This window comes from Streptomyces sp. NPDC057616, from assembly GCF_042800575.1.
Lineage (GTDB): Bacteria > Actinomycetota > Actinomycetes > Streptomycetales > Streptomycetaceae > Streptomyces.
The window spans coordinates 113,385-171,055 of the sequence record NZ_JBHVGU010000015.1; the positions used below are offsets into that span (position 1 = coordinate 113,385).

The window sequence follows — 57,671 nt, forward strand, 5'->3', positions numbered from 1 at the left end:
ATCCACGCACCACGATCCGGCGGGCCCGCAGTGGATTCCACCACTGGTTTTCCGTGAAGTCGTACAGGGCCGTACGAGCCCCGCCGAAGTCCAGGAGGGCCAGGGTGGTGACGGCGTCCTTGGGCGTCAGATCGCCCGACCAGCCGTCCGGAGAGAGCGGATCGGCGAGAGGGGCGGTGAAGACGCGAGCCGTCACCGTCGCAGGCTCGCAACCGACGCCCAGGGTGTGCCGGATCAGCGACATCGCGTGGTACATGTGGGTCGAGGACACCTGCACGGACGTGACGTCGCCGATCACTCCATCTCTCACCAGAGCAAGACGAGCCGCGTGGCCGGGCATCAGGGTGTACTGCTCCGCCACTTGCACCAGCGCGCCGCCCCCGGCACGTCTCGCAGCCCCCACGGCATCCCACAAGTCCCGCAGCCCAGTCGTATCAGGTGCCGGCGGCGTCTCGGCGAGGACTGGCACCTCATGCGCGACGAGTTCGCGTACGACCAGCGGCGTGGTGTCCCACGGAACCGACGGAATCACGAACTCCGGCCGTGTGGTGTGTAGTTCGTCGACCGTGCGGAAGGCCGGCACACCCCATTCCGCCGCTATTCGGGCCATGCGCTCGGCGGAGCGAGTCACCACCCCGGCCACCGCCAGGCGTTCGGGCAGTGCCCTGGCCAGCCGAACGAAGAACTCCGCCCGCCAGCCACTGCCCACGATGCCGAATCGTATGGGTTCTGTGCTCACTGTCCCTCTCCTTCCTGATGGCCTGGCAAAGGTCCCGTTGACGTCGACCGCTTACGTGTTCTCGCACGTGGCACCGCAGGGTCTCAGCCGTCACAGTTCATACGGCGTCGCTCGGCAGTCCGGGCGACCGGGCGATCTCTTGTTCGGCGGCCTCGATGATGGCCAGTACGGCGGCCGCCGCGCCTGCCGGATCACGGGCCTCGACGGCCTGCACAACGGCTCGGTGCCCCGGCAGCGAGGCCTCCACCGCACCGGGCGTCTGGGTGCTGACGAGGAAACTGTGCTCCAGCGCGATGTCGATGGCGCGGCCCAGTGAGCCGAGGAGACGGTTGCCGCTGGCGTCGAGCAGGGCACGGTGGAAGGCGATGTCGGCCTCGACGTAACCGCTGCGGCCGGGGTTCCCCGCCGAGACCTCCATGGCCGCCAGCGCGTCGTACAGAACTCGTACGGTGTCGGGTCCGGCCCGTTCGGCGGCGAGCCGGGCCGCCTCGGGCTCGACGATCCGGCGCAGTTCGCCCGTGTCGCTCAGCAGAGCGGTGGCGTCCTCGGCCTGTTTCCAGCGCAGCACGTCACGGTCCAGGTGGTTCCAGTGCTCCGGGGGCAGCACGCGTGTGCCGGTGCGCGGGCGTACGTGCAGCATCCCTTTGGACACCAGCGCCTTGACCGCTTCCCGCAACGCGCCGCGGCTGACACCGATCTCGGCGGCGAGCGCCTCCTCGACCGGCAACGGGTCCCCCGGCTGCCACACGCCCCCCACGATGTGCCGCCCGAGCTCGTCGACCACGCGCTGGTGCATGGTCCGAAAGTGCACCACGGTCGCTGCTCACCCCCTGGACGCCATTCATCCAATCATTTAATGATTGAGTCCCAGGGTACGGCCTACGGGCCCTCACCGACATCACCCCATTGCACAGGCGGACGACGCGAGAGCCACGGGAGTGTCACATGACCGACGGTCAGAACAAGAGCCGCCGCAGCCAGGCGTGGTTCGGCGCACGAGGCCGCAGCGGGATGGTGTACCGCTCCTGGATGCGCAACCAGGGGTTCGGGCACGAGGTGTTCGACGGGCGCCCGGTCATCGGCATCGCGACCAGCGCCTCCGAACTCGCCCCGTGCAACGCCCATCTGACGCGCGTCGCCGAAGCCGTCAAGCGCGGTGTGTGGCAGGCGGGCGGCCTGCCGCTCCAGTTCCCCACCATGGCCACCGGCGAGACCCTGATGCGCCCCACCGCCATGCTGTACCGCAACCTCATGGCCATGGAGGTCGAGGAGCTGATCCGGGCCAATCCGCTCGACGGTGTCGTGCTGCTGTCCGGCTGCGACAAGACGACCCCCGCCATGCTCATGGGCGCCGCGAGCGTCGACCTGCCCGCCGTCATGGTCACCGGCGGGCCGATGCTCAACGGCAAGTACCGGGGCCAGGACGTGGGTTCCGGCACCCATGTGTGGAAGTTCGAGGAGGACCTGAAGACCGGCCGGATGACCGAGGAGGAGTGCTTCTTCGCGGAAGGATGCATGGCCCGTTCCAACGGGCACTGCATGACGATGGGGACCGCCTCGACCATGGCCTGCATGGCCGAGGCGCTCGGCATGCAGCTGCCGGGCTCGGCCGCCTGGCCCGCGGTCGACTCCCGGCGGATGGAGATCGCGCAGGCGGCGGGGCAGCGCATCGTGCGGATGGTGGAGGAGGAGCTGCGCCCCTCTCAGATCCTCACCAGGGAGGCGTTCGAGAACGCCATCCGGGTCAACGCCGCAATCGGCGGCTCCACGAACGCCATCATCCATCTCACCGCCATCGCCGGACGCGTCGGCGTCGACCTGAGCCTGCAGGACTTCGACGACCTGGTCCGCGCGGTGCCGACCCTGGTCAACCTGATGCCCAGCGGCAAGTACCTCATGGAGGACTTCTGCTACGCGGGCGGCCTGCCCGCCGTCATGGCCGAACTGCTCCGCGGCAAGCTGCTTCACCGCGAGCCGATCACGGTCACCGGACGCAGCATCGCCGAGAACACCGAGCAGGCCGAGTGCGTCAACTCCGACGTCATCACCGGCCTCGACGCCCCCTTCCAGCCGGCCGGCACGGGTACGGCCGTCCTGCGCGGCAACCTCTGCCCCGACGGTGCGGTGATCAAGCAGTCCGCGGCCTCACCCCACCTGCTCACCCACCGCGGTCCCGCCCGCGTCTTCGACTCCCCCGAGGCCTACCACGAGGTGGCCGACGACCCGGAACTCGACGTCGACGAGAACACGGTCATCGTCATCCGCAACGCCGGTCCCAGGGGCTACCCCGGCATGCCCGAGGTCTCCAACGTCCCGCTGCCTGCCAAGCTGCTGAAGGCCGGCGTCACGGACATGGTGCGCGTCTGCGACGGCCGGATGAGCGGCACCGGGTACGGGACGGTGGTCCTGCACGTGGCGCCCGAGGCTGCCGTCGGCGGACCGCTCGCCCTGGTGCGGGACGGTGACCCCGTCGTCCTCGACGTCCCGAACCGCACCCTGCGCCTGGACGTGGACGACACCGAACTCGCCCGGCGCCGGCAAGCGTGGAGGGCACCCGCCGAACGGCACACCAGCGGCTACGCCTGGCTCTACACCCAGAACGTGCAACAGGCCGACCAGGGAGCCGACTTCGGCTTCCTGCGCGGAAGCCGCGGCCACACCGTCCCCCGCGACTCCCACTGAGTCCCCCCGGTGCCCGAACCCCTCGAATCCAGGAGAGCATCGACCGTGGAATCGGCAGCAGCGCGCCCTCGTCCGGCCCTCACACCTCGCTCCGTCCTGCCGGAGGACGCCGCCCGTGCCACCCTCGTCGCGCGCGTCCACGACCCGGAATGGGACGGACCGTGTGTGGCCGCCGTCCGCGGCGAGCGGGTCGTCGACCTGACGGCCGTCGCACCCACCGTCTCCGACCTGCTGGAACGTGACGACGCGGCGACCGTCGTCCGCGAGGCCGAGGGCCGACGGTCCTGGCGCCTGGACGAACTGCTGGAAGCACCGACCGGCCGCCGTGACGTTCCGCATCTGCTCGCCCCCATCGACCTGCAGGTGATCAAGGCCGCGGGTGTCACCTTCGCGCGGAGCCTTCTGGAGCGTGTCATCGAAGAGCGCACGGGCGGCGATCCGGCGCAGGCCGCCCGGGTGCGGGAGCGCGTCGGGCACGTGGTGGGCGGCGCGCTCGACGGCATCCGTCCCGGATCGCCGCAAGCGGAAAGGGCCAAGGAACTGCTGGTCGCAGAAGGGCTGTGGTCGCAGTATCTGGAGGTCGGGATCGGGCCGGACCCGGAGGTGTTCACCAAGGCCCCGGTGCTGTCCGCAGTCGGCACCGGCGCCGACATCGGAGTGCTCGGCGCCTCGGTGTGGAACAACCCCGAGCCCGAGCTCGTCCTCGTCGTGGACTCGTTCGGCCGGGTACGCGGCGCGACGCTCGGCAACGACGTCAACCTCCGCGACATCGAGGGACGCAGCGCCCTGCTGCTGTCCCGTGCGAAGGACAACAACGCCTCCTGCGCGATCGGCCCGTTCATCCGTCTGCTCGACGACGGCTTCGGCCTCGACGCCGTACGCGGGCTCGACATCGACCTGCGGGTCGACGGCACCGACGGCTACGTCCTTCACGGCATCAGTTCCATGCGCGAGATCAGCCGCGACGTACTGGACCTGGTGGCCGCCACGCACGGTCCGCACCATCAATACCCGGACGGCTTCGTGCTGTTCACCGGAACGCTGTTCGCCCCCACCGAGGACCGACAGGCACTCGGCGCGGGCTTCACCCACGAATACGGGGACATCGTGCGGATCTCCAGCCCGCTGCTCGGCACTCTGGTCAACACCGTCGTTCCCAGCGAGCAGGCCACGCCGTGGACGTTCGGCGTAGGAGCGCTGATGCGCAACCTCGCCCAGCGCGGCGTGCTGTGAGCTGACCGGGCGCCTGGTTGCGCGGTCCCGTGTGCGCAGCGCTGCCGCTGCCGCGACGTGCGCTGTGCACACCCGACTCATGCCCGGGCGACCGGCTCCTGCCGGAACGTGGTGTGCAAGCGCCGCGTGTGATCCACGTGGCGCTCCGCTCCGGTCAGTGTGACCGTGGCCGTCAGGCGCGTGTCCGCGCTGGAGGCCGCCAACCGCACCTCCAACTCGCCCGGTTCGACGACGCGCCGACAGTCGCGTCCGGTGAAGGAGGCGAGGTCGGCCGGGAGGGTGACATGGACGCGGCGGGCCTCGCCCGGCTCCAACTCGACCCGGGTGTAGCCGACGAGGCGCTGCACCGGCTGGACGACGGAGGCCACCGGGTCGTGCAGATAGAGCTGGACGACCTCGGTTCCGGACCGCCCGCCCGAATTGCGGACGGTGAGGGAGAGGGCGAACTCGCCGTCCGTCGAAGCCTCCTGGACCTCCACCGTCAGGTCCGTCCAGTCGAACCGCGTATAGGACAGGCCGTGGCCGAAGGCGAACGCCGGGGTCGGGTCGATGTTGGACACCTCGCTGGCGTGCGCGAGCCGCGCCCCGAGGTACGTGACCGGCTGGGAGCCCGGCCCGCGCGGCACGCTGACCGGGAGATGTCCGCAGGGATTGATCCGGCCGCTGAGCACTCCGGCGATCGCGTGCGTGCCCTCCTCACCCGGGAAGAAGGACTGCACGATCGCGGCGGACTCCTCCACGGCGCGGCCGAGGGCGTACGGCCGCCCCGCGAGCAGCACGGTGACCACGGGTGTCCCCAAGTCGAGCAGGGCGTCGAGCAGTTGCTGCTGCGCGCCGGGCAGAGCCAGCGCGTCGACGTCGCATCCCTCGCCGCTGGTGCCCTGCCCGAAGAGGCCGGCTCGGTCACCGAGCACCACCACGGCGACGTCGGCCTCGTGTGCCACCTGGGTGGCCTCGCGGATGCCGGAGAGATCTCCGTCGTGGATTCCGGTGCCGCGGACGAGGGTGATCTCGGCGTCGGGAAATTCCGCGGCGAGCGTGTCGTGCAGCGTGGGCAGTTCGATGCCGACCGGGGTGCCGGGGTGGCGGACACCGATGTGCTGCGGGAAGGAGTAGCAGCCCAGCACCGCGGTGGGCTCGTCGGCGTTGGGACCGAGCAGGGCGATGCGGCGCGGCCGCTCGAGCGGCAGGATGCCGTCGTTGCTGAGCAGGACGACCGCCTTCTCGGCGATCTCGCGGGCCAGTTGGCGGTTTTCGGGCCGGTCCAGGTCGACCTTGCCGCGCAGGGCGGCCGCGTCGTCCAGGTCGGCCCCGTCGAGCGCGGCCGGCACGGGGTTCCAGTCCTTGTCGAGCAGGCCGAGCGTCGCCTTTTGGGTGAGTACCCGGCGCAGGGCCCGATCGACCCACGCTTCCGGTATGCGGCCGTCGGCGACGGCCTCGGTCAGCGGCGCGCCGTATGTCTTGACGTTGGGCAGTTCGACGTCGATGCCCGCGTGCAGCGCCGTGCCGGCGGCGCCGGCCCAGTCGGCTGCGACGCCGTGCAGGGTCTTCAGGAAGGCGATGGCGAAGTAGTCGGCGACGACGGTGCCGTCGAAGCCCCACGTGTCGCGCAGCAGCCCGGTGAGCAGGTCCCCGTCGGCCGCGGAGGGCATGCCGTCGGTGTCGGTGTAGGCGTTCATCACCGACCGGGCGCCGCCTTCGCGGATCGCCATCTCGAAGGGAGGCAGCAGAACGTCGGCGCGCTCGCGCGGGCCCATGGAGGAGGGGGCGAGGTTACGGCCGGCGCGGGAGGCCGAGTAGCCGGCGAAGTGCTTGAGGGTGGCGACGATCCCGGCGGACTCGAGGCCCTGCACGTACGCCGTCCCGACGGTGCCGACGAGGTAAGGGTCCTCGCCGATGGTCTCCTCGACGCGGCCCCAGCGGGCGTCGCGCACGACGTCAAGGACGGGCGCGAGCCCCTGGTGGACGCCGACGGCCCGCATGTCGCGGCCGATGGCGGCGGCCATGCGCCGCACGGTGTCCGGGTCGAAGGTGGCACCCCAGGACAGCGGCACGGGGTAGGCCGTCGCCCCCCAGGCCGCGAAGCCGGCCAGACACTCGTCATGCGCGAGAGCGGGGATGCCGAAGCGGTTCGTGGCGGCGATACGGGACTGGGTGCGGGCCAGGGAGAGCGCCCCCAGGGCGGGGTCGACGGGGGCCGTGCCGAAGGGCCGGGTCAGCTGCCCCAGTCCGGTGGGCAGGAGCGCGTCGAGATCGACGGCCTCCTCCATGTCGTGCTGATGGGGAGCCACCTCACCGCCCTGGTCGGAGGCGCCCACCCATACTCCGTACAGCTGGGCGGTCTTCTCCTGAAGGGTCATCGCGTCGATCAGGGCGTCGACTCTCGCGGCGACGGGAAGGGCGGGGTCCTTCCAGAGGGGGATTGCGGGGATGTTCTCAGCGGCCACGGTGGCTTTCACTTTCCTCCCACGCCCGTCGGGCCCTGGACCAGGGCGCGTTGGGCGAACAGGCAGACGGGCAGGACTCGAGGCGGGACAGATCGCGTCCAGGCGGTCTGCGTCGATCAACGGCTGAATCCTGCGGTCAGGCCGCTCAGCATCTGGCGGCGGCCGAACGCGTACAGCACCAGGACGGGCAGTGTGGTGAGGGCGACGGCGGCGAGAACGGCAGGGACGTTGACGCCGTACTGGCCCTGGAAGGTCCACAGTGCGAGCGGCAGGGTCCGGCGTTCAGGGCTCTGGGTGAGGATCAGGGGCAGCAGGAACCCGTTCCAGATGGTCAGTCCGTTGAAGATGGTCACGGTGAGGATGGCCGGTCGGGTGAGCGGTGCCGCCAGCCGCCACAGGGCCGTCCATTCGGTGGCGCCGTCCACCCGCATCGAGTCGAACAGTTCCTTGGGTATGTCGCGGAGGAAGTTCGCGAGCACCAGCACGGACAGCGGGATGGCGAAGGCGATCGAAGGGAGGATCAGCGCCGGCAGACTGTCGTACAGATGCAGTTTGATGATGATCAGGTAGACCGGGATCACCGTTGCCTGCAGCGGGATGGCCAGGCCCATGAGGAACAGCCCGTTCACCGCGCGCAGGACCCGCATACGCACGCCTCGTACGATCGCGTATGCGGCCATGAAGGAGAACGCGACCGCCGGCACCACGGCGCCGACGGTGACCACGACGCTGTTCACGAAGTAGCGGATGAAGTCGGACTCGATGACCAGCCGGTAGTTGTCCAGTGTGGGATCGCTCGAAGGCACCAGCGGATTGCTCGTGTAGTAGCGGCTCTGGACCTTGAGGCTGGTGATGAGAATCCAGTACAGGGGTACGGCCACGACGACGAGCCAGAGCCACCCGGCCAGGCCGGCGACCCAGTTGCGCCGGCGGGCCGCCGGACGGGAGTGGCGTTGCCGCTCGCGTCGGGCAACCCCCTTCGATTGCTGTGCCTCGGTGAGCGTGGTGGTCACGTCAGACCCCCTCGAGTTGGCTCGCACCGGCGTCCCGGCCTCCGAGCCGGCGCAGCAGCAGGGCGAGGGCGAGGCCCACCAGGACCAGGATGACCGCGATGGCGCTTGCCGGTCCCATCTGGCTGGCCCGCCAGCCCCGTTTGTACATGTCCAGCGCGAGGACCCGGGTGGCGTCTCCGGGACCGCCCTCGGTCAGGACCCAGATGAGGTCGAAGAAGGTCAGGGATCCAACCACCATCAGCGTGGACGAGGTGATGATGGTGTACTTCAGCTGGGGCAGCGTGATGCTGAGGAACTGGCGGATCCGTCCGGCGCCGTCCAACTGCGCGGCCTCGTAGAGGGACTTCGGAATCTGCTGGACACCACCCTGGTAGATCAGTGAGTGGAACGGGATGAACTGCCAGGAGACGACGAAGACGACGACGCCGAAGGCGAGCCCGGGCCGCCCCAGCCAGTCCTGGCTCAGCGCCCTGATCTTCAGCCCGGCACCCAGGCCGAAGTTCGGGTCCAGCAGGGCCTTGTACGTCACCGCGATCGCCGCGGAGCTGAGCAGCAGCGGGATGAAGTACACGACGCCCAGGACCGCACGGTAGCGCTGGCGGCCGGCCATGTAGGTGCCGAGCAGAATACTCAGAGGAGTCTGTACGGCCCAGGACACGATCATCACAAGGAACGTCACCCAAAGGGCGTGCGGCAGACCGGGGTTGCTGAGGACCGTACGCCAACTGGTCAGTCCGGACGCGTGGATGGCGCCGATCCCGTCCCAGGTGGTGAAGCTCAGCGCGAAGACGCCGACGAGCGGAATCACGGCGAAGCAGACGAAGACCACCAGCGCCGGCGCCGCCAGCCACGGCAGGATGCTGCGCGGTTCGCGGCGCGGCGGATGGCTGGTGAGCGCGCTCATTTGCCGATGACCGCGTTGAGGTTGCGGGCGAACTGCTGCGGTGAGATGGACAGTTGGAACAACTTGGAGATGTTGTCCAGCAGCGTCTCGGCGGCCGTCGGGCTCAGCGCCTGGTCCCAGGACTGACCGAACGTCTTGGCCTTGCTGGCGATGTCGTAGGTGAGCTTGAGGAATTCGGCGCTCTTGGAGGCGGCCAGCACCTTCTCCGTGCCCAGCCGGATGGGAACCGACCCGTTGTCGACCCACCGCTTCACCTCGGCGTCCTGCAGGACGCCGGTGGCGAAGAATTCCTTGGCGACCTTCTTCTCCTCGGCGCCGGCCTTCGAGGAGATGGACAGGTACTGGGCGGGGTTGCCGACGGTGTTGCTCGGATCGCCCTTACCGCCTTCAACGGGCGGGAAGTTCATGTACCCCAGCCCGCCGCTGGAGACGAAGTCCCCTCCGTCGGCCTGCTGGATGCCGTACGACCAGGCGCCGTGCAGCATCATTGCGGCCCTGCCGGTGTACAGCAGCGCCTGGTCGGCGTTGGAGTCCGCGGTGATCGAGGAGAAGCCCTTGATGAACCCGTGGGCCTTGACCAGCTCCTGCACCTTGGTCAGCGCGCTGATGGCGTCCGGGTTGGACCAGGCGTTCTTCTCGCCCTCGATGACGGCCCGGAACACCTCGGGACCGCCGATGCGGTCGAACAGGAACTCCAGCCACATCATGTTCGTCCACTGGGACTGACCGCCGAGGGAGAACGGTGCGATGCCCTTCGCGTTGAACTTGGGGACCAGCGCCATGATGTCGTCCCAGGACTCCGGCGGCTTCACGCCGACCCGGTCGAAGACCTTCTTGTTGTAGTACAGGATGATCGGCTGCACGGTCTCGCACGGCATCGCATAGATCTTGCCGTCGACGGTTGCCGCTGCGAACGAGGACGGGAACAGCCTCTTCTTGACCTCGGAGTGTTCGTCGAACCATGAGGTGAGGTCCTCGACCTGACCCGCCTCCACGTAGGTGCGCAGCGTCCCGCCGCCCCAGCCCCAGATGATGGTCGGAGCCTGCCCGGCACCGATGGCCGTCTTGATCTTCGTCTTGTACGCGTCGTTCTGGAAGGTGGTGTCCTTGATCTGCGTCTTCGGGTGGGCTTTGTTGAACGCGTCCACCGCGCCCGCCCTGACGCCTTCCTGCGGCTGGCCGTTCAGGTACCAGTACGTGGCTCCACCGCCGCTCTTGCCGGGACCGGACGAGCCGCAGGCCGCCAGCGCCGCGGAGACCGGCACACCGGCGGCCAGGCCGAGGAGGGTACGTCGGGAGAGGGGTATCGCCATGATCTTCTCCGCACTCGAGAGCCACCGGCTTCTCGTGAGTCGTGGTGAAACCTTTTCGAAACTGCCTTCCCAGATTTCTGTCGTGCAAATTAGGTTTCGAGCTGACGCGCTGTCAAGACATGTGCAGGCACGGCATCGGACAGCATCCAGCTGCGTAGTATCAGGCAAAAACGGCTGCCGAGATACCTGACCGGAGGCCGAAACTGTTTCGAAGTTTTGCGAGATGAGGTCAGAGGGGAAGATCGAATGGCTGCGCCTGATGCGCTGTCACCACGGGTCGTGCCAGGTGGACGGGATCCGGTTCCGCCCGTGCCGGTCCGGGCCGGTACGCGGACCGGAGGGCACGGCGGCGATCGTCCCGGCCGGGTACGGCCTGCGGACGAGTTCCCTGCCGAGGTGCCATAGGGTTGACCGGTTCCACCCGCGTTGCCGGCCCACCCGGCGGCTCACCACACCGGTGGACGTACAACTGGGAGGACCGATGCGACCGAACACCAGGCGCACCACTTTGGCGGATATCGCCCAAGCGGCCGGGGTCTCCGTCGCGACCGTGTCCAAAGTGGTCAACGGTCGCGGTGACGTGGCGCCGCAGACCCGTGCACGCGTGCAGGAGCTGCTGAGTCAGCACGACTACCTGGCCCCCGTGTTCCGTCACACCGAGACCTTGGAAAGCCCGACCATCGAGGTGCAGTTCAAGGGTGCCCTGAAGTCGTACGTGGCCGAAGCCCTGGAAGGGATCATCGACTCCGCCGCCGAACTGGGAGCCTCAGTGGTGATCAGTAAGGCGTCCCGCGCCCCACACTGGGCCCGGGACCTGGTCTCAGCCGGGCGCCGCGCCGTCATCGCGGTCACCAGCGTGTACACCGCCGCGCACCTGAAGGAACTGGCCCGGGCCGGGCTGCCGCTGGTGGTGCTGGACCCGCTGCACCTGCCGGACAGCCGGGTCCACAGCGTCGGGGCGACCAACTTCGCCGGCGGCCTGGCCGCGACCCGGCACCTGCTCTCGCTGGGCCACCGCCGCATCGCCTATCTCGGCGGACCGGCCATGGCCGTGTGCAACCAGGCACGCATGCACGGCTACCGCGCCGCCATGGAGGCGGAAGGAGCGGCGGTACCCGAGGCGTATGTCCGGCCCGGAGAGTTCACGTACGAGACCGGCCTGCTCGGCGCCGCGGCGCTACTCGGCCTGCAGGAGCCGCCCACAGCGATCTTCGCAGGCAACGACGAGATAGCCCTCGGTGTCATCGAGACCGCCCGCGGCCGAGGCCTGCGCATTCCCGAAGACCTGAGCGTGGTCGGCTTCGACGACACGAACCTCGCCCAGATGGCATCGCCGCCCCTGACCACCGTGCGCCAGCCACTACGGGAGATGGGCGGTGCCGCCCTGCGCACCGCCCTGCGACTGGCCAACGGCGAGAAGGTCGAGTCCCATCACATCGAACTCGCCACCGAACTCGTGGTACGCGCCTCGACAGCGCCGCCCCGGCAGGAGACTTCGACGCGTAAGTGACCGCAGGTGACGTGCCTGCACCACCCTGCACCTCGCTGCACAGCCGGAGCGTGGTGCAGGGTGTGCGCGGAGTCATGTGCCTACGCTGCCCCACCTACTAATACATCCGATCTCAAGGGTGATTGTTGCAGCGCTATGTAACCCATACCTCTTTATGTATGCGCAAAAGAACCGCAGACTCCAAGATCCTGCTCGCTAAAGATCGGAGGAAAAGGCGTTCCGTCCGTTGACATGACCGAAACAGGTCACCTACGTTTCGGACTCGCGCGCTCCCGTCATCCCGGAAGGAACCCCCGTGCCCGCTTCCTCTCGTCGCGATTTCCTTCGTATCGGCGGAGCCGCCGGTGGCGGTCTCGCCCTCGCCGGCGGCCTTCCCGCGTTCACGGCGCACGCCGCGCCGGACCGGCCGAGCGACGTGCACCTCGTGCCGGAGGGCGAGGCCACCACGATGTGGTACCGCACGCCCGCCGACGAAGCGCGCATCATCCAGGAAGCCCTGCCGGTGGGCAACGGCCGGCTGGGCGCGCTGGTCGGAAGCGACCCGGCCGACGACTTCCTCTACCTCACCGACGGCGCGTTCTGGAGTGGCGGACGCAATGACACGCTGACCGACGACGGCCAACTCCCCTACGGAAAGGACGACTTCGGCAGCTTCGGGCTGCTGGCCAAACTCCGGATCGCCCTGCCCGGCCACTCAGGAGCCGCGTTGAGCGGATACCGGCGCCAACTCGACCTGAGCAACGGCGTGGTGTCCGCGAGCTACCGCCTCAACGGAGTCCGCTACCGCCGCGAGGTGTACGCCAGCCATCCGGACGACGTCGTCGTGGTCCGGCTCACCGGCGGACCGCACACCGGCACGATCTCGCTGGAAGGCACGCACGGCGAAACGACGACGGGCGGTGACGGACGGCTGTCCTTCGCGGACAAGCTCGCCAACGGTCTGCGCTACGCCGCCGCCGTGACGGCGGTCAGCAGCACCGGACGGATCAGCGTGGACCACGACACCCTGTCCTTCACCGACTGCCGTGAATTGATGATCGTGCTGTGCGGCGGCACGAACTACTCGCCCGATGCCGCGAGCGACTTCCGCGACGCCAAGAGCGACCCGCTCACCATCGCCGAGGGCAAAGTGACCGCCGCAGCCCGAGTGTCCGGCACCAAGCTGCTCACCACGCATGTGGCCGACTACCAGCGGCTGTACAACCGGTTCACGATCGATCTGGGCAGGTCCACGCCCGTGCAGCGGTCCCTCGACTCGTGGTCGCGGATCGCGGTGCGCTACACCGACCGGAGCACCCCGGATCCGGAACTGGAGGCCGCCTACGTCCAGTACGGCCGCTACCTGACCATCACCGGATCCCGCGACTGGCTCCCGATGAACCTGCAGGGCATCTGGGTGCACAACAACACCCCCGACTGGTACGCGGATTACCACACCGACATCAACGTCCAGATGAACTACTGGCTGGCCGACCCCGCCGGCCTGGGTGAGAACGCGTACGCCCTCGCCCGATACTGCGTGTCGCAACTGCCCGTCTGGACCGACGTCACCAAGCGTCTCTTCAACAACGAGCACAACCGGTTCCGCAACAGCAGCGGAAAGGTGGCCGGTTGGGCGGTGGCGTTCTCCACGAACATTTACGGCGGCAGTGGCTGGGTCTGGCATCCGTCCGGAAACGCGTGGCTGTGCAACTCGCTGTGGCGGCACTACGAGTACAGCCAGGACCGTGAGTACCTGGAGCTCATCCACCCCGTCCTCAAGGGCGCCGCCGAGTTCTGGCAGGCCCGCCTGATCACCACCAAGGTGACCGATGCGGACGGCACTTCGCGCGAAGTGCTCATCGATGACACCGCGTGGTCCCCGGAGCACGGGCCGGACAGCAAGGGCATCACCTATGCGCAGGAGCTCGCCTGGGAGCTGTTCGAGGAGTTCACGACCGCCTCCCGCGTACTGGGCCGGGACACGGAGCTGGCCGCGGACCTGACCGCCATGCAGGACAAGCTCTACCTTCCGCGCGTCAGCCCCAAGACCGGCTGGCTGGAGGAGTGGATGAGCCCCGACAACCTCGGCGAGACGACCCACCGGCACCTGTCCCCACTGATCGGCTTCTTCCCCGGCGACCGGGTATCCGCCGACCGGAGCCCCGCGGACCTGCTCGACGGCGTACGCGCCCTGCTCACGGCCCGGGGCATGGACACCTTCGGGTGGGGGTGCGCGTGGCGGTCCCTGTGCTGGTCGCGTCTGAAGAACGCGGACAAGGCGTATCAGCTCTATCTGAACGTACTGCGGCCGTCGGTCGCCAACAGCAACGGCACCTCGGCCAACTGGTTCGACATGTACAGCCAGGGCAGCTACACGATCTTCCAGATCGACGCGAACCTCGGCGGCGCGACCGCCGCGCTGGAGATGCTCCTGTACTCGCGTCCCGGCGTGATCGAGCTGCTGCCCGCACTCCCTGACGCCTGGGCGGACAAGGGCTCGATCACCGGCGCCGGCGCTCGGGGCGGCTTCGTCGTCGATCTGTCCTGGCGCGACGGCAAGGCGACCTCGGCAACCATCCGCAGTGTCGGAGGCACCAGGACGGAACTGCGCGCGGGCGCCTTCCGCAAGCAGATCAGCCTCCAGACCGGCAAGTCCGTGACGATCAAGATTCCCTGAGAGGTGCCCCGAGGTGCCCTGACGGGCACCTCCGCAGCCACCGTCAGTGCGTACACACGAAGCTCGACGCGCTGTCCGGATCACCCGAGCGATACCTGGGCCAGTCGGGATACGCGCACAGTGGACGTGTGCGGTGGTGGGTCACGTCGGTCACGGTCGGCTGCGTGGGCGCCTGTCCTTTCTCCACCCACCGTTCGAGCGCGGTGAGGGAGTCCCAGCCGGCGGGGAACGCCGGCGTGCCGAAGTTCGCGTGGTTCGCCCCGGGTACGAGGTAGTACCGCATGAAGGTGCGGGTCGCGTCCGGGCCCAACTGGTCGCGTACCCGCCGGTAGTAGTCACTCGTGGAGCGAGCAGAGACCAGCTCGTCCGCGGCGCCGTGAAGCAAAATCAGCTTGCCGCCTGCGCGGGCGAACGGGCGGAGATCCGCGTTGTTGCGGTCCTCGATCGTGGACAGGTGACTGATGCGGTCGAGCCACTTCCCGGGATGCCGGGGATCGACGTCGAGGGAGTTGTGGTGCGGGTCCCGGGTCAGGAAGTACTTGACCCATTGGTCCCAGTACTGCATCCCGTAGCCGCTCGTCACGGGCATGGGATCGGCTGGTGCCGTGACGCCGAATCCGAGGAACGGAGTCCTCATGTCCGCCCCCGACAGGAATGGGAAGCCGGGGTATTCGGTCTCACCGCTGGCGATCCGATACGGCCACCTGAACGGGGAGGACATGGTGATCACGGACCTGATCTGAGGGTCCGACAGACAGGTCGGACCGGCGTCGGCACCGCCTGGGCAGCGAAGCGCATGCGGATCGAAGTGACAGCCGCCCGGGTTGGAGATGACGCCGTCCTTGACGCCGTCCACGCCGTCGCATGCGTTCATGACGCTGTCGTAGAGGAGTGTCTGCTTCTCGGGTCCCGGGAAGGCGTCGGGGCGGGACAGGACATGTGCGAGATACCCCAGGTCCAGGACCTCGCCGAGGTTGTTCCAGGCGGGATAGGCGGAGATCACGCCGTCGAACGCCTGCGGCCACCGTTGGGCGACGACGAGAGCTTCGCGGCCGCCTGTCGAGCCTCCCGCGAAGTAGACCTCGGCAGGATGCATGCCGTAGGCGAGCCGGATCAGGAACAGGCTCGCGTCACGCGTCTTCTTGAGTGCGTCGCCGGCGGCGAAGTTGCTGAGGGCCTCGTCGTTGACGCCGAACGACCCGTCCAGGGTGGGAACGGCTGCCGGGCTCTGTTGGTGACCGGAGTCGCCGGCGAACGTCGCGTATCGGCGGGCCAAGGGCGTCGGCTGATCCGTGGGGCCGAACGGCACGTTCTGCGTCAGGTCGGGGATGGTGCCGTTGTAGCCGCCGCCACCGAACATCATCGCCTTACGATTCCAGTCGTAAGGCAGGTCGATGCGCATCTTGATGTCGGGCGCCGACGGGTCGGCTGGGAAGATGTCGACGTCGACCTGGCAGTACTCGATCGTCTCGCCACTGACCAGACTGGTCATGACCGCCGTCGACTCGACGCGACCGCCGGTCGTCGGCAGGCTCATGGCCGATGCCGGGATCGTCACCTGTTCGAGCGCGGCGCATCGCGGCACCGCCGTCAAGTGGTCGGCCTCGGCCGAGGTCGTCGCGGTGGCGGGTCCGGCCCCGAGGACCCGAATCGCGCCCGCCAGCACAACCATGGCCGCAAGCGCCGCGATCCGACGCGTGCGTGCGCCTCTTGCCGTTGGTCTCCTCACGCTGGCCCCTTCCCTGAACTCACGCCGGCCTCTTCTCTGAACCTCGTAGGCACGGAGGGCAGTTGTCTCCGTGGCGTTCTCGCCGTCGTTGCGGCACAGGTCTTTCTCGCGCGGCTCTGGTCGCCCACCTGCGGCCCCGGAACCCCTCAGCCGTAGAGGTGTGCGCCCGGGGTGGCGTTCGGGTCGTCGCGGACCTCGGCGGAGTTCGTCTCGGGCAGGAACCATGCGCTGGCGAAGGTGATCAGACCCATGAGCATGATGTAGACGGCGACCGGCAGGGTGCTCCCGGTCTTCGCGATGAGTGCCGTCATCAGGAAGGGCGTGCCGCCGCTGACGATGATGGCGGAGAGCTGGTAGGCCAGCGACGCGCCCGAGTAGCGCACGCTCGGCGCGAAGAGCTCACCGAGGAAGCTCGCGATCGGGCCGTAGGTGAGGCACTGGAACACGAAGCCGACCATCACGGCGAGGAAGATCAGCGGCAGCGACGCCGTGTCGACGAGCCAGAAGTACGGGAAGGCCCATACGGCAACGCCGAGTCCACCGACCAGGATCAGCGGCCGTCGGCCTATCTTGTCCGAGATGTGCCCGGACCACGGGAGGGTCGCGAGCATCGCCAAGGAACTGATCAGCACGACCGCGAGCAAGGGGTTGCGCTCGAGTCCGAGTGAGTCGGTGCCATAGCTCAGCAGTCCCGAAATGCTCACGTAGAAAAGGCTGTTGGTGGCTGAGAGGAGACCGCAGCCGAGAAGAATGGTCCGCCACTTGCTGCGCACGACCTGGGCCAGCGGAGCCCGCACCACCCCGCTCTCCGGCCGCGACACCTCCCGCTGCAGTTCGCGGAACTCCGGCGTGTCCTCCACCTTGGCCTGGATGTAGAGAACCACCACGAACATCACGACGCTGACCAGGAAGGGGATGCGCCAACCCCAGCTGAGGAAGGCGTCGTCCGGCATCAGGGCACTGGCGGCCACGAAGACGAGGTTGGAGATGATCACGGCGACAGGGACGCTGGTCTGGCCGAAAGTCCCCGCGAAACCGCGCCGTTTGGGGCTGGCGGACTCGGTGAGGAGGAGCACGATGCCGCCCCACTGGCCGCCGGCCGCGAGCCCCTGTACGAAGCGCAGTATGACCAGCAGTGTCGGAGCGAGCACACCGACGGCCGCCGCGCTGGGCAGGCATCCGATCAGGAAGGTCGCGGCCCCCATCAGCGCCAGACAGGTGACGACGACCGGCTTACGTCCGTATCGGTCACCGAGGTGTCCGGCGAGCACCCCGCCGATCGGACGCGCCACGAAGCCCGCCCAGAACGTGCTGAAGGCGAGAAGGGTCCCCATCAGAGCCGAGGAATGCGGAAAGAACACTCGCGGGAACACCAGGGCCGCCGCGGTGCCGTAGAGGAAGAAGTCGTACCACTCGATCGAGCTGGCGAGGAGCCCTGCGGCCAGCAGCTTGCGCGAGGCGCGGCGCGGAGGGGCGGACACGCCGACGCCGAGCCGACCGGACTGTCCTTCGGGTTGAACGAGCGGGGTTGCCATACATGCCGCCTTCATCGAGAGCACAGCAGGTGATGGCGGTGACACTAGGGCGCCGTTACCCTTTGGTTGAGGTGTACATCACACACACCTCACACCGACTCGGTGGAACCATCTCCCACCCGATGCTGAAGGGACCGGCCCTGTGGTCAACGACTCCGGTGGCGCGGCGGAGCCGTACTCGCTCGTGCGCCGACAGCGCGAACTGGCGTCGTTGTACGCGACCGCCAAGTCACTCACCGCGCTGGGCGAACTCGACGAGGTACTGCAGTCGATCGTCCACCACGCCCACGATCTGATCAGCACGGACTTCACCTACCTCTCGCTGGTGGGCGACGACGGCAGACTGTCGGCCAGGGCGTCGGAGGGGACGATCTCCGCCTCGTTCCTCGCGGCCTGCATACCGGCCGACGTGGGGCTCGGTGGCAAGGTGCTGGCCTCCCGGAGTCCGCACTGGGTGCGCGACTACGCCTCCACGACCCTGATCCACCACGATCCGAACTTCGACCGCCTGGTCGACGCCGAGGGACTCGTCGCGCTGCTCGGAGTGCCCCTGGTCATCCGAGGTGAAGCGGTGGGCGCGCTGTTCGCCGCGGACCGCTCCGAACGGTCCTTCCAGGCCGACGAGATCGCGCTGCTGAGCGCGTTCGCCGACCATGCCGCGGTCGCCCTCGACAATGCCCGTCTCTACGAGGCGAGCCGGACCTCCCTGCAGGAACTGCAGGTCGCGTATCGGAAGATCGAGGACCATGTGGCTGTCATGGAGCGCGCGCAGGCAATCCACGAAGCCCTGACCGGTGTTGTGCTGGAGGGCGGGACACCGGGCGACGTCGCGCAGCTTCTCGCCGATCAACTGGGCGGAAGTGTCACGCTCCTGGACAGGACCGGCGGCGAACTCGCCCGCAGGGACTCGGCATCGCATCCGTGCCGCACTCCGTCGGAGATCGACCTGGCCGACGCCGTCGAGGAGGCACGCCGCTCGGGCCGCTGCGCCAACTCGGTCGACGCCGCCGGAATCGCGCACAGCGTGGCTGCGGTCCGAGCGGGCGACAGTCACCTGGGCGCACTCGCGTGGAGCCGGGAGGAAGTCGCCGACCACGGCGCCCCGGACGACACGGATCTGCGCACCCTCGAGCGAGCCACCCACATCCTGGGGCTGCTCATCCTCAAGGAGCGGGCCGTCGCCGAGGCCAGTGAGCGACTGAGCGGAGAGCTCCTGACCGAGCTCATGGTCGGCAGCCCCGGGATCAGCCCTGCCCAGCGCGCCCGCACCCAGGCCCGCAACATCGACGCCGACGGCCTCGACCTGGTCCTCGTCGCGGACGCGCCCGCGGTGTCGTCGACCGACCTCTCGCGCCACCTGCACGGCATCGCCCGAGACCGCTCCGGACTGGCCGGCGAGCACCTGGGCAGGGCCACGATGATCCTGCACAGCGCCGACGACGACCGGACCGTCGAGGAGGTCCATCAGCAACTGCGCCGCGCGCTCGGTGGCCCCGTCGTCGTCATCGGAGAACGGGTGGTCCATCACGACTGGGCACGCGCCTTCTCCCTGGCCAGTCGCTGCGGCGCCGTGGTGCGAGGCATCGGACACACCGACCTGGGTGCCACCACGGGCCGATACGCCCTCTACGCCATGGTCTTCGACACCGAACGGGTCCACGAGCTCGACCGTTTCATCTCCGACTCCATCGGCCCGCTCCTGGACTACGACGAGCGACGTGGCACCGATCTCGTCGACACCCTCAGCGCCTACTACGACCACCACACCAACGTCGCCGCGACCGCCCGGGCGTTGTACGTGCACGTCAATACGCTGCTCAAGCGACTGGACCGTGCCAGCAGCGTCCTCGACCTCGACTGGCGCCGCGAGCAGGACCTGGAACTGCGACTAGGACTACGGCTGCACCAGCTCAGAGCGATCGCAGCCGCCCCGTCGCAGCCGTGAGACGCGCCTCACCACCGGACGGAGGCGCGTCCCAACTCGTCGGCGGGTCAACTTCCTCTCAGCTGAGGCAAATCGACTCCCGCAGGCTGGTCTTCGACAATTTGCCGGTGCCCGTCTTGGGCAACGTGGTCATGAAGACGATGTCGTCGGGCAGCCACCACTTGGCGACCATCGGCGTGATGTGCCGCAGGAGTTCCTCGGCCGTGTGGTCGCTGCCGTCGCGCAGCACCACGTAGGCGACGGGACGCTCCGTCCATCGCGGGTCCGGGCGGGCGATCACGGCGACCTCGGCGACATCCGGGTGCGAGGCGATGGCGGCTTCGAGCTCCACCGAGGAGATCCACTCACCTCCGGACTTGATCAGGTCCTTGATCCGGTCCACGAGGCGCAGGTAGCCGTCGCCGTCGATGGTGGCCAGATCGCCGGTACGCAGCCAGCCGTCGTCGGTGAAGCTGCCGTCCCCGCCCACCCGGAAGTAGCCGCTCGCCACCCAGGGGCCCGACACGTGCAGTTCGCCGACGGCGTGGCCGTCGCGCGGCAACTCCCGTCCCGTCTCTACGTCCACGATCCGCACATTCACCAGGGGCAGCGGCTGGCCCTGGGCCGCCCGCACCGCCACCCGCTCTTCCGCGGTCGCCTCCCGGTGCTGGCTACGCGTACCGCCGATGGCCCCGACGGGGCTGACCTCCGTCATCCCCCAGGAGTGGGTGATGGGTACGCCGAGCGCGGTGCGATAGGCCTCGGACAGCGCCGGAGGAACGGCGGAACCACCGCCGAGCAGGAACCGCGTGGAGCTCAGATCGTGGTCCCTCAACCGGGGAACCAGACTCGTCCACACCGTGGGAACGGCACCGGCGACCGTGACCCGCTCGGCTTCCATCAACCGCAGCAGGTGAGCTGGATCCGCGGAGTGGCCGGGAAGGACCAAGGAGGCGCCCGCCATCATCGCGCCGTAGGGCAGCCCCCAGGCGTTGGCATGGAAGAACGGCACGATCGGCATCACGACATCGCTCTCGCTGAGGCCGATGAGACCGGCCGCCAGCGTGCCGAGGCAGTGCAGGACCGTCGAACGGTGGCTGTAGAGCACGCCTTTGGGCCGTCCGGTCGTGCCCGACGTGTAGCACAGCCCGGAGGCCAGGTTCTCCTCCGCGAGTGAGAACGCGTCCTCGAACGAACCGGTGAACGGGTCGGCACCGGAGAGCAGTTCGTCGTAGTCCAGGATGCGGGGGTCCGACGGGATCGCCGTCCGGCTGCCGTCGGGCAGCACCACCCAGTGCCGTACCCGCGGCATCCGGTCGGCACTGGGCCAGATCCGTGGGAGCAGTCGGCGATCGACGAACACCACGTCGTCCTCGGCATGGTTGACGATGTATTCGAGGTGTTCCGAGGAGAGCCGGATGTTCACGGTGTGCAGCACCCGCTTGGTGGCCGGCACCGCGAGATAGAGCTCGAGATGGCGTCGGTCGTTGGCGGCGAACGTGGCGACGCGGGCGCCGGCCGGGACTTCGAGGGAGTCGAGCACGGTGGCGAGACGCCGTGCGTGCAGGGCCACTTCGGCATACGTGTGCCGCTGCGCGCCGGCGGTTGCGACGTGCTTGTGCGCGTAGAGTCGCTCGGCTCGCTCCAGGATGTGCGCGATGGTGAGCGGACGCGGCTGCATCAGGCCGTCCATGACGTCGACTGCCCCGGCCGTCCTCAGCACTGGGGGCCACGCACGAGGTGGAGGGTCGGGTCGAGGGTGAGGGAGGCTTCCTCGTTGATGGGGAAGGAGACTGCGGCGACGATCGCGACGCGGGACTGATCAGGCATGGGTCTGCTCCTCTCGGTCGGCGGGTCCGCCACACGGAACTGCGTGCCCTGTTGATGCAGCTTCCGCTGCGTGCCGCACGTCACCCTAGGTGCGGTTCCGGATCGACGAGAGGTGAGAACCTCCTACTCGTCGGCCTGCTTCGGCGGCGGTTCCTCACACCGCACGCCGGCTCCTACGAAGTCCCCTTCGTCTGCGGCGCCTTGGCGTCCTGCGCGCTCGACCCCCACTCCCCCGCTTCCCGAAAGGCTCCGAGCCGCCGACAACGCCGCCCGGGTCCCAAAAGACCCGGGCGGCGAAGTACGGCCGATGTACGGCAGAGCGTCAGGGCGTCAGGGCGTCAGCTGCCAGCGCGCGATGTACCCGACGTCGATGGACGCCCGGTCCTGCACGCGCAACTTCCATGTGCCGCTGAGCGGTTGGGCGGAGGCGTCGACCGTGAAGGTCTGGTCGACGTTGTCGGCGGAGCCGCCGCTGCGGTTGAGCAGCGAGTAGACGGTGCCGTTCGGGCCGACCAGGTCGACGGTCAGGTCACCGCGGTAGGTGTGGACGATGTTGACGTAGACCGAGGTGGTCGCGGAGGCGTTGCCGTCGCGGCCGGTGATGGTCACCGGCGACTCCACGGCGGCCCCGTTGTCGGGGATGTCCACGCGGGTGGCGTTGGCGTAGACGTACGCGATCTTCCAGCTGAAGGTGTCCGAGACGGACGCTCCGGTGCTGTCGGTCACCTTGACCGTGACGTCGCTGGTGCCGAGCGTGGTCGGCGTGCCGCTGATCAGACCGCTCGGGCTGATGCTCAGGCCGTCGGGAAGCCCGGTGGCCTCGTAGGTCAGCGAGGCACCGGTGTTGGTGGTGTAGGCGTCCAGTTGGAGGCTGACCGCCTGGTCGACGCCGCTGATCTGGTCGGCTGTCGGGGCGAGATTGACACCCAGGGCGATGCGGTTGCCGACGTTGATCGCGGCCCAGGCGTCGGCGACCGCGAGGTAGGTCGGGCTGTAGGCGCCGAACAGGTCGGCGGCGGCCGACAGGGTGGCGGTGCGGGCACCGGCGTAGTTGGTCGTCGAGGTCATGTAGGTCGTCAGCGCGCGATACCAGATCGCGGCGGCGTTCTGGATGCCGATGCCGGCGACGGGCCGGCCGTCGTACGTCGGGCTGTCGTAGTCGACGCCGTTGACGGTCTTGGCTCCGCTGCCCTCCGAGAGCAGGTAGAAGAAGTGGTTCGCGGGACCCGAGGAGTAGTGGACGTCGATACCGCCCAGCGTGGAGCTCCAACTGTCGCGGGAGGCACCGTCCTTGGAGGGCTTGTCCATGTAACGCAGCGGAGTGCCGTCACCGTTGATGTCGATCTTCTCACCGACGAAGTAGTCGCCGGGGTCGGCCGGGAGGTTCTCGTAGAACTCGACGGCTGCGGCGAAGATGTCGGAGGTCGCCTCGTTGAGGCCTCCGGACTCGCCCGAGTAGACCAGTCCCGCCGTCGCCGCGGTGACGCCATGGCTCATCTCATGGGCCGCCACGTCGAGTGCGGTCAGCGGGTGGGTGTTGCCCGAGCCGTCGCCGTACGTCATGCAGAAGCAGGAGTCCTGCCAGAAGGCGTTGACGTAGTTGTTGCCGTAGTGGGCACGGCTGTAGGCGGCGACCCCGTCGTTGCGGATGCCGTTGCGGCCGAAGGTGTCCTTGTAGTAGTCCCAGGTGGCCGCGGCGCCGAAGGCCACGTCGACGCCGGCGGTCTGACGGTTGGACGGCTGGCCGTCACCCCAGACATCGTTGTCGTCGGTGAACAGCGTGCCGGTGCCCGAGGTGCCCTGGTTGAGGTCGTACGTCTTGTGCCCGGCACGGTCGGGGTCCACGAGCTGATACGTCGATCCGGACAGCGTGGTGCCGAGCGGGACCGTGCCGACGAACTGGCCCGTGCCCGAACCTGTGTGCACCTTCTCGGCCGCGAGAAGTTGCTTGCCGGAGGCGGCGTCGATGACGACCTGCAGCTCGCTGGGAGTACCGTCCTTCTGAACGCCCTCGACGACGCTCTCCCAGGCCAGCACAGGTTTCCCGGCGTCGGCCCAGACCACCAGCCGGGGCTTCTTCTGCGTCTCGGCGTCCTTGGCGTCGGCGCGCCTGGAGGCGGCTTCGGCCTTGTCGGCGGCTCCCGCTGCGGTGATCTTCGGGCTGAGCGAGGACACCGAGAGGTTCCCCGCGTGCGCCTTGGTGACGGTGGTGCGGCCCCCCTTGTCGTGGACGACGAGGTCGCCACCGAGGACGGGCAGGCCGGCATAGGTGCGCTCGTAACGGGTGTGCGTGGTGCCGTCGGCGTCCTTGATGACGTCCTTGACGACGAGCTTCTCCTTGGCGCCGAGACCGATCTGCTGCGCTGTTGCGGCCGCCGACGACTGGGCGCTCTTGATCAGGGCGGTGCGGTGGGCGGGTGTCAGTGAGGTCGGGGCGGCGCCCGCCCGCGGAGTGGCGGTGATCTTCGCGGGACCCGGGGTCGCGGGAGCTGCGGTTGCGAGGCCGGGAGTGGCCAGAGCGAGCATGGACCCTACGGCCACGAGGGCGAGGGCGGTGGCGCGTCTGCGCCGCTCAAGGGTGCGGTGTCGCAGGGGCAACGGGTTCTCCTTCAGTACGACGGGCCCGTGGTGGGGACCGTGGACGAGGCGGAGCGGCAGGGTGTGCCGGTCCGGAGCGCTGCACGGCATGCGGGTGGAAGGAGGTGGGGGATGATGATGCGGCTGCGCCGCGTGGCGAATCCGTCAAGGAACGGTGAACTTCCGCAGAAGAGTGACATCACTCGACCTCGTATGTCATGCGCTGGTCAAATGAACGGCTTGAATTGACCATGCAGGGCAGGCAAATCGGACCGTATGACTCCCTTTTCGGCCGCGCCCGGACGTCGCACAGGGGGTAGGGCCACATACCGGCAGGCGTCCCCGACGTGACGGACGGGAGAATCGGCCGTCGGCTCGTGGTCGACGAGGCGTCAATCACTCATGTTTCGCGGGGAGTTGGGCCCTGCTTCGCGCAACTCACTCTTGCTTGAGTGTCATGTCCCCCTCATGATGGTTATCGGCGGTCTACCCGCATAGATGCACCAGGCTCCACCCGCTCCACCTGACAGCGCGCACACCCCCACCGCTCCCAGGAGGACCCAAGTGAGACCCTCTCAACCCTTCAGACTCTGCGCCGTCGGCGCCGCCGCGGCCTCCCTGCTCGCCTTGTCGGCGGGCCAGACGTCCGCTGCCCCACCGACGGCCCCAGCGCCCTCCACACCGAGGCCCTTCGCACCAGCGCCCGCCTCGGCCGTCACCACCGCACAGGACCAGGCCGCACGCGCGGTGGCCCGCTCGCTCGCCGACGGCACCTGGCGTGCCCGTCTCCGGCACGCCGCCCTGGCCTCCAAGGAGGTCACCCTGACCGCGCTGGCGCGGCACGACGGCCCGTCCGGCCTGACGAACACGCTGACCGCGGCTGATCAGCGGATCGCCGCGGCCAAGGGCCTGGACGCCGCCGGCGTCGGCTCGCTGCTGCGCCTTCGGCTCGGGGACAAGTCGATGCGCCGCGCGCTGAGCGCAGGGGTGGCGCCCTGGGTTGTCCCCGCCACCGCTGCCGACGACGCCACCACGGCCGTCGCCTACGACAGCCGGGGCACGGCTCACCCTGTCGACGCCCGCCGTGCGCCCTCCCGGCCGGTGTACGTCATCGACATCGACAGCTCGAAGGCGCTGGCCGCCGGCCTGGGCGTGCTCAACGACCAACTCCACCGCTACGGCCTGGCCTCGGCCACACCGACCGCCGAGCACGCCGCCGGCACGCGGGCGATGTCGGCCACAGGAGGCTTCTGGACCACCCGCATCTCAGCGGTGGAGCTGTCCGACGACGAGGAGCCCTGGATCAAGGGCGATGCCGAGATCTACACGCTGGTCACCGGCTTCGGACAGGACGGCAAAGTGCGGGTCGACCCCGTCGACATGCCGTATCTCGACAATGACGGAACGGTCTACCGGCCCAACCAGATCCTGGTCAACTGGTCCAACTACAAGTACAACTTGGCCGACGCGGTGATGATGGAGGAGGACGGCAGCACCAACTACCGCGATCTCGCCAAGGCCCTCGCCACCGCACTGCTCACCATCACCGATCAGGGTACGTACATCCCTCTGGTCAACGCCCTCTTGGACGCCATGCCCGACGACTGGTGGACGGACGACCCCGACTACGTCGACTCCTGGTACACCCTGGCCCAGAGTGACAACGGCACTCGCTACGGAGCCCGCGGCAACGGCTGGATGACCGTGGAACCGTACTTCGTGCAGCAGTTCTGAGCCGCCCTCGGCCCGTTACGGCACACGGCGTCGGACCGACGTGTCCTGGTCGGCGGCAGCGCCGCGTGGACACAGCCGGGGTCCGGGGACATCGCTTGATGTCCCCGGACCCCTTCCTCACCGGAGCGGAGGACTGCACCGATTCAGTTCCGCCGAAGCATGCCTGGCCCACCCGGCGGCCGCGTGGCCGGCACCTGGAACTCCGCCGCCGGGCCATCGCCTCAGGACGGTGCGCCGACCGGAGGCGGAACGCTGTCGCGCCCGGCCGGACTGACCGCACACAGCTGCAGGTCAGCCGCGCCCGCGTTGTCGATCGGATACCCCGGAGTCTTCGTGCCGGCAATCGGGATCACATACCTGCCCTGGATTGGCGGCCAGGCATTGTCCCCGCCACCATCGACCGTGGCGCTCGGCCGGCCGGCGAGCCTCTCCCGCTGCCGGTCGGGAGCTGGCACGGCAGGCACCGCCGCACGCAACGGGCTGCGCGCACCGGTCATGCCTCCGCGATGTCGAACTCAGTGCCTTCCTCGGAGCTGACGAGCTCGGCGATCGCGCCGAAGAAGGCAGCGATTCCGGGAAGGTTGGCACCCTTGGACCGTGAGGCGGCGAAGTCCTCCGAACTCCGCCAGACCACCATGTCGAGCCACTCGTCGTCAGGCAGTTGGATCAAGTGCGCGTCGAGGAAGCCGGCACGGTCCGCCCGGAAGTCGGCGAGCATCGCGGGACGGGCTGCCAGCAACTCGGATGCGCGGTCGGGCTCCACGCGGAATCGGGTGAGTTCGATGGTGGGCACAACAGCCTCCTCGACGGTCGGCAAACAATCTTGACTGTACGGGAAATGGTGTGCGGCTAAGGGCAAGCCCTACTCGCAGAGGCACCATGCGCACGCTGGTTGCCAGCCGTCAGCCCGAACCTTGCGGTGCATGTTGCCGCGGAGCGACGGCGATGTGTCCGCGATGCCGGCGGCAGCCTCGTACACGGGCGCCTTGCCCCGACACGGAACGACGTGCACCGCGGCACACTCCGCCGACCTGTACGCGTGGAAGCGGCTACCGAGCTTGGAATACGCCGTCGTCGGGAGACGTGGCGAAGGTCTGCAGGTGGTCGATGGCCGCCTGCAACGCGTCTTTCAGTGGAGCGATGTCCCGCGCGACCTGGGCGAGGAGCATGCCGCCCTGGAAGGCGGCGAGGAACAGATGGGCCAGTTGCGTGGGGTTTGCCTCAGCGCTGATCCGGCCGAGTCGCTGCATGCGCTCGATGCCATCGCGGAAGATCCCCCTCCACTGGTCGAACGCACCCGCGAGCTCGTCATGAACGTCGAGGTCGGTCTTGATGATCTCGCTCGCCAGGGAACCGAGGGTGCAGCCTTCCTGGTAGGCACGCTCGTAGCCGACGTAGAAATCCGCCCACTCCCGGAGCGCGTCGAGGCTGTCGAAGCCGGTGAACCGCTCGTCGCGGTGGAACGTGAGGACGCGCTCGGCCTGCCAGGCGATCACGGCCAGGACGAGACTCTCCTTGGTCGGGAAGTAGTGGTTGAGCTGCGATCCGCTGACGCCGGCGGCGCGGCGGAGCTGCTCGTTGTTCGTCGCGTGGACTCCCTTTGCGTAGATGAGTTCCGCAGCGTGCTCCACGATGCGGGCACGCGTTGCCCGCCCCTTCGATGTGAGCTCGTGAGGCGCCGGAGCTGCAGTAGTCGTGACCATGCTTCGACGATACACCAGATTGGGCTTGACAGCCCAGAAACGAGTGGTGTTCACTCCAGGAAGTGGGCCTGGCAGCCCAAAAAATGTCGCAGAGTTCGCCGTCACAACGGCGACCGGATCTCTGCAGCGGTAAGAACCGCCCTGGACCCGACGCTGACCTTTCACAACTCACCGGAGGTTGATTCGCCATGTCACGCCTGAACGTTCCCTCTCTCGACGACGTCCCGGACGGCGCGAAGGGCATCCTCGACAACATCGGCGCACAGTTCGGCTTCATCCCGAACATGTTCGCGACCCTCGCGTCGAACCCGACCGTCCTCGACGTCGTCATGACCCTGCAGAGCACCTTGAGCCGGGTTCTGGACGCGAAGACGCGGCACACCATCGCACTGGCCGTGTCACAGGCCAACGGCTGCGATTACTGCCTGGCGATGCACACCTACGTATCGTCTGAACTCGGCGGCATGTCGAGCGATGACATCGACTTGGCCCGGGCCGGCGGTTCGATCGACCCTCAGCGTGCCGCGGTCGCTCGTTTCGCCCAGCAGGTGGTGGAAAGCCGCGGTCAGGTCAGCGACGCCGACCTCGCAGCCGTGCGAGACGCCGGGTACACCGACGCGCAGATCCTGGCGATCGTGACGGTGGCGGTGCAGGTCCTGCTGACCAACTTCATCAACAACGTCAACCAGACCGACATCGACATCCCCGCCGTCAACCCGGCCGCTACGCGCGTCTGATCGCCGGGCCCCGCCGCGTCCGCGCGTACAGCCGGTAACCCCTTCACCGCCCCACAACGATCACTCGGAAAGGTTCGACATGCCGGGCTCCGAGCTCTATGAGCGCTTCATGGCGCTACACACCCGCGACGGTGGCCTCGTCATGCCGAACGCATGGGACGGCCTCTCGGCGCTGATGCTGGCCGACGCCGGCTTCGAGGCGATCGCGACATCATCGGCGGCACTCGCCACCACGCTCGGCCGGTCCGACGGGCGACACGAAGTCACGCGTGGTGAACACCTCGAGCATGCGCGGCTGCTTGGCCGGCTCACCGGTCTGCCCGTCAACGGGGACTTCGAGGACGGCTACGGCGACACGCTTGAAGACGTCGCCGCGACCGTGGAAGCCGCCATCGAGTCCGGCCTGGCCGGTATCGGGATCGAGGACACCTCAGGCGATCCGGAACAACCGATCCGCGACTTCGACGAGGCAGTAAGCCGCGTACGCAGCGCCGTTGACGCCGCCAAGGGGCGCATCGTCGTCACCGGCCGCACCGACAACTTCCTCCAGGGGCGGCCCGATCTCGACGACACCATCCGGCGTCTGACGGCCTTCGCCGAGGCCGGCGCGGACGTGCTCTACGCCCCCTTCCCGCCCGACCTCGACGCACTCGTCGCGATCGTCACCGCCGTCGCACCGACACCGGTGAATGTCCTCATCTCGCCGGCGGACAAGGTGCTGACCATCGCCGAACTGCAGAAGGCCGGGGTCAAGCGCATCAGCGTGGGTCCAGCGCTCTACACCCACGCGATGGAGGCACTCGACCAGGCCATCAAGGCTCTGATCGCGGGTGACCTCGCCTCGGCGACGACAGGAATCAGCTTCGAGCGCATCGGCGAACTACTCGCCCGCGGCACGAACTAGCCCAGACCCTGCGGAGCACCGCCCCTTACCCGCTCATCGCACGAAGAAGGCAGACATGAATCTCGACAAGCTCATGAACAAGCACCTCACCAGGTATTTCGACCCCAGCAGGACCATTCCGGAGGAAACCCTTCAGCAGCTGTTGAGGTTCCTGCGCTCCACGCCGTCATCGGTGAACGTACAGCCCAACCACTTCTACGTCCTCGCCACGCCCGAAGGCAAAGAGCGGCTCGCCGACAACCTGGGCGAACGGTTCCAGGACAACGCCGAGAAGATCCTGAACGCGTCGCACACCATCATCCTCACCACCCGGGCAGATCTGCCCGACACCCACCTCGAGGCGGTGTTCACGAAGGAGAAGGCCGACGGCCGGTTCCCCGACCCGTCCAAGCAGGAGCTGTGGGAATCCATGACCCGGGACTTCCTCAACCTGCGCAACTACGGCTACAAGGACCTGAACCACTGGATGGAGAAGCAGACCTACATGGCGGTGGGCCTGACCATGATGGCGGCCGCCGAACTCGGCGTCGAGGCCACGCCGCTGGAGGGGTTCGACCCGACCACGGTCGACAAGGCCTTCAAGATCCGCGAGAGCGGACACACCACCACGGTGCTGCTGGCCCTCGGCTACCCCGACCCGGAGAAGGTGTACACCACTCCGATCTCGCGCTTCGACGCCGACGAGCTGTTCACCTTCATGTAGGAACCCGCCCGGAAACCGGCACCCACCCCACATCCGAGGAAGAGGCATTTCGATGAAAGCCATTGTGGTCACCGACCAGGCCGCGGGAACGGCCGGAATGACGCTGACGGAGCGGCCTGAGCCGATCCCGGCGATCAACGACGTCGTCGTTCGGATCCATGCGTCGGGCTTCGTCCCGACCGAAATGGACTGGCCCTCGACCTGGGCCGATCGCGCCGGCCACGACAAGACACCGTCGATCCCCGGCCACGAGCTGGCCGGAGTGGTCACCGCCCTCGGCTACGGCACGACGGGCCTCTCGATCGGGCAGCGGGTGTTCGGCCTCGCCGACTGGCATCGCGACGGCACCCTCGCCGAGTACGTGGCGATCGAAGCACGCAATCTCGCACCGCTGCCGGGCGACGTCGACTTCACGGTGGGCGCGTCCCTGCCCATCTCAGGTCTGACCGCGTGGCAAGGACTGTTCCAACACGGCCGCCTCCAGGCCGGCCAGACCGTCCTCGCCCATGGCGCGGCCGGGGCGGTCGGGACGATGGTGACCCAGCTCGCACGTGAAGCCGGCGCCTACGTCATCGGCACCGGCCGCGCCGCCGACCGCGACAAGGCACTCGACTTCGGCGCCCACGAGTTCGTCGACCTCGAGAACGACGCGCTCAAAGACGTCGGCGACGTCGACCTGGTCCTCGATGTCATCGGCGGCGACGTTCAACAGCAGTCCGCCGCCCTGATCAAGGCCGGTGGAACCCTGGTGTCCATCGTCGGCCCGGTGGAAGCACGGCCCGCTGACGGCCTGGCCGTGGACTTCGTCGTCGAAGCCGATCGCGCCGAACTCGGTGAGATCGTGCAGCGGGTGCGGGACGGACGGCTGCGGACCAACATCGGTGACATCGCGAGCCTCGACGATGCCGTCGGCGCCCTCAACCCCACCTCGCGACGCCTCGGGAAGACCGTCATCCGGGTCCTCCCGTAGGTAGCGGACGGCGAGGGTCCTACCGGCGGGTCGTGGTCCTGATCCACGCCACGGCCGGCGACCGGCGGTAGGACCCGAGCCGGCACACGCCAGGCACTCGAACCGACAGAGGAGTTGATCACCTTGGACGGACAGGAACTGCAGAAGATCGCGCGTGACCACACGGCGGACCTGCCCGGCGCCGACCAGGAGCAACGTTTCGACCCCGACTGGGAGCTCCACAAGGTGGGCGGCAAGGTCTTCATGCTGATGACCGACATGCCGGGACGCCCCGTCGTGATCCTCAAGGCCGATCCGGACGACGCCACCGCCCTGCGTGAGCAGTACGCGGACATCACCCCTGGCTACCACATGAACAAGAGGCACTGGATCACGGTGGAGGGCGGCGACACCATCGACGGCAACCTGGTGAAGGACCTCGTCACCGACTCCTACCGTCTCGTGGTCGGCGGGCTTCCCAAGTCCAAGCAACCCGTGGATCCACGCACTTACGACCGCCACGCCTGATTCTCGCCCCGCCCATCCTGCGACGCGGCGTCGCAGCAGTCCTCCGGAGCCCCCCATGCGCGTGTTCGTCACCGGCGCCAGCGGCAGCATCGGTTCGGTTGTCGTTCCCGACCTCATCGCCGCCGGGCACGAGGTCCTCGGCCTCGTCCGCTCCGATACGGCGGCCGCGGCCCTCGCGGCCGCCGGCGGGACGCCGCTGCGCGGAGACCTCACCGACCTTGACGGCCTTCGCGCCGGCGCCGCGCAAGCCGATGGTGTCATCAACCTCGCCTTCAGCAACGACTGGGGCAACTTGGAGCAGGGCATCTACGAGGAAGCGCGCGCCGTGCAGACCCTCGCGGCCGAACTCGTAGGCAGCGGAAAGCCGTTCGTCCATGCCGGCCTCACGCCGATCGTGCCGGGCCACATCTCCGCCGAAGAGGATCCCAACACCACCGAGGGGCCGATCGGTGGTCGCGGCCGCACCTCCGACGTCGTGCTGAACCTGGCCGCGCAGGGCGTCCGGTCCTCCGTCGTGCGGCTGCCCCGCTCCGTGCACCAGCGCGGGTCGGCATACGGGTTCTGCACGGCACTCATCGCCGCGGCACAGAAAACGGGCGTGTCAACGTACGTCGGCGACGGCACACAGCGGTGGCCGGCGGTCAACCGGCTTGACGTCGCCCCGCTGTTCCGCATCGCACTCGAGGACGCTGCGCCGGGAACGGTCCTGCACGCGGTGGCCGACGAGGGCGACACCATGAGGTCGCTGGCCGAAGCCATCGGCGAAGTCCTCGCGATGCCGGTCGAGTCGGCCCCGCCCGAGCGCTTCGGCCTCGTCGGTCGACTGTTCGCCCTTGACATGCCGTCGTCGAGTGCACAGACCCGGGAACGGTTCGGTTGGAAGCCCACCCACCCGAGCCTCCTCGCCGACCTCGCCGCCGGCGACTACCCCACCTTGGGCTGACATCCTCAGGATGCCGCGGCAACAGGTGGTTCGTCCGGTCAGGTCCTCCCACCGGCCTCCGTGGTCGATCGGCCGGCGCACCACTGTCCGTTGCGCCAGATACCAAGGCACCCTCGATCCGCAGGCCCGCAACTCGATCCGCGTCCGCTCCCTGCCGCCTCGCGAGAGCGGTACATGGGCAACGAACTCCCCATCGTCGTCTGGCTCGTTGGCGCAGGAGAGCCTTGCATCCCGACACCCACCGTCCTCACGGACCTGGAACCGATCGGCAACGGTCCCGACGTAGACGGCGTGTCCCGGGTCGCGGCCGGCGCCACGCCGACCGCGACGGCACCGACGACGGCCACCCCTGCGGCCGGCTCTCCCAACTCCACGATCAGGCCACCTGCAGCCGCTTCGCGCGGTGTCCCAGGTACAGGACGATCAGTCCGCACAGCGCGGTGGGGATCACGAGAATCATGAAGAGCTGCTCGTGGCTTATGCCGTCGGCCAGCAGACCGCCGACGATCATCGGGCCGACGATTCCACCGACGCGGCCGATGCCCAGCGCCCAGCCGATGCCGGTGGAGCGTACTTCTTCGGGGTAGAAGGCCGCAGCGAGCGCGATGACGCTCTTCTGCCCGCCGCTGATGGTGCAGCCGATCAAGAAGATCGCTGCCAGGACCATCCAGACCGGCGAGCCCAGCACCAGGCCCATGAGGACCAGGAAACCGCAGCCGGTGAAGTAGAGCGCGCTCAGAGAGCCGTAGGCGCCGAGTCGATCCATCGCGGGGCCGACCGCGAAGGCGATCGCGATGCCGCCGATGGTGGTCATGGACGCGGCGGTCGCCAACGTGCCGGCGGAGTAACCGCGTTCGGTGAGGATGGTCGGCAGCCAGCTCTGGAGGCCGTAGAACATCGCCAGGTTGAGTGCGAAGACGAGCCACAGCAGGACGGTGCCGAGCAGTTGACGGCCGGAGAGCAGCTCGGTGACCCTGACCCGCTTTCCGGGGTCGCTGCTCTCCGTCTCGATCCGCACCGTGTCCGTCTCCGGAAGCGTCGGGTCGATCCGCCGGACCAGGGCATAGGCCCTCGCGTTCTCCCTGCGACGCAGCAAGTAGGAGGCCGACTCGGGCAGTTGCCAGGCCAGTACGGGGAGCAGGGCCAGGGGCAGCACGGCACCGGCGACGAAGACCGAGCGCCAGCCGTAGGCGGGGATGAGCCAGCCGGCGACGTAGTTGGCGGCCACGAACCCGAGTGAGAACCCGCAGTAGATCGCCAGGACCAGGCTGGCCCGCAGTCGCTTGGGGCTGTACTCGGCGATGAGGGCAATGGTGCTCGGGGTGGCCGCGCCGAGGCCTATTCCGGTGATGAACCGCAGGATCATGAGCTGGTCGGGGCTCTGTGCCCACACCGAGACCAGCGTGGAGAGCGAGAAGAGCGCAACTCCCGCCATGACCGGCCGCTTGTGGCCGAACCGGTCGGAGAGCGGGGCCAGCAGCAGATAGCCGATCATCAGGCCGACCAGAGCGGCCGAGAAGATCGTGGCCATGGTCGCTTTGGACACACCCCAGTCCTGGGTGATGGCCGGGGCCATGTAGTTGATCGCCTGGGTGTCGAACCCGTCGAGCAACATGACCAGTCCGCACAGCAGGACGGTACGCATCTGGAAACCGCCCAGTCGGCGCTGGTCGATGAAGCCGGGAAGCCGCAGCGGCTTCGAGCCGAACACCGTAGGGGACGGAAATGAAGTGGTTTCGGACATAGTGCGCTCCAGACGGAGAACGATTACTCGACGCGGACAGGGGCGCCGACGGCCGAGACGAACGCATCGGAGTGGAACCGATCGGGAGCCATGCCGCGTTCGCGTGCCAGCTCTTCGCCGGCCGTTCGGGTCATTGCCTCGCTGCCACAGGCGTAGATGTGATGACTACTCAGGTCGGGGTGGTCCGCGATCGCGGCTGCCTGTACCCAACCGGTGGTGCCTTCCCAACCGGGGTGGGGCCGGGACAGCACGGGGGTGAACCGGAACCAGGGGTAGCGCCGGGTCCACGCGTGGAGGGTGGTGCGGGCGTAGAGATCCTCGAGAGTGCGGCCGCCCCAGTACAGATGGAGCGGGCGGTTCAGGCGCCGGGCGATGTGGTCGAGGATGACCGACTGCATGGGTGCGAATCCGGTGCCGGTGGCGAGCAGAAGGACAGGTCCCCCGCGGTCCTCGACGAAGAACTCGCCGAAGGGTGCCTCGATCTCCACGGTGTCGTGGAACTCCAGCTCCTGCAGGATCCGGGCGGAGAAGACGCCGTCGGGTTCGTGCCGGACGTGCAGTTGGGCGAGGTTGTTGTGCTGGGGTGCGTTGGCCAGCGAGTAGGACCGGGTGTCGCCGCCTTCGAGGATGACGTTGAGGAACTGGCCGGCCAGGAAGGGTGTCCGCCGGCCGATGGGGTGGCGCAGGTCGAGAACCGTGACACCGGAGGCGACTTGGCGGCGCCGGTGCACCGTCGTCGTCAGCTTCTTGCGCACGGGTGGAGTCCGCGCCTCGATCCAGCGGGGTGCGATCTCGACATCGCCGGTCGGCTGTGCGCGGCACAGGCGGACCTCGGCCGGGCCGAGGACGGAACCGCTGCCCGGTATGTCCAGCGGGCCGGCGGTCACCGAGCCGAGGCAGGTGTCGCACACGCCTTTGCGGCAGGAGTACGGAATCGCCCAGCCGGCCGTCTCGGCGGCATCCAGGACGCTCTGCCCCCGCTCGCAGCCGAAGGCGATGTCGGAGCCGCGGACGCTGATGGTGAAGGTCACCTCACCCCTCCTGAACGATCGGAAGCAAGCAGTTGGAGAGCTGTGAGTACGGCACTCGGGTCGGCACTGCCCTGCCCGGCGATGTCGAAGGCGGGCCCGTGGCCGACGCTGGAGAACGGTGCACCGGCGCCGATGGTGACGGCAGCCGCGGTCCGTCCGGCGAGGGCCTTGACCGGGATGTGCCCCTGGTCGTGGTACATCGCCAGATACGCGTCGTGGTCGCGGGGGCCGCCGAGCAGGATGTCGGCGCCGGTCGGGCCGTCGGCGTTGACGCCGCGCTCGCACAGGGCGGCCACCGCGGGTTCGGTGATCAGCTTGTCGTCGTCGCCGAACAGGCCGCCCTCGCCGGCGTGCGGGTTGATCCCGAAGACGCCGATCCGTGGATCGGCGATGCCGATGTCGCACAGCGCCCGGTGCAGCGCCAGCCCGGCGTCGGTGACCAGTTCGGGAGTGAGTCCCGCCAGCGAGCGGGCAAGCCGCTCGTGCAGTGTGACGTGTGCGATCCGCAGACCACCGCCGACCAGCATCAGGAAGACCTGCGTGAGCGGGGTTCCGGTGAGCTCCGCGATCAGCGGCGGGTAGCCGGTGAAGGCGATCCTGGCGCGGTGGACGGCCGTCTCCGAGTGCGGGCAGGCGACCACCCCGGCGTACTGGCCGTCCATCGCGAGCCGCACCGCCGCGGTGACGTACGCGATGGTGGCGAAGCCCGCAGGCGCCGTGACCTGACCGACCGCCAGGTCGCCAGGGGCAAGGGCACCGACATCGACCAGGTCGCACACGCCGCGTTCGGCGGCGGCGCCCGGCCGTGCCGCGCGCAGCGTGAGCCCAGCGCGCTCGGCGTACGGTTCGAGGACATGGCGGTCGCCCACCACGACCGGCGCCCGGTCACCGAGTTCGGCGACCGACGCGACGGTGATCTCCGGCCCGATCCCGTTCGGATCGCCGGTGGTGAGCAGCAGCCTGCGCACCGCGGTCACAGCGGCAGCACCAGCAGCGTGTCGATGCGGGAGCTGTCGCATACGACGATCCGCTTCTTGATCAGAGCCCGGCCGGCGTCGAAGACGTAGTCGTCGAGGTAGCGGCCGCTGGCGAACACGTCCGTCGGCCCGTTCCCGGTGATGCGGACGACCAGGAACGAGGTCTCGCTGGTCGCGCCTGCCTCGCTCTCCTCCAGGACCGCGGGCTGCCCCAACAGGTGGCGGTAGGCGTGAGGTTCGTAGATGTTGGCCTCCTTCAGCGCGGAGACCCGGTCTTTGAGCATCGCCTTGTTGTTCGCCCAGATGACCCCCGCGGGCAGCCCGCGCCGGTGGTTGTCGGCCGTGGTGACCTGGTAGAAGGCGTCGTCGGCGAAGAATTCCGGCCAGTCCTCGATCGGGCCGTCGTCGATGGCGCGGACGTAGTGACCCTGGGCCCTGCTGATCAGGTTGTGTGCATCCATCAGGCGTGCGCTCCCCCGGCCGTGTCGGCGGCGAAGCCCATGGCCTCGCGGTAGACCTTCCAGAAGCCGCGGATCGAAGCCTCGGTGACGCGGCTCTCGCTGGAGACCGCCTGGTCGCCGCCCATCTGGACGGTCGCGAACTCCTTGCTCGCCCCGGCGATGCCGCGCTGCACGAAGCCGCCGATGGCGCCGTCCTCCATGGAGACATAGCCGGCCGGGCCCACCAGGTTGGACTGCTTGAGCCGGATCAGCCGCTGTGCCTCGGTGTCGTCCTCGAATCCGAGGTAGGTCCAGTGGAGGTCGGTGGAGTCGACACCGGTCGGCAGTACCTGGCGTACGGCGACGGAGTTCTGGATCTGCTGGAGCACGAAGCCGGGCGAGACCGAGAGGATCTGCAGCGTGATGTCGTCCCCGACCTCGCTGAAGCTGTCGACCAGCGACGGGTCTTGGAGCTGGTACTGGGAGTCGGAGCGGATCTTCTGGTCCTTGTAGTGCTCACCGGCCTCCGACTCCCGGTCGATGGCCGACCAGCTCACGTGGTGGGCACCGTTGTCCGAGACGATGATGCCGCCCTTCTGGTTCAGCTTGTTGAGCCCGAAGGTGGTGAAGAACAGGTGCAGGATGCTGGCGTGGTAGGAGTCCTTGACGTTCTCCATGTAGAGCTTCCAGTTGTTGGGCAGGCTCTGGGTGAACCGGCCGAGCACGACCGGCTTGCGGCCGCCGAGGACCCGCTCGATGCGGTCCAGGATCTCCTGGCCGAGGTACTCCTCGATGTGCGGTACGTCGTTGTCCAGGCTGCCGAACACCAGGCCGTGCACACTGGCCAGCCGCAGTCGCCGCGGGCTGTGAGCGGCCTTGCAGAACTCCGGCGGCATGCCGCCCTTGCCGTTGATGCCCTCTTCGAAGGCGACACCGGTGAGGTCGCCCTGCAGGTTGTACGTCCAGGCGTGGTAGACGCACGTGAAGTCCTTGGCGTGGCCGTAATGGTCCATGGCGATCAGCGAGCCCCGGTGGGCACACCGGTTCTCGAAGGCGTAGATCTGGCCGTCGTGGTCGCGGGTCACGAGCACCGGCTGCTCGCCGATGAAGGTGGCACAGAAGTCGCCGGGTTCGGCCAACTCGGCCTCGAGACAGAGGTAGTTCCACATCGGCCCGTGGAAGATCCGCTCCTGCTCGGCCCGGTAGACGTCCTCGTCCTGGAAGACCCAGTACGGCACCTCGGTGAGAAACGGCGGCCAACGGCGCTCCGGGACCCCGGCTCGCGTCGGCACACCCGCCCCGGTGTTCCGTGCGCTCATGTGTACACCTCCACGTACTGATTGACAGATCGCGTTCGGTAAGCGAACATATGATTGTTATCCGAACACCTCGCCAGTAGAGGTGCCCGTGGTCACGTCTGTCAAGAGGGGATCCATGACTGCTGAAGGAATGGCGGGACTCGCCAAGGGGCTGGCGATCCTCGAGGCATTCGGCGACGGGACACCCCGACTCACGATCAGCGATGCGTCCCGCGCCACCGGTCTGAGCAGGGCGGCGGCACGCCGCTGCCTGAACACACTCACCGAGCTCGGCTACGTCACCTTCGACGGCAAGTTCTTCGCACCCACGCCCCGCATCCTGCGCATCGGCGCGACCTACACCGAGTCGGCAGCGCTGCCCAAACTCGCCCAGCCGCACCTCGCCGCCATCCGCGACTCGATCGACGAGTCCGCCTCGCTGGCGGTGCGGTACGACAACGACTCGCTGTTCATCGCACGCAGCGAAGGCACTCGCATCATCAACACCGGCATCCGTGTCGGGGCACGGATCCCCCTCTACGCCTCCGCCACCGGACACGTTCTGCTCGGCTCACTGGACCCGACCGAACTGGCCGACTACCTCGCCGCCGCGCCGTTCCCCGCTCGCACCCCGAAGACCCCCACCGCGGCCGTCGAAGTCGAAGATCGCATCCAGGCCGCCCGAGCCGCGGGCATGGCGATCAACTCCGAAGAGCTCGAAGTCGGACTGCTCTCCATCTCCGTACCGGTCCACGATCCGGACGGACAGCTGGTCGCCGCCGTCTCGGTCAGCGCCTCCAGCTCCCGCGTCACCGTCGATGAACTCCGCGACCGGTTCGCCCCTGTGATGAAGGTGCACGCGGCTGCGCTCGGCCGGCAGTTGTGAGTGACCGGGACCGGCAAGCCTTCGGTTGGCCGACGGCGGCCGCGCCCCAGGGAGGGACTCACCCGCCCCGCGACGTCTCAAAAGCGTGCGGGGTGTGCGCAGTTACTGTCACTGCTCAAGGACACGCACGCCGGGAACGACCCTGTGCGCGGTTCATGCGCTCAAGCGACCGACGTCGTGGACCATGGTGCGAAGCAGGCGCTTCTTGCGGGTAAGGGCTTCGAGGTCGAGCTGGAGTGAGGGCGGGGGGACGGCGAGGACCGGGCAGGTGGCGTGGGTGAGGCAGTAGCGGGCGACGGGTGATCGCCGGCGGCGGAGTCTCTTCTGGTGCCCAGCGCCGACGACCAGCAGGTCGGTTTCTCTGTCGGCGATCTGCACAAGGGTGCGACCAGCGTTGCCGGAGATCACCAGTCCACCGATGGGGACGCCGTCGTCAGAGGCGGCGAAGACATCGTTGAGTATGTCTTTCAGCAGACGCATGGCTGCGGTCCTGGTGCCCTTGAGGGGTGATCGACCGGTCCCGGCAGGTGGGTCCGTGTCGTAGGGACGCCAGACCATGACTGCCAGGAGCCGGCGCCCGGTGAGCCGGGCTTCGGTGCCGGCCCTCCGCAGCGCGACAAGGCTGTTGAGCGATCCGTTGATCCCGACCACGATGCGCTGCTGCTGTGATGCGCTGTCCATGAGGCTCCTTCTTTCGGCCTGGAGGACGCCTTCTTCGTCACTTTGAGGACAACCAAGGAGACGTCGCGACGTTCACGCTCGGCCCCGACACCGGACGGTTACGTCAGGTCGCGCTCGACCGCGGTGAGCTCCTCGTCGGGTCCGGCTCCCGCGGGCTGGTGCTTGGGATAGGCGCCGGCGCCGGGATGGACCTTGTCGATGAGGTCGGCGTACTGCGGATTGCGTTCGATGAACACACCCACCACCGGGCAGATGATGGTGATCTTCTTCCCGGTTTCGCGGATCTCGTCCAGCACGCGAGAGACGAGTTCCGTGGACACCCGATGATTGCGGTAGGCCGGGTCGACCCAGGTCGTCAGCAGCACAACGCGGCCGCCCACGAACCGGTACGAGAGCTCGCCGATGGCTTCGGGACCGAGGGCGGCGACCCAGCGACCGTGCTCCGCGTCGTTGAGGACGTCGAGCTCCCAGCTGGACTCCACCTCACTGGGACTCGACCTGTCCAAAGCGGCGATGAGTGCAGCGTTGTTCTCTTCCCTGGCGGAAGCCTCGGCTTCGGGATTGATCGCCATGGTCACACTTTCTGTCGAGGGACCCTTCGTGCGGGCCCCGTCTCGGTCACGACGTGAGCCAGTCCCGGTAGGTGGTTCCGGCGACAACCACGTCGCCTTTGGCTATGAGCGCGTCTCCCGAGGCGGCGGCGTATGTGCCGGCCTTGCTGTCGGTGACGACGCTGCGGATGCCCCGCAGGGGAGCACCGACGCAGACCGCGGCCACGGCCTGGGCGACGTCCGCCGCGGCTATGGGCTGGATGCGCGTGGCGGGCAGGCGGACGGTCGTGCCGTCGGAGGTCCACGACATCACCGTGTCCATGAACTCGAAGAACTGCGTGGCGCGGACGATCGAGTACGGCACGGAACCGGTCTTGAGAATGTCTTCTTGCAACACCTGGCACGGTAGTACGGCAGGTCCGGTACGAGGTCGACGCCGACAATGGAGAGGAGCCGCCTCGTCGGGTCGGCGGGTCAGTCAGGTTCGCGACGACATCGGCTCCCGACAACGCCTCGGACAGACCCTTCCCGCTCAACAGGTCCAGTCCGGTGGACGGCGAGTGTGGCACGGCCTCGTGCCCGCTCGCGTTCAGGACGTTCACCACCCGCGCCCCGATGAGCCCGGTCCCGTCGATCACGGCGACTTTCATACGTCCGCCCCTTCGTCAGGCGCCGATGGCCGCGGGCCCTTCCGGAGCGAGGAGGACGGCCGTGTGGCTGGCGTGCGTGACGATGTCGCTGACGCGGGGATTGAAGAGGGCGGCGACGGCTCCGCGGTGGTGCGGGCTGAGGACGATGAGATCGGCGCCGAACTGTCCGGCCGTCTCGTTGATCAGAGCCGGCACATCGTTGAGCAAACCGTTGGCGAGCGTGCCGTCCGCCTTGACTCCTTCGTCGCGCAGAGCGAGGACGGCCTCGTCGAGGATCGCCCCGGCTTCGGCGTCGTCCTCCAGGCCTACGACGGTGTCGAGTGTGGCGGTCGCTGCGACGACATGCAGGACGTGGACGGAGGCACCGGCCAGCCGGGCCAGCTCACCGGCCATACGCACGGACGTGAGACGCGAGGGGCTTGGATCGACCGCGACCAATATGCGACTGAACATGTGTGCGCTCTCCCTAAGGATTGAAGTTCGTTCGGCTACTCGACGTCCTGGCTGTTCGCGATCGCAGTGAGCTGCGGGTTGCGTGCGCCGAGGACGGTGAACAGGGTCGAGACGACGGCAAGTGCGCCGTAGCCGAGCGAGATCTGTGGCAGCGAGAAGATGTGGGTGAGTTGGCCGGCGATGAGGGCAGGGATCGTCGCCCCGCTGTAGGAGAGCAGGTAGATCACGCTGAAGGTCGGTGCCCTGTCGGCCAGGGTGCTGCCGTGCAGCAGGCCTCGGGTTGCGGCGCTGATGGCGATGCCCTGACTGGCGCCGGCGACGATGGTCGCGCCGATGAACAGCACCAGCGTGCCGGTGCCGATGGCTGTGATGACGCCGATCATGCCGACCAGGAAGCCGATCATGCCGACGCGCTGGGCTCTCGCGGGTGTGAACCGGCCGCCCAGGGGAGCGCCGAGGACGCTGGGACCCATGTAGGCAGCGAATGTCACTCCGAGGACGAGTGTGCTGCGGGTGTGCAGTTGGTCTTCGACCAGTGCGGGCACGAACGCTTGGTAGAAGGCCCCGGCCGCCCAGGTGGCCAGGAACACCGCCGCCGCGACGGGAAGCAGACGCCTGCCCCGGGCGGGCAGGCCGACCCGGGGCCGCAGTGTCCGCCAGGCGCCCGGCGTGGGAGTCGCGGTTTCCGGGCTGACGGCGATGAGTGCGACCGACACGAGAAGGAGGCCGATGACCACCAGGTAGATCAGGTCCCGTGGCCATGGCCCGTACTGGACCAGGGCGCCGGACGCGACGGCGCCGACGGCGAGGCCGAGCATGACCGTCTGGCTGGAGGCGACCGACGCCAACCAGGCCGGCTTGGGGGGTGCGGCGTCGACGATGTAGGAGGTCAGGCTGCTGCTGGCGAGTCCCGCGCCGAGGCCCATCATGACCCGACCGGCAATCAGGATGCCGATGCCGTGCACGTCCAACAGCAGCAGACAGCCGAGCAGGAGCAGGCTGAGGCTGGTGATCGCGAGGGGCCGCCGACCCAGATGACTGGACAGTCCCCCCAGGAACAACAGAGTGGCGAGGGTGGCGACGGAGTAGGCGACGACGGTGATCGAGATTTCGGCGTTGGTGAACCCGTTCTCGGCCCGGTAGACGTTGAACAGCGGGATCGTCGAGCCCACGGCGGCAAATACGGCCACCAGGGAGATCACCGCCGAGGAAAAAGCAAGCCGGTGCGTTGCCACCCTGGTGACAGGGTCGGTCACTGGCGCCGTGTTGTGCATCGAATCACGTCTTTCTCTTGTCCTGGGAGCCCCGGTCCGGTGATGCACAACGGCCGGCGTCATCGTGCAGGCAGTTAGTGTCGGCTCGTCGCGCCGTCTTACCGACGGCGTCGCGATCTTGTTCGTATCCGGACGCGGGCGCCAGGCGGGCCTCGTTGTCCCGTGTGTCCAAGACCGGGGGGCAAGGCCCCAAAACATTAGGGGCCACCCCTAATGCCCGGCTTGATCGAGGCTCGTAGAACAGAGGGCGTAAGGACTTCGCCGAAAGGGCCCGAGATCGATGAGGCCGTTTCCCGCAGCACGGGAAGTGATCGCCATGTACGCCACCGTCGAGGACCTGGTGCTGGCCCAGGACACGTGCCCGACGCGTGACCGACCGGACACCGCGGTGTCCGGGCCGGCTGCAGCGGTCGGTGGCGCGGTGACCCAGGCGCTGGAGCACCGGCCGGTCGCCGCGGGTGCGGCGCGAGCGATCACCCGCGCCGTCCTTGAGAACTGGCACGTGGACCAGGACGCCGCTCAGTCGGTGCTGCTGGTGGTGTCCGAACTGGTCACCAACGCCGTCGAGCATGCCCTGCCGCCGGTGACGCTGCACCTGTATCGGGATCGGGCCGCAGAAGTCGTGTGGGTCGGCGTCACCGACGGAGGCCCGGCGCAGGACGACGGCGCCTGGACCGCTTCCTGCACCCGCGAGGAGCACGGCCGGGGCCTGGCCCTCGTCGAGGTGCTGGCCACCAGCCACGGCATCCGGCCCCATCCCGGCGGCACCGCCACGCACTGGGCCCTCCTGACCGTTCACGAAGCACCGGCCTGAAGCAGCCTCCTTTACGCACCGCCCCGCACATCCCGGTGCACCCGCCCCTGACCAACCTCCGCCTTCCCGACCCGATCCACCCTGCGCACCGACCACAGAACAGGAATCGCCATGAGCTCTCCCGCCCTGGAACTCACCATCGATCAGGCAGTCACGGTCACCTCCGACCTGCACGTGCGTGTGCCCGGTCGATTCCCGTATGCGTGTAGCGACCCGCACTCCGTTCAGGGCAGCGAGAGTGTCCTCCCGGACATCGGCCGTTTCCCTGAAAAGCATTCAGGGCGGTAGAAGTCATGGACGCGGACATCCAGTTCTCGGTGCTCGGCCCGGTCCGACTGCACAAGCAAGGGCTGGAGGAGGCGGCAGGCCAGCCCAGGCAATGCGCGGTACTTGCCTCGTTGCTGCTCAGGGCGGGCAGGCCGGTGAGCCTCTCGAAACTCGTGGAGGACGTGTGGGGCGATGAGGCCCCGCTGTCGGCCATAGGCTCCGTGCGCACCTATGTCTACCGGCTCAGGCGAGCGCTGGGTGAGCGGAGTGACAGCTCACTGAACCTCGTCGACGGCGGCTACCTTCTGCGCATCCAACCGCACGCTGTGGACCTGAACAGGTTCAAGGAGACGACGGCCGAAGCACGAGAGGCACGCAGCGCCGGCGACCCGGAGGCCGCGGCGCACCTGCTGTCCAAGGGCCTCGGAATGTGGAAGGGGGAGGCTCTCGCCGGAGTTCCGGGACCGTTCGCCAGCCAGCAGCGCAGGGTCCTGGGCGAGTTGCGTCTCGCATGCGCCGAGGACCAGCTGGCCTGCGAGGTGGAGACGGGGCGCTACGCCGAGGCTGCCGCCGAACTGTCCGCTCTCCTCGTCGAACACCCGCTGCGCGAGCGCGTATGCGCCCTCCTCATGACCGCGCTGTACGGCGCGGGGCGGCAGTCCGAGGCCCTGACGATCTACCACTCGACCAGTCACCTGCTGCGTCAACGCCTCGGCGTCAACCCGTCGCCGGAACTGCGGCACGTCCACGAGCGCATCCTCTCCGGGCGATTCCAGCTGCCGAAAGGCAGCGACCGCACGGCCGGCCGCCGACATGCCGCCTCTCCCCGGCCGCCGGCCCAACTGCCGGCAGCCCTGCCCCACCTCATCGGGCGTGAGAAGGAACAAGAGCAAGTGGAGCATTTGATCGCCGATGCGGAGGCGTCGTCCTCGGTGGCCATCTGCGTGGTCGGCGGGGCGGCAGGCGTCGGCAAGACAGCCTTCGCCACCACCGTCGCCCATCGTCTGGCAGACCGTTTCCCGGACGGTCAGCTCTTCGCCGACCTGCACGGGGAAGGGCCAGGAGCCGAGCCGAGGGACCCGGCAGGGGTCCTCGCGGACTTCCTGCAGTCTCTGGAGGTCCGGCCGGAGGCCGTACCCGAGACCACGCAGGCTCGTGGGCTCATGTTCCGGGATCTGCTGGCCAAGCGCCGCATGCTCATTGTGCTCGACAACGCCTGGAGCGCCGACCAGCTGAAGCATCTCCTCCCGGGGAGCCCGGGTTCCATGGCCCTCATCACCAGCCGCATGCAGCTCCACGCGCTGGTGGCTGCCCACCAGGCGCTCCCCCTGACCCTGCTCCCGCTGAGCCAGGGGGACGCACGCAGCTTTCTCGCCCGCCGCCTCGGAGCAGCGAGGACGTCTGCCGAGCCCGAAGCCGTCGACCGCCTCATCCACCTCGCCGGACGCCTCCCCCTGGCACTGGCCAATGTCGCCGCCCGTGCGGCCTACCGCCCTCAGATGCCTTTGGCGAGCCTGGTCGACGAATACGCGTCGTCCGAGCACGGCCCCTTGGACGCTTTCACCAGCGAAGTGGACCCGGTGCTCGACGTGCGCGCCTCCATCGCCCGGTCGTACCGTCTGCTCGACCCGGAGGCCGCCTCGCTCTTCCGCGCCCTCGGCGCCTGGTCTGGCCACGTGTTCGCCACCGCCGACGCCGCCAGAACAGCCGCGCAGCCCGAACCCTGGGTGCGTCAGACCCTTTCGCGGCTGATCCGCGCACACCTCGTCTCGGAGATCGTGCCGGGCAAGTACGACTGGAACCGACTCGTGGCCGCCTACGCCGCAGAGCAAGCAGGCTCAGGCATGTCGGAAGCATCCGACCAGGCCGCCGGCGACGATCCACCAACCGCTTCCGGTTCTGCCCCTGCCGCGCCTGTGGATTTCCCCTCGTGAAGTCTCCACCTCATTCACGACACACCCAGTGCGGCGGGAAGCTGTACGCGGCTGGTAACGGACAGCTTGCGATAACAGTTTGAAAGGTGGACCTCAACAGTCTTCGGGGTGACGAAGAGAGTTTGAGCGATCTGCCGATTTGTCTGGCCGTGTGCCGCCAAGTCCGCAACTCTTCTTTCGGACGGGGTGAGCGCGCCTGGGCCGGTGAGTGCTGTGCGTCGGCGGCGGGCTCCTGCGGTGGCGAGTTCGGCACCGGCTCGGTCCGACAGGGGTACTGCACCGCAGCGGGTGGCGAGATCAAGGGCCTGTCGTAGGGGCGCACGAGCGTCGTTGCGGTGACCAGCCTTGCGTAGTGCGGCACCGAGGTCGACCAGGGCCTTTGCATACTCAAGGTGCGCAGGGGAGTCTTTGAGTACGCCTACTGCCGCTTCGAACAGTTCGATTCGGTCCCGTTCGGGCGAAATGAGGCCAGACACACGCAAGGCCCGGCCCAGAGTGCGAGGCGCGCCCCACCGTCGGGCACGGTCGAGATTTTCATCCGCGATGACGCGAGCCTCACTGTCGCGATCAAGGTAGTGAAGAGCCAGTGCGGCCAGCGTCCTCCAGTCCGCGACTGCCGGATTCTGAATCTGATAGAGACGGCATGCTTCCTCTGCCTGTAGGGCAATTTCAAGAGCCGTTTCATAGTTGCCTCGGACTCCTTGCAGTCGGCTGAGCGCCGTCAGGGACAGGTACACCGGACCCGGAGGGCAGGTTGTCGCTGTGACTCCCACCTCGGCAAGATTCCGCTCAGCCTCATCGAGACGTCCTTGCTCGATCAAGGGCTCGGCCAAAACTGTGCAGCCCAAAAGGCGGGTAACCGCCGAACCGTTCAGTTGTCCCACTCGAATTGTCTCGCGTCCATCTTGTTCGGCCCCTGCAAGATCACCGTGCCACAACAAGGTGTAGCCGCGATGAATGTAGACGGAGGCCAATGTGAAGAGGGAACCACCCACGTGAGCTCGCTTCACCGCACTGTCCAGGCTGGCTATTGACATATCGTCGTCAGCCGCCGCCAGGGACCACCATCCGCAAGCCAGCGGCCCGTTGGGATCTGCTTGGTCGACGAACGCATCATCCGCGAGGGTCTCGCGTGCGCGAAGCACTCCGGACGGGTCTCCAAGAGCGGTATTGCGACCTGCAACCGCACAATACAGTAGGCGGTCTCCGTACCCGTGGCCGTGCGGGAGTTGATGTAGTTCCGGCAAGCAGTCGATTATATCTTCCCTGCCGGGGACATACCACGTACTGGAACTGAGGAGGCAGGCCTGAAGACGCTTCTTGAGATCCTCGTCAGTGGTCGGAAGACCTGAAATCGTCGATTTTTGTATATCGACTCCGGCGTCCGGCCGTGCGAGGTAAATATAGGCCATGCCCAAATAGGGCGCAATTTCCGCGCGTTCAACGGCGTCCATGCCTTCCCACGCTTCTTGCAGAAGACGCGCCCCGGTCACGACATCAAACAGTAGCGCCGTTTTCCCGGCTTCCAGAAGAATCGCTCGCCGCTCGTCGCCTTTGGGTGACTCGTCAAGACTCCGACGCAAGTAGACATAAGCGCTCTCCGGAGCGCCGCGTGCTGCTGCTGCAGCAGCAGCGGCACGTAGGTCCGTAACGGCCACCGGATCCATGGTTGCCGGTATTCGCATCAGATGGTAGGCCACCTGCTCCGCGGGAGAGCCGCTCTCCCGCAAAAGTATTGCGGCCCGCTGATGTGATGTGGTGCGGTCGGCGCGGTCAAGGGATTCATAGACGGCATTACGCACCAGGGGGTGCACAAAGGAGAGAGTCGGAGACCCGTACACCTCGTCGATACGCACAATTCCCCTCTGCTCCAAGAGGATGGCGCACTCAAGTGCCCTGCTGAGGGAATCCTGCCCTGCCAGACGCGCAGCGCGCATCAGCGGCGAGCGATCGCCCAGAACCGCGACCGCCCGAGCCAGCGGTGCGCAAGCCGCCGGCAAAGCCATGAGACGGGAGGCGACCAGATCGGCCACCGCAAGCCCTCCGAGATCGGCCACCCGTGCAGCGTTACTGTCGCTGGCCGAGAGGCCCTGCGCGGAGAAGGTAAGGGCGAGTTCACGCAACAGCAACGGATTCCCACCGGCGGCCCTGTGACAGGTAATGGCGAACTCTTCCTCTACCTCGCCATCCATTACCTGCTCCAGCAAGCTTGCGGTCGCCTGGGCGCTGAGCTCCTTCGGATTCAGCTCTGCGAGCGCCGGCGTGGAGATTATGTGCTGCAACAGTCGTTCATCAGTAGCGTGCTCCCCTGTGCGTAGCGCAACAGCTACCAGCAACGGCTGCGTCTCAATGCGGGGTAGGAGGTAAGCCAGATACCGCAGCGACGGCCTGTCGCACCACTGAAGGTCGTCCACCACCAAGACGAGTGGGCGGTCTTGGCATGCGTTGATGGTGAGCCAATAGAGACCGTGCAGAACCGCGAAATCGCCAGGTTCACCGGCACTGGAGATGGTCTCAATGGCTTCTCTCGCTTGCCTGGCTGCACCCGTCCACAAGGACTCACGAGCGGTCCGATCGGCCTTGAACGCCAACTCTTCAAACAGCTGCCGCACTACACCGAAGGCAAAATCCTGCTCGAATTCCGTACTGCGTGCAGTCGTCACTCCGAACCCGGCCTGGACCGCCGCAGTCCGGATCTCTGACAGTAGTCGGCTCTTTCCGGTACCAGCCACTCCCTTCACCAGGAGCAGGCCGCCGCCCTTCTCAATCCCTTCAATGGTGCTTGTTATGAGGGCAGACTCTGTCTCTCTTTCGAGCAGTTCAAGTTCCCTACGAAGCATTGCTCCAGTATTCCCCTGTATGTCCTGTTCATCAAGGCTCAGGACTATTTGAGGCAGCTGTAGGTCTTGGCGGTGCGGGGTGGGCCGATGGATGAGCTCTCCGCGTTGACGTACGGGCCCGGCGCCGTAAGGCAGTTGGGCTGATCGGACGCTCATGCCAGTGCGAGGCCAACCAAGGCCCCGTACGCGGCGTGGCGGCGGCAGAAACCGCCGCCACGCAGAACGAGGAGACCCATGAAGAAGATGAACAGGATCGCCCGGTCCGCCACCACGGCGGTAGCCATCGCAACCGGCGTAGCCATGTTCACCGCTCCCGCGTCGGCGAGCCCACATCACCCGAGGCAGGAAGCCTCCGACGGGCCGGTGTTCGTGCAGAGCGACGCGGAAGACGGCAACACGGTCGTGGCCTACGACCGTGCGGACGACGGCACGTTGAAACAGCAGGGCGTGTACGCGACCGGAGGTCTGGGCGGCAAGCTCGACGGGGCTGTCGTGGACAATCTGGCTTCCCAGGGATCCCTGACGTACGACCCGGCACACCGTCTGCTGTACGCGGTCAACGCCGGCAGTGACACGGTTACCGTCTTCGCCGTCCACGGCGATCGCCTCGTGCGGCGTCAGATCGTCGCCTCCGGCGGCCGGTTCCCGGTGAGCGTCACCGTGCACGGCAACCTCGTGTACGTCCTCAACGCCCTCGACGGGGGGTCGGTGCAGGGCTACCTCAGCGTCGCCGGGCATCTGGTGAGGGTGCCGTCATGGCATCGAGGTCTGGGGCTGGACCCGGCAGCGACACCGCAGTTCACGCACACTCCGGGGCAGATCGGCTTCACCCCGGACGGCAGCAGGCTGATCGTCACCACCAAAGCCGGCGGCAACAGCTTCGAGGTCTTCCGGGTCGGTCTGCCGGGTATCGCCACCAAGCCCGTGATCACGGGCGCACCCGGCTCGGTACCCTTCGGCTTTTCCTTCGACCGCTCCGGGCGGCTCGTCGTCACCGAAGCCGGACCGAACGCCGTTGCCACCTATCGGGTCGACGGCGACGACCACCTCACCAAAGTCGACGAGAAGGCGACCGGACAGGCAGCCACCTGCTGGGTGGCCACCGTGGGCAACGACGTCTACGCGGCGAACGCCGGAAGCGGCACGTTGAGCGGGTTGCGGACGGGGCGTGACGGCACACTGACCTCGCTCACCACCACCCCGACCGCGGCCGGCACGGTGGACGTGTCCGTCTCCGGCGACGGCAGATTCCTCTACGCCCAGACCGGCGCGGCCGGCGGCGTCGACGCCTTCCGTGTGAACGCCGACGGGTCCCTGACGCGGACCGGATCGGTCGTCGTACCCGGCGCGGTCGGCGGCGAAGGCATCGTCGCCCTCTGACCGAAGCGTGGAGGCCGCCCTCACGGTCGAAGGCGGCCTCCACGCTGACTGCGTCGTCGCGCCGGGTCAGGTTCACGGCAGTCATGAGCCATCGGGGGAGCGCGGCTAGACAGCCCGAAGTGGTGTCACCCGCGCGGCCGCCACTGTCGATGGGTCAGCTCCGCTCTTCACAGCCGGTCCGCACCATTGCCAGGCCGTGCCCCCAGTGGTCCCGCCGCACGTCCGCCACGATCCACGGCGACAAGGGCTGGGACCACCGGTGCCCGCGGCGATGGCTCGCGGCTCGAGGCATCACACATCGGCTCGCCCACACGGGAGTTGAGTCGCATCACCGAACGAAGTGACATCTCAGCCGCGCAGCCGCTCCGCGATCTCGACAAGGTGCCGGCCTTGGTAGTTGGCAGCGTCCAGGGTCGCCTGATCGGGCCCCTCGCCCCCACCGCTCGGCCAACTCGTGCCATAGGGATTGCCGCCGGCACCGAACAGCACCGGATCGGTGTAGCCGGGGGGAACGATGATGCAACCCCAGTGGTAGAAGACGTTGTTGAGAGCCAGCAGCGTCGACTCCTGGCCGCCATGACGGTTCGTCGCCGAGGTAAAACTCGTGACGGGCTTGTTGTGAAACACGCCGGCCTGCCACAGCGCCCCCGTCGAGTCGATGAACTGCTTGAGCTGGGCCGACACGTTTCCGTACCGGGTCGGCGTGCCGAACGCATACGCCGACGCCCACTCCAGGTCCTCCAAGGTCGCCTCCGGGACCGAATACTTCATGGCGTCAACGTGAGCCCGCCACACCGGGTTGGCATCTATGGCCGTGTCGGGTGCCAGCTCGGGAACGCGTAGGAGACGTACTTCGGCATCTCGGCCTTCCGCGCCCTTGGCGAGGGCTTCCGCCAACTGATGGACATTTCCGGTAGCACTGTAGTAGATGACCGCGAGTCGTACAGCCATGGGCAAACTCCTGTTCTGCTCAGTTACGGTTCTTCGACGGCGGAGGTCAACTCTGCAGGAAGGACTGCAGCATGGCCGTCACTTCTATCTCCTGAATTCGGTATCCAGCAACGGACCGGAGGGAAAGCACCGGCGGAACGTGCTCGTCTCCCTCTTCGTTCGTCGGCCTTTTGCGGATCTCTCGAAAGTACGCGCCCAGGAGGAACGACTTCTTACCTCCGTCCCCCAGGCAGACCCGTCCACCGTGACCGAACGAACAAGCACAGTAAGACGCTGCTCCTCCCGGACGCTCATCTCCGAAGAAGTCTCCAGAGTCAATGGCAGACAACGGTCGGTTGTCGCGTAGACCGACGGATCCAGTGTCTGCGGACAGGCATCCGGAAACGCCAGCAGTGTCCGAGCCCGGAGAGAAGAGCTCAAGGTGACGATCAATAACCTCAGAGACCAGCGCGACTCACCCCGGGGGGAGCGCATAGCGGACTGGGCGGATTCCCGGCTTGGCCTCTACACCATCGCCAAGGCCAACATGCGGAAGATCTTTCCGGACCACTGGTCGTTCATGCTGGGCGAAGTGTGTTTGTGGAGCTTCGTCGTGCTGATCCTGACCGGGATCTATTTGACGTTCTTCTTCCACCCGTCGATGAACGAGGTTGCCTACCACGGCAGTTACACGCCGCTCAACGGCATCACCATGTCCGAGGCCTTCGCCTCCACCCTCGCCATCTCCTTCGACGTGCGCGGTGGCCTGCTCATCCGCCAGATGCACCACTGGGCCGCCCTCATCATGGTCGCGGGCATGCTCATCCATATGATGCGCCACTTCTTCACGGGCTCCTTCCGCAAGCCCCGCGAAGTGAACTGGATGTTTGGCTGGACCATGTTGGTCCTGGGGATGTTCGAAGGTTTCGTCGGCTACTCCCTCCCCGACGACCTGCTCTCCGGCACGGGGCTGCGCTTCGTGGAAGGCGCCATCCTCTCCGTGCCGATCGTCGGCACCTACCTGGTCATGTTCTTCTTCGGCGGAGAGTTCCCCGGCACCGAAATCGTCTCCCGGCTGTACTCGGTGCACATCCTGCTGCTCCCCGCTCTCATCGCCGCGCTCATCGTCGTTCACATGATCCTTCTCGTCTACCACAAGCACACACAGTGGCCCGGCCCCGGAAGACCAACCGCAATGTCGTCGGTATGCCCTTCCTGCCCGTCTACCTCGCCAAGACCAGCGGCTTCTTCTTCCTCGTCGCCTCCGTGATCGCCGCCATGTCGGCCATCGCTTCCATCAACCCCGTGTGGACGTACGGCCCTTACCGCCCCGACCAGGTGTCCACGAACGCCCAGCCGGACTGGTACATGGGCTTCTCCGAAGGTCTCATCCGCGTCATGCCGGGGTGGGAAATCAACGCGGCAGGCCACACCCTCAACCTCGGTGTGCTGATTCCGCTGATCGTGTTCCCGACCGTCCTGCTGGCCATCGGCCTGTACCCCTTCTTCGAAAGCTGGATCACCGGCGACAAGCGCGAACACCATCTCCTCGACAGGCCGCGCAACCGACCCGTGCGGACCGGTCTCGGCGTCGCCTGGCTGACCGTGTACTTCCTCCTCCTGGTCGGCGGCGGAAACGACCTCTTCGCGACCCGTTTCCACCTCTCCATCAACAGCGTCACCTGGTTCATCCGCATCGCGCTGTTCGTCGGCCCCGTAGTCGCATTCGTCATCACCAAACGCATGTGCCTCAGTCTCCAGAACCGGGACAAGCGGAAGGTCCTCCACGGCAGGGAGACAGGCACCATCCGTCGCCTGCCGCACGGCGAGTACATCGAGGTGCACCAGGACCTCTCCCCCGCGGAACGTCACACCCTGACCGCGCACGAGCAGTACCAGCCCCTCGACCCCGGAGCGGCCGAGGACGCCAACGGCATCCCGCGCAAGCTATCCCGCCGCGATCAGCTCAGAACACGCCTGTCCCGCGCCTACTTCGGGCCGTCGGCACAGGTCGCCAAGCCCACCAGAGGGGAACTGCCGCACAACGAGGAAGAGGTTGCGCACAGCATCGGGCACTGACGGAACCGACGGGTGGCCGCAGCCGGCGGCCGCTGAGACGCCGTGAAGCGAGACCGACACCTCGAACGTCCCACCTCGACGTCGTCACCTTCGGCGAGGCCGAGGTGGAACAGGGCGGTGGCGACATTGAGTTGGGCGCCGGCGGGGGCCCGGCGGGCTCGATCTCGGTCGGCAGCCACGTGATCGAGGGGCTCCTTACGCACTCTCCCGCTTCAGTCGGGCCTCAGTCGGCCCTTCACCGATGGCCGAGTCCCGCCGCGGGCGGAATCTCACGATGCGCGTGCGCGGACCGTCACGCGGCCGGCCGGACGGGCGCGGTGGCCGCGGATCGCCGTCCTTGACGACCTGGCCCTCCGGTCCGACCGGGTGCTGCCCGGCCTTGCGGAAGGTGGCCTCCTCACCGGCGCACCACCGCCCGCGGCATTGCCGACCTCTTCCACGAGCGGGGCGTCTCACGGATTGCCGTCAAACTCGGATCCGGCGGAGTCGCCCAGTTCACCCGCGACGAGGAGCGGAAGAAGCCCGCGTTCGCGGCCGCACCCTCGATGCCGCGGCACTGCGGGGGCCACAACGGGCAGGCCGCCCAGGGCACTCGACACCGCCGACCCCGATCTGTGCCGCCCGACGACCCGCCGTAGGGGTGCGAGACCGGTCCGATCACACCCCATGCCGGCGGCGGGTGGCGCCATGTTCTCTCCTGGCGCCGAGCGCCTCGTCGGTGAACGGCTGCGACGGTTCGCCACCGGCAGCCCGCACCGCAACTTCGTCACGATGACGAGCACATGAGGTCAAGCCGGGGCCCGGCCCGGCCCGGCCCGGCCTGCGAACCCTGCGCGCCTGGTGCTCAGGCCCCAACAAGCCTGACGGGCTGCGCGGTTATGTCCGTCCGGCTGCCCACCGGCCCGCGGCCACCGACCGCGCTCCGCGGACAGGATCGGCCTTCCTGACAACTACGGCGACGGACGCCAGGATGTCGTCTTCGGACACAGCACAATCGGGCACTGGGGCCTGGTGGAAGTCATGCGGGACACACGCCCCGTAAGCGAGGAGCACGGCGGCGAAAGCGAGGCCTCAAGGCCCGACCGGTCATGTCCCCTCATGGTGACGGCAGTTGCGAAGCGCTCGGGCACCCTTCGTGCAACGCGCGCCGGCACGTGCACCCCACCACCCGACATGGCGAGCGTGCCATCCACAGCGCGTCTACTCCACGTCGACGTGCGGTTCTTCCCTCTGCCCCTGCTCAAAAAGGCGCATTATGCTCGAGCCCTACCGAGGCGCCTTCGGCTTGTGGTCGGACCACAGGACGCCTGAGGCAGCATCCCAGTCCAACGACCCCTGCGCCGACCGGGGCGCGCCGGTGCGAGACGTCAGCCCGGCGGTGCGGCCGGCGCAGGCACGGTCCGGTGCGCATGGGTCGTACTGCCGGGCCGCCGACGCGCAGACGTGAGCACACCCGGGCGGCCCGTGCCGCTGCCCGCCTCGCCACCCCCGGAAGGTGTGGGACACATGACGAGCATGTTGAAGGATCTGTCGGACGCCGGTGTGTCCGTGTGGCTGGACACCCTGTCACGCGGGCGGATCAAGTCGGGGAGCCTGTCGGAGCTGATCCGCAGCCATCGCGTGGTGGGCGTCACGACAAATCCGACGATCTTCAGGGACGCGATATCGCACGGCGTGGAGTACGAGGCCCAGATGTCCGAACTCGCGGTGCGCGGCGTGTCCGCCGAGGAGGCTGTCCGGACCGTCACAGCGACGGATGTGCGCGACGCCGCCGACCTACTTCGCCCCGCCTTCCTCGTGTCCACCGCCGGCCAGGACGGCCGCGTCTCCATCGAGGTCGATCCGCACATGGCCCATGACACCACGGCGACGATCGCCGAGGCACGTCATCTGACCTGGCTGGTGGACCGCCTGAACACCTACATCAAGATCCCCGCAACCGAGGCGGGCCTGCCCGCCATCACCGAGACCATCGCCCAGGGCATCAGTGTCAACGTGACCCTGATCTTCTCCCTGGCCCGCTACCGGCAGGTTGCCGAGGCCTATGTGGCAGGCCTGGAGAAGGCCCGTGCCGGCGGCTTGGACTTGTCGCAGATCTCCTCGGTGGCGTCGTTCTTCGTCTCGCGCATGGACACGGAGGTCGACCGGCGCCTCGACGCCCTGGGCACCCCCGAGGCCGGAGCCCTCCGGGGCAGAGCCGCCGTGGCCAACGCCCGCCTGGCGTACGAGGCCTTCGAGGAGGCCTTCTCCGGTGAGCGCTGGAATCGCCTGCACCGTGCCGGGGCGAACAAGCAGCGCCCGCTGTGGGCCTCCACGGGTGTCAAGGACAAGGCGTACGAGGCCACCAAATACGTCTCCGGACTCATCGCCCCGGACACCGTGAACACCATGCCCGAGGCGACTCTGCTCGCCGTCGAAGCACGGGAACACGCCGCAGGTCGCGACCTCCGCAGCACGTACGACGAGGCGCGGGCCGACCTCGAAGCGATCGAGCGCCTGGGCATCTCCTACGCCGAAGTCGTCCAGCAACTGGAGGACGAGGGCGTGGCGAAGTTCCAGGAGTCCTGGGACAGCCTTCTCACCGCGACCGAGGCCCGGCTCGAGGCCTGCACCCGCAGATTGCACATATGGCCATGAGCGACGGCACCTTCGGAACACCCCGGCCCTGGCTCCAGCTCCGGGCGAGCGGCATGCTGACATGGCTCGACAACGCGGGCTGCCGGGGCCTCGACACCGAACTGTTCTTCCCCGCAGGGCCGAAGGGCCCCGGCCGGCGTGAGGCCGACGAGGCGAAGGCCGTGTGCAAGACATGTCCGGTGCGCCGGCAGTGCGCCAGCTGGGCGCTCGCCACAGCACAGGAGTACGGGATCTGGGGTGGAATGGACGAGGAAGAACGGGTCCGGGCCCGTAGGAGGAGACTTCTCAGCGCCCGGGAGAACGGCCCCCGGGGGAAGAAGGGAACTGACTCGGCTTGAGCTCCCCACACGTCCCCCACGACGAGCTGGTGCACGTGGTGCAACTCCTCGTGTCACCCGTGCACCGGTACTCCGAAAGACCTGCTGAGGGGCCGTCAGCAGACCCTGTCGGTGGGCTGGTGCAGCACATCCGGGTACGCCGTCACCTCGGAATCGTCGGCGACCGGTACTTCGCCCAGCCGGCTCACCGCGACGCCTCCGTGACCATCATGGCGTCGGAGAATCTGCCCACCCACATCGACCCTGCAGTCGGCCTGCAGCAGACACGACGGAACATCCTGCTCCGAGGTGTCGACATCGACGCCTGCATCGATCGGATCGTCGAGCTCGACACCGGCGACGGCCCGATCGCGTTCGCCGTCAACCGCGCCGCACGGCCGTGCGCGTGGATGGACGCTGTCATCGGACCCGGGGCGCAGCGAGCGCTGCGCGGCAAGGGCGGCGTACGGTGCACACCGCTGTCGGACGGCGTCCTCCGTCTCGGCAGAGCCGACTTCCGCGTGGTCGGGCCGCGCGACCGGCGCTGAAGGCTGCCTTGTAGCCCCTGATCGCCGCGGACGGCGCGCCGTTCCCTGGAGGGCCTGGGCCAAAGGGCAGACAAGGAAGCTGTGTCGGCCTGGTCCAGCCCTTGTCCACCGTGTCCTGAACGGGTGGTTGCTCCGATGAACCGCTACTGGACAGACCTCGGCACGGCAGCAACGGCGAACTCAGGCTTCTGCCAACGGGATTGCCAGTGAGGCAGCGCCGCTCATGTCGAGCCAGATCGCGCCCCTCGTACGCAGCACCACTTTCCCGCACCGCCGGCAGCGCCCGACGAGACCCGGCGCGTGTCCGTACTCATGCAGGCGGGCGACGGGACCGGTGCAGCCGCAGTTGGCTCATCGGCTCGTCGCAGCAGTCACGTCGACGGCGAAGACCTCGGACAGCGGCCCTGCCAGTGCGTTCCCGTCGACGTACCCGGTGTGGACATCGCCCGCCTCGGGGCCGCCGTCCTCCGCAGACGTCATCTCAACCTCTTGTGTCAGCCGAAGCGCTCGGTACGTACTCGCTCAGGTGCATGTCCCAGGAGCACCAGGCGGGGTGATGCGTCCCGGCGGGCGCGGTGAGTCCGCGGGGCCTGCCTGCTGTAGAGGTACGTCGTGTCCAGCCCCGGCGCTCCCTCGAGCAGCTCCGCGCTGTCCAGCATGTCCGACGGTCTCCGCAGCGCGTACAGCAGCCGGAACGGGGCCCGGCTCCCGGCCGCCGCCCTCGTGCGGACCATGCACATCAGGGGGACGAGTCCCGATGCCCCCGCTATCAGCAGAACCGGCTCCGTCAGCTGCTGCGTCCACACGAACCAACCGCCGACAGGACCGCGCAGTTCCAACTGGTCCCCCGGCACGAGCTCGTCCGCGAGATACGGCGACACTTCCCCGCCGCGTGTGCGCTGGACGGTCAGTTCAAGGCTGCGGCCATTGGGGGCGGAGGCGATCGAGTAGCTGCGTTGGGTGCTGCAGCACACTTCGGCGGTCCGCCACCGGAGTCTCTCGCCCAGGGACTGTCTTTCGGATCAGCTTGGCGTCGCGGGCCCTGGCACGCACTCCCCCACTGCCTCAAGGGCGTGGGGGACCCCCAGCCGCCTTGTCGTCACCCGCCGACTCCCTCCCCCGCCTTGCAGCTGCACGCACCAGACCCCGCTCGGGCCCACTCCACAGCGCAGCACCTCCCAGCCGACCTGATCCGAAAGACAGGTCCTAGTAGTGCTTCGTTAGGTGTGGGCGTTTGCGCTGATCAAGAGCATCTTGAAAGTGTGGACACGTATGAAGTGAATCGATTACGAGCTGCGTTGGGGCTGTTCGTGGCGGATGTGTTCGCCTCGGTGCCGCGTACGGATCAGCGGGCCAAGGGTGAGTGCTATCTGCGGGGGCTGATGCTGGATGGCCGGCGCAAGTCGATCCAGCCGATGGCCCGGCGGCTGCCGGACGGGAACATGCAGGCCCTGCAGCAGTTCGTGAACCAGTCGCCATGGGATCCGCTGCCGGTCAGGCAGCGGATTGCTGAGCGGCTGTCCGAAGTCGTCAGGCCCGAGGTGTGGGTGATCGACGACGTGTCGTTCCCCAAGTGCGGCAGGGCGTCGGTCGGGGTGGCCCGCCAGTACTGCGGCGCGGTCGGCAAGCGGGCGAACTGCCAGG

44 protein-coding genes and 3 pseudogenes (2 of these 47 cut by a window edge) are annotated in these 57,671 nt (G+C 67.9%); 21 read left to right on the plus strand and 26 right to left on the minus strand.

The features are described from left to right. On the minus strand, nucleotides 1-739 hold the 5' portion of the coding sequence (locus ACFU97_RS20495) for a Gfo/Idh/MocA family protein (protein WP_384258320.1). 362 nt of this gene lie to the left of the window's left edge; the window shows 739 of its 1,101 coding nt (coding positions 1-739); it begins with the start codon at nucleotides 737-739; its stop codon lies beyond the left edge, outside the window. 97 nt (nucleotides 740-836) lie between these two features. Beyond that, complete coding sequence (locus ACFU97_RS20500) at nucleotides 837-1,535, minus strand: FadR/GntR family transcriptional regulator (protein ID WP_384258322.1); 699 nt, start codon at nucleotides 1,533-1,535, stop codon at nucleotides 837-839. A 149-nt stretch (nucleotides 1,536-1,684) separates the two neighbouring features. Here ACFU97_RS20500 and ACFU97_RS20505 point away from each other — a divergent pair, with 149 nt between their 5' ends. Together ACFU97_RS20505 and ACFU97_RS20510 are read left to right on the plus strand one after the other, a co-directional pair. Then, entirely contained in the window at nucleotides 1,685-3,421 is a 1,737-nt protein-coding gene (locus ACFU97_RS20505) for an IlvD/Edd family dehydratase (protein WP_384258325.1), read from the plus strand. Nucleotides 3,422-3,466: 45 nt separating this feature from the next. After that, the gene (locus ACFU97_RS20510; RefSeq protein WP_384258327.1) at nucleotides 3,467-4,654 is read left to right on the plus strand and encodes a fumarylacetoacetate hydrolase family protein; all 1,188 of its coding nucleotides are present in this window, start codon (nucleotides 3,467-3,469) and stop codon (nucleotides 4,652-4,654) included. Nucleotides 4,655-4,731: 77 nt separating this feature from the next. Here ACFU97_RS20510 and ACFU97_RS20515 read toward each other — a convergent pair whose 3' ends face one another. The 4 genes from ACFU97_RS20515 to ACFU97_RS20530 all read right to left on the minus strand — a co-directional run bounded on the left by ACFU97_RS20515 (nucleotide 4,732) and on the right by ACFU97_RS20530 (nucleotide 10,325). Further along, nucleotides 4,732-7,113 carry a glycoside hydrolase family 3 N-terminal domain-containing protein gene (locus ACFU97_RS20515; protein ID WP_384258329.1) on the minus strand — a complete coding sequence of 794 codons (2,382 nt, stop codon included), beginning with the start codon at nucleotides 7,111-7,113 and terminating at the stop codon, nucleotides 4,732-4,734. A 104-nt stretch (nucleotides 7,114-7,217) separates the two neighbouring features. Further along, nucleotides 7,218-8,114: a carbohydrate ABC transporter permease gene (locus ACFU97_RS20520; RefSeq protein ID WP_384258332.1), complete on the minus strand. Its 897-nt coding sequence runs from the start codon at nucleotides 8,112-8,114 to the stop codon at nucleotides 7,218-7,220. 1 nt (nucleotide 8,115) lies between these two features. Then, a complete protein-coding gene (locus ACFU97_RS20525) occupies nucleotides 8,116-9,018 on the minus strand; it encodes a carbohydrate ABC transporter permease (protein ID WP_384258334.1) in 903 nt (300 codons plus the stop codon). After that, nucleotides 9,015-10,325 carry an extracellular solute-binding protein gene (locus tag ACFU97_RS20530; protein ID WP_384258509.1) on the minus strand — a complete coding sequence of 437 codons (1,311 nt, stop codon included), beginning with the start codon at nucleotides 10,323-10,325 and terminating at the stop codon, nucleotides 9,015-9,017. The genes ACFU97_RS20525 and ACFU97_RS20530 overlap by 4 nt, the downstream gene beginning before the upstream one ends. 487 nt (nucleotides 10,326-10,812) lie before the next feature. Here ACFU97_RS20530 and ACFU97_RS20535 point away from each other — a divergent pair, with 487 nt between their 5' ends. Then, nucleotides 10,813-11,841, plus strand: a complete 1,029-nt coding sequence (locus ACFU97_RS20535) for a LacI family DNA-binding transcriptional regulator (RefSeq protein WP_384258336.1) — start codon at nucleotides 10,813-10,815, stop codon at nucleotides 11,839-11,841. A gap of 295 nt (nucleotides 11,842-12,136) precedes the next feature. Further along, entirely contained in the window at nucleotides 12,137-14,500 is a 2,364-nt protein-coding gene (locus ACFU97_RS20540; RefSeq protein WP_384258338.1) for a glycoside hydrolase N-terminal domain-containing protein, read from the plus strand. A 43-nt stretch (nucleotides 14,501-14,543) separates the two neighbouring features. Here ACFU97_RS20540 and ACFU97_RS20545 read toward each other — a convergent pair whose 3' ends face one another. Further along, nucleotides 14,544-16,454: a tannase/feruloyl esterase family alpha/beta hydrolase gene (locus ACFU97_RS20545; RefSeq protein WP_384258341.1), complete on the minus strand. Its 1,911-nt coding sequence runs from the start codon at nucleotides 16,452-16,454 to the stop codon at nucleotides 14,544-14,546. Then, nucleotides 16,376-17,764, minus strand: a complete 1,389-nt coding sequence (locus tag ACFU97_RS20550; protein ID WP_384258343.1) for an MFS transporter — start codon at nucleotides 17,762-17,764, stop codon at nucleotides 16,376-16,378. Before ACFU97_RS20550 ends, ACFU97_RS20545 begins: the two co-directional genes overlap by 79 nt. Before the next feature lie 142 nt (nucleotides 17,765-17,906). On the opposite strand from ACFU97_RS20550, the gene ACFU97_RS20555 reads away from it, so the two are divergent. Then, a complete protein-coding gene (locus tag ACFU97_RS20555) occupies nucleotides 17,907-19,709 on the plus strand; it encodes a helix-turn-helix domain-containing protein (protein WP_384258345.1) in 1,803 nt (600 codons plus the stop codon). A 58-nt stretch (nucleotides 19,710-19,767) separates the two neighbouring features. On the opposite strand, the gene ACFU97_RS20560 is transcribed toward ACFU97_RS20555, so the two are convergent. Together ACFU97_RS20560 and ACFU97_RS20565 are read right to left on the minus strand one after the other, a co-directional pair. Next, nucleotides 19,768-21,369, minus strand: coding sequence for a long-chain fatty acid--CoA ligase (locus ACFU97_RS20560; protein WP_384258348.1), 1,602 nt, complete (start codon nucleotides 21,367-21,369; stop codon nucleotides 19,768-19,770). A 479-nt stretch (nucleotides 21,370-21,848) separates the two neighbouring features. Further along, nucleotides 21,849-24,116 (minus strand): M4 family metallopeptidase, encoded by a 2,268-nt coding sequence (locus ACFU97_RS20565; RefSeq protein WP_384258350.1) that lies wholly within the window; start codon nucleotides 24,114-24,116, stop codon nucleotides 21,849-21,851. A 543-nt stretch (nucleotides 24,117-24,659) separates the two neighbouring features. Here ACFU97_RS20565 and ACFU97_RS20570 point away from each other — a divergent pair. After that, nucleotides 24,660-25,829 carry a DUF3103 family protein gene (locus ACFU97_RS20570; protein WP_384258353.1) on the plus strand — a complete coding sequence of 390 codons (1,170 nt, stop codon included), beginning with the start codon at nucleotides 24,660-24,662 and terminating at the stop codon, nucleotides 25,827-25,829. A gap of 493 nt (nucleotides 25,830-26,322) precedes the next feature. On the opposite strand, the gene ACFU97_RS20575 is transcribed toward ACFU97_RS20570, so the two are convergent. Together ACFU97_RS20575 and ACFU97_RS20580 are read right to left on the minus strand one after the other, a co-directional pair. Continuing rightward, complete coding sequence (locus ACFU97_RS20575) at nucleotides 26,323-26,622, minus strand: antibiotic biosynthesis monooxygenase (RefSeq protein WP_384258355.1); 300 nt, start codon at nucleotides 26,620-26,622, stop codon at nucleotides 26,323-26,325. Between the two features lie 256 nt (nucleotides 26,623-26,878). Further along, nucleotides 26,879-27,532 (minus strand): TetR/AcrR family transcriptional regulator, encoded by a 654-nt coding sequence (locus ACFU97_RS20580; protein ID WP_384258357.1) that lies wholly within the window; start codon nucleotides 27,530-27,532, stop codon nucleotides 26,879-26,881. A gap of 188 nt (nucleotides 27,533-27,720) precedes the next feature. On the opposite strand from ACFU97_RS20580, the gene ACFU97_RS20585 reads away from it, so the two are divergent. From ACFU97_RS20585 to ACFU97_RS20610, 6 genes are all read left to right on the plus strand, one after another. After that, entirely contained in the window at nucleotides 27,721-28,269 is a 549-nt protein-coding gene (locus ACFU97_RS20585) for a carboxymuconolactone decarboxylase family protein (RefSeq protein WP_384258360.1), read from the plus strand. Nucleotides 28,270-28,348: 79 nt separating this feature from the next. After that, nucleotides 28,349-29,173 (plus strand): isocitrate lyase/phosphoenolpyruvate mutase family protein, encoded by an 825-nt coding sequence (locus ACFU97_RS20590; protein WP_384258362.1) that lies wholly within the window; start codon nucleotides 28,349-28,351, stop codon nucleotides 29,171-29,173. A gap of 55 nt (nucleotides 29,174-29,228) precedes the next feature. Then, nucleotides 29,229-29,876: a nitroreductase family protein gene (locus ACFU97_RS20595; RefSeq protein ID WP_384258364.1), complete on the plus strand. Its 648-nt coding sequence runs from the start codon at nucleotides 29,229-29,231 to the stop codon at nucleotides 29,874-29,876. A gap of 52 nt (nucleotides 29,877-29,928) precedes the next feature. Further along, a complete protein-coding gene (locus ACFU97_RS20600; RefSeq protein WP_384258367.1) occupies nucleotides 29,929-30,846 on the plus strand; it encodes an NADP-dependent oxidoreductase in 918 nt (305 codons plus the stop codon). 123 nt (nucleotides 30,847-30,969) lie between these two features. Then, complete coding sequence (locus ACFU97_RS20605) at nucleotides 30,970-31,353, plus strand: MmcQ/YjbR family DNA-binding protein (RefSeq protein ID WP_384258369.1); 384 nt, start codon at nucleotides 30,970-30,972, stop codon at nucleotides 31,351-31,353. 55 nt (nucleotides 31,354-31,408) lie between these two features. After that, nucleotides 31,409-32,296 (plus strand): SDR family oxidoreductase, encoded by an 888-nt coding sequence (locus ACFU97_RS20610; protein WP_384258371.1) that lies wholly within the window; start codon nucleotides 31,409-31,411, stop codon nucleotides 32,294-32,296. A 376-nt stretch (nucleotides 32,297-32,672) separates the two neighbouring features. Here the strand turns inward: ACFU97_RS20610 and ACFU97_RS20615 are convergent, their stop codons facing one another. From ACFU97_RS20615 to ACFU97_RS20635, 5 genes are read right to left on the minus strand one after another with little or no spacing between them, the layout of a single operon-like run. Then, entirely contained in the window at nucleotides 32,673-34,040 is a 1,368-nt protein-coding gene (locus ACFU97_RS20615) for an MFS transporter (protein ID WP_384258374.1), read from the minus strand. Between the two features lie 23 nt (nucleotides 34,041-34,063). Next, nucleotides 34,064-35,071: an FAD-binding oxidoreductase gene (locus ACFU97_RS20620; RefSeq protein ID WP_384258376.1), complete on the minus strand. Its 1,008-nt coding sequence runs from the start codon at nucleotides 35,069-35,071 to the stop codon at nucleotides 34,064-34,066. After that, nucleotides 35,068-36,048, minus strand: a complete 981-nt coding sequence (locus ACFU97_RS20625) for a PdxA family protein (RefSeq protein WP_384258378.1) — start codon at nucleotides 36,046-36,048, stop codon at nucleotides 35,068-35,070. Before ACFU97_RS20625 ends, ACFU97_RS20620 begins: the two co-directional genes overlap by 4 nt. Beyond that, nucleotides 36,045-36,509 carry an aromatic-ring-hydroxylating dioxygenase subunit beta gene (locus ACFU97_RS20630; protein WP_384258380.1) on the minus strand — a complete coding sequence of 155 codons (465 nt, stop codon included), beginning with the start codon at nucleotides 36,507-36,509 and terminating at the stop codon, nucleotides 36,045-36,047. The genes ACFU97_RS20625 and ACFU97_RS20630 overlap by 4 nt, the downstream gene beginning before the upstream one ends. Next, nucleotides 36,509-37,807, minus strand: a complete 1,299-nt coding sequence (locus ACFU97_RS20635; RefSeq protein WP_384258382.1) for an aromatic ring-hydroxylating dioxygenase subunit alpha — start codon at nucleotides 37,805-37,807, stop codon at nucleotides 36,509-36,511. The genes ACFU97_RS20630 and ACFU97_RS20635 overlap by 1 nt, the downstream gene beginning before the upstream one ends. Nucleotides 37,808-37,922: 115 nt before the next feature. On the opposite strand from ACFU97_RS20635, the gene ACFU97_RS20640 reads away from it, so the two are divergent. Beyond that, nucleotides 37,923-38,672, plus strand: coding sequence for an IclR family transcriptional regulator C-terminal domain-containing protein (locus ACFU97_RS20640; RefSeq protein ID WP_384258384.1), 750 nt, complete (start codon nucleotides 37,923-37,925; stop codon nucleotides 38,670-38,672). A 153-nt stretch (nucleotides 38,673-38,825) separates the two neighbouring features. On the opposite strand, the gene ACFU97_RS20645 is transcribed toward ACFU97_RS20640, so the two are convergent. The 5 genes and pseudogenes from ACFU97_RS20645 to ACFU97_RS20665 all read right to left on the minus strand — a co-directional run bounded on the left by ACFU97_RS20645 (nucleotide 38,826) and on the right by ACFU97_RS20665 (nucleotide 42,281). Beyond that, a complete protein-coding gene (locus tag ACFU97_RS20645; protein WP_384258386.1) occupies nucleotides 38,826-39,353 on the minus strand; it encodes a universal stress protein in 528 nt (175 codons plus the stop codon). A gap of 98 nt (nucleotides 39,354-39,451) precedes the next feature. After that, nucleotides 39,452-39,925 carry a GNAT family N-acetyltransferase gene (locus ACFU97_RS20650; RefSeq protein ID WP_384258388.1) on the minus strand — a complete coding sequence of 158 codons (474 nt, stop codon included), beginning with the start codon at nucleotides 39,923-39,925 and terminating at the stop codon, nucleotides 39,452-39,454. 46 nt (nucleotides 39,926-39,971) lie between these two features. After that, nucleotides 39,972-40,554 (minus strand): annotated as a pseudogene (locus ACFU97_RS20655) (SDR family oxidoreductase). A 15-nt stretch (nucleotides 40,555-40,569) separates the two neighbouring features. After that, nucleotides 40,570-41,007 carry a universal stress protein gene (locus ACFU97_RS20660; RefSeq protein ID WP_384258390.1) on the minus strand — a complete coding sequence of 146 codons (438 nt, stop codon included), beginning with the start codon at nucleotides 41,005-41,007 and terminating at the stop codon, nucleotides 40,570-40,572. 35 nt (nucleotides 41,008-41,042) lie between these two features. Continuing rightward, the gene (locus ACFU97_RS20665; protein ID WP_384258392.1) at nucleotides 41,043-42,281 is read right to left on the minus strand and encodes an MFS transporter; all 1,239 of its coding nucleotides are present in this window, start codon (nucleotides 42,279-42,281) and stop codon (nucleotides 41,043-41,045) included. Between the two features lie 316 nt (nucleotides 42,282-42,597). Between ACFU97_RS20665 and ACFU97_RS20670 the strand changes: the two genes are divergently transcribed. Beyond that, the gene (locus ACFU97_RS20670; protein ID WP_384258394.1) at nucleotides 42,598-43,095 is read left to right on the plus strand and encodes an ATP-binding protein; all 498 of its coding nucleotides are present in this window, start codon (nucleotides 42,598-42,600) and stop codon (nucleotides 43,093-43,095) included. A gap of 293 nt (nucleotides 43,096-43,388) precedes the next feature. Next, the gene (locus ACFU97_RS20675) at nucleotides 43,389-45,296 is read left to right on the plus strand and encodes a BTAD domain-containing putative transcriptional regulator (RefSeq protein ID WP_384258396.1); all 1,908 of its coding nucleotides are present in this window, start codon (nucleotides 43,389-43,391) and stop codon (nucleotides 45,294-45,296) included. A 14-nt stretch (nucleotides 45,297-45,310) separates the two neighbouring features. On the opposite strand, the gene ACFU97_RS20680 is transcribed toward ACFU97_RS20675, so the two are convergent. Beyond that, complete coding sequence (locus ACFU97_RS20680) at nucleotides 45,311-48,136, minus strand: helix-turn-helix transcriptional regulator (RefSeq protein WP_384258399.1); 2,826 nt, start codon at nucleotides 48,134-48,136, stop codon at nucleotides 45,311-45,313. Nucleotides 48,137-48,370: 234 nt separating this feature from the next. On the opposite strand from ACFU97_RS20680, the gene ACFU97_RS20685 reads away from it, so the two are divergent. Next, on the plus strand, nucleotides 48,371-49,516 hold the full coding sequence (locus ACFU97_RS20685) for a lactonase family protein (protein WP_384258401.1): 1,146 nt from the start codon (nucleotides 48,371-48,373) through the stop codon (nucleotides 49,514-49,516). A gap of 348 nt (nucleotides 49,517-49,864) precedes the next feature. On the opposite strand, the gene wrbA is transcribed toward ACFU97_RS20685, so the two are convergent. After that, the gene (wrbA, locus tag ACFU97_RS20690) at nucleotides 49,865-50,467 is read right to left on the minus strand and encodes an NAD(P)H:quinone oxidoreductase (RefSeq protein WP_384258403.1); all 603 of its coding nucleotides are present in this window, start codon (nucleotides 50,465-50,467) and stop codon (nucleotides 49,865-49,867) included. A 592-nt stretch (nucleotides 50,468-51,059) separates the two neighbouring features. Here wrbA and ACFU97_RS20695 point away from each other — a divergent pair. The 4 genes and pseudogenes from ACFU97_RS20695 to ACFU97_RS20710 all read left to right on the plus strand — a co-directional run bounded on the left by ACFU97_RS20695 (nucleotide 51,060) and on the right by ACFU97_RS20710 (nucleotide 56,027). Then, nucleotides 51,060-52,525 (plus strand): annotated as a pseudogene (locus tag ACFU97_RS20695) (cytochrome bc complex cytochrome b subunit). 1,506 nt (nucleotides 52,526-54,031) lie between these two features. Beyond that, nucleotides 54,032-55,162 carry a transaldolase gene (tal, locus tag ACFU97_RS20700; protein ID WP_384258406.1) on the plus strand — a complete coding sequence of 377 codons (1,131 nt, stop codon included), beginning with the start codon at nucleotides 54,032-54,034 and terminating at the stop codon, nucleotides 55,160-55,162. Next, nucleotides 55,159-55,500 (plus strand): WhiB family transcriptional regulator, encoded by a 342-nt coding sequence (locus ACFU97_RS20705; RefSeq protein WP_384258408.1) that lies wholly within the window; start codon nucleotides 55,159-55,161, stop codon nucleotides 55,498-55,500. The genes tal and ACFU97_RS20705 overlap by 4 nt, the downstream gene beginning before the upstream one ends. A 119-nt stretch (nucleotides 55,501-55,619) precedes the next feature. After that, the gene (locus ACFU97_RS20710) at nucleotides 55,620-56,027 is read left to right on the plus strand and encodes a molybdenum cofactor biosysynthesis protein (RefSeq protein ID WP_384258410.1); all 408 of its coding nucleotides are present in this window, start codon (nucleotides 55,620-55,622) and stop codon (nucleotides 56,025-56,027) included. Nucleotides 56,028-56,207: 180 nt separating this feature from the next. On the opposite strand, the pseudogene ACFU97_RS20715 reads toward ACFU97_RS20710, so the two are convergent. Together ACFU97_RS20715 and ACFU97_RS20720 are read right to left on the minus strand one after the other, a co-directional pair. Continuing rightward, nucleotides 56,208-56,507: pseudogene (locus tag ACFU97_RS20715) on the minus strand (DUF6510 family protein). Between the two features lie 14 nt (nucleotides 56,508-56,521). Next, nucleotides 56,522-57,001, minus strand: a complete 480-nt coding sequence (locus ACFU97_RS20720) for an FAD-binding oxidoreductase (RefSeq protein ID WP_384258412.1) — start codon at nucleotides 56,999-57,001, stop codon at nucleotides 56,522-56,524. 288 nt (nucleotides 57,002-57,289) lie between these two features. Here ACFU97_RS20720 and ACFU97_RS20725 point away from each other — a divergent pair, with 288 nt between their 5' ends. Next, nucleotides 57,290-57,671: the 5' end (the start) of an IS701 family transposase gene (locus ACFU97_RS20725; protein WP_384258414.1), read on the plus strand. 893 nt of this gene lie beyond the right edge of the window; 382 of the gene's 1,275 nt are visible here — the first part of the coding sequence; its start codon is at nucleotides 57,290-57,292; its stop codon lies off the right edge, out of view.

Excerpts from the sequence above, each read along its gene's own strand:
- ACFU97_RS20705 (WP_384258408.1), top strand. The coding sequence starts at position 55,159 with ATGAGCGACGGCACCTTCGGAACACCCCGGCCCTGGCTCCAGCTCCGG.
- ACFU97_RS20635 (WP_384258382.1), bottom strand. The coding sequence starts at position 37,807 with ATGAGCGCACGGAACACCGGGGCGGGTGTGCCGACGCGAGCCGGGGTC.
- ACFU97_RS20610 (WP_384258371.1), top strand. The coding sequence starts at position 31,409 with ATGCGCGTGTTCGTCACCGGCGCCAGCGGCAGCATCGGTTCGGTTGTC.
- ACFU97_RS20675 (WP_384258396.1), top strand. The coding sequence starts at position 43,389 with ATGGACGCGGACATCCAGTTCTCGGTGCTCGGCCCGGTCCGACTGCAC.
- ACFU97_RS20560 (WP_384258348.1), bottom strand. The coding sequence starts at position 21,369 with ATGCAGCCGCGTCCGCTCACCATCGCGCACATCCTGGAGCGAGCCGAG.
- ACFU97_RS20665 (WP_384258392.1), bottom strand. The coding sequence starts at position 42,281 with ATGCACAACACGGCGCCAGTGACCGACCCTGTCACCAGGGTGGCAACG.
- ACFU97_RS20525 (WP_384258334.1), bottom strand. The coding sequence starts at position 9,018 with ATGAGCGCGCTCACCAGCCATCCGCCGCGCCGCGAACCGCGCAGCATC.
- ACFU97_RS20500 (WP_384258322.1), bottom strand. The coding sequence starts at position 1,535 with ATGCACCAGCGCGTGGTCGACGAGCTCGGGCGGCACATCGTGGGGGGC.
- ACFU97_RS20505 (WP_384258325.1), top strand. The coding sequence starts at position 1,685 with ATGACCGACGGTCAGAACAAGAGCCGCCGCAGCCAGGCGTGGTTCGGC.
- ACFU97_RS20535 (WP_384258336.1), top strand. The coding sequence starts at position 10,813 with ATGCGACCGAACACCAGGCGCACCACTTTGGCGGATATCGCCCAAGCG.
- ACFU97_RS20640 (WP_384258384.1), top strand. The coding sequence starts at position 37,923 with ATGACTGCTGAAGGAATGGCGGGACTCGCCAAGGGGCTGGCGATCCTC.
- ACFU97_RS20685 (WP_384258401.1), top strand. The coding sequence starts at position 48,371 with ATGAAGAAGATGAACAGGATCGCCCGGTCCGCCACCACGGCGGTAGCC.
- ACFU97_RS20590 (WP_384258362.1), top strand. The coding sequence starts at position 28,349 with ATGCCGGGCTCCGAGCTCTATGAGCGCTTCATGGCGCTACACACCCGC.
- ACFU97_RS20545 (WP_384258341.1), bottom strand. The coding sequence starts at position 16,454 with ATGGTTCCTGCCCGAGACGAACTCCGCCGAGGTCCGCGACGACCCGAA.
- ACFU97_RS20680 (WP_384258399.1), bottom strand. The coding sequence starts at position 48,136 with ATGCTTCGTAGGGAACTTGAACTGCTCGAAAGAGAGACAGAGTCTGCC.
- wrbA (WP_384258403.1), bottom strand. The coding sequence starts at position 50,467 with ATGGCTGTACGACTCGCGGTCATCTACTACAGTGCTACCGGAAATGTC.
- ACFU97_RS20670 (WP_384258394.1), top strand. The coding sequence starts at position 42,598 with ATGTACGCCACCGTCGAGGACCTGGTGCTGGCCCAGGACACGTGCCCG.
- ACFU97_RS20645 (WP_384258386.1), bottom strand. The coding sequence starts at position 39,353 with ATGGACAGCGCATCACAGCAGCAGCGCATCGTGGTCGGGATCAACGGA.
- ACFU97_RS20550 (WP_384258343.1), bottom strand. The coding sequence starts at position 17,764 with ATGGCAACCCCGCTCGTTCAACCCGAAGGACAGTCCGGTCGGCTCGGC.
- ACFU97_RS20630 (WP_384258380.1), bottom strand. The coding sequence starts at position 36,509 with ATGGATGCACACAACCTGATCAGCAGGGCCCAGGGTCACTACGTCCGC.
- ACFU97_RS20650 (WP_384258388.1), bottom strand. The coding sequence starts at position 39,925 with ATGGCGATCAATCCCGAAGCCGAGGCTTCCGCCAGGGAAGAGAACAAC.
- tal (WP_384258406.1), top strand. The coding sequence starts at position 54,032 with ATGACGAGCATGTTGAAGGATCTGTCGGACGCCGGTGTGTCCGTGTGG.
- ACFU97_RS20595 (WP_384258364.1), top strand. The coding sequence starts at position 29,229 with ATGAATCTCGACAAGCTCATGAACAAGCACCTCACCAGGTATTTCGAC.
- ACFU97_RS20585 (WP_384258360.1), top strand. The coding sequence starts at position 27,721 with ATGTCACGCCTGAACGTTCCCTCTCTCGACGACGTCCCGGACGGCGCG.
- ACFU97_RS20660 (WP_384258390.1), bottom strand. The coding sequence starts at position 41,007 with ATGTTCAGTCGCATATTGGTCGCGGTCGATCCAAGCCCCTCGCGTCTC.
- ACFU97_RS20580 (WP_384258357.1), bottom strand. The coding sequence starts at position 27,532 with ATGGTCACGACTACTGCAGCTCCGGCGCCTCACGAGCTCACATCGAAG.
- ACFU97_RS20600 (WP_384258367.1), top strand. The coding sequence starts at position 29,929 with ATGAAAGCCATTGTGGTCACCGACCAGGCCGCGGGAACGGCCGGAATG.
- ACFU97_RS20615 (WP_384258374.1), bottom strand. The coding sequence starts at position 34,040 with ATGTCCGAAACCACTTCATTTCCGTCCCCTACGGTGTTCGGCTCGAAG.